The organism is Streptomyces sp. NPDC000983, from assembly GCF_040299205.1.
In the GTDB taxonomy this organism is placed as follows: Bacteria; Actinomycetota; Actinomycetes; order Streptomycetales; family Streptomycetaceae; genus Streptomyces.
Genome location: NZ_JBEPBM010000025.1, coordinates 1 through 57,347 on the forward strand (window position 1 = coordinate 1; position 57,347 = coordinate 57,347).

General features: G+C 73.6%; 46 protein-coding genes (1 of these 46 running past the window's edge). 20 read left to right on the forward strand and 26 right to left on the reverse strand.

The window, feature by feature from the left end; translation table 11 throughout:
- Positions 1 to 102: 102 nt before the first annotated feature.
- The gene (locus tag ABT296_RS25800) at positions 103 to 1,959 is read right to left on the reverse strand and encodes a cellulase family glycosylhydrolase (protein WP_351931009.1); all 1,857 of its coding nucleotides are present in this window, start codon (positions 1,957 to 1,959) and stop codon (positions 103 to 105) included.
- 562 nt (positions 1,960 to 2,521) lie between these two features.
- Between ABT296_RS25800 and ABT296_RS25805 the strand changes: the two genes are divergently transcribed.
- Positions 2,522 to 3,622, forward strand: coding sequence for an XdhC family protein (locus tag ABT296_RS25805; protein WP_351931010.1), 1,101 nt, complete (start codon positions 2,522 to 2,524; stop codon positions 3,620 to 3,622).
- A gap of 81 nt (positions 3,623 to 3,703) precedes the next feature.
- On the opposite strand, the gene ABT296_RS25810 is transcribed toward ABT296_RS25805, so the two are convergent.
- A complete protein-coding gene (locus ABT296_RS25810; RefSeq protein ID WP_351931011.1) occupies positions 3,704 to 4,204 on the reverse strand; it encodes a metallophosphoesterase family protein in 501 nt (166 codons plus the stop codon).
- 125 nt (positions 4,205 to 4,329) lie between these two features.
- On the opposite strand from ABT296_RS25810, the gene ABT296_RS25815 reads away from it, so the two are divergent.
- Positions 4,330 to 6,255 carry a glycosyltransferase family 2 protein gene (locus tag ABT296_RS25815; protein ID WP_351931012.1) on the forward strand — a complete coding sequence of 642 codons (1,926 nt, stop codon included), beginning with the start codon at positions 4,330 to 4,332 and terminating at the stop codon, positions 6,253 to 6,255.
- Between the two features lie 4 nt (positions 6,256 to 6,259).
- Positions 6,260 to 6,856 carry a dTDP-4-dehydrorhamnose 3,5-epimerase gene (rfbC, locus tag ABT296_RS25820; protein ID WP_351931013.1) on the forward strand — a complete coding sequence of 199 codons (597 nt, stop codon included), beginning with the start codon at positions 6,260 to 6,262 and terminating at the stop codon, positions 6,854 to 6,856.
- 30 nt (positions 6,857 to 6,886) lie between these two features.
- Here rfbC and ABT296_RS25825 read toward each other — a convergent pair whose 3' ends face one another.
- The 5 genes from ABT296_RS25825 to ABT296_RS25845 form a co-directional block, all read right to left on the reverse strand.
- On the reverse strand, positions 6,887 to 7,687 hold the full coding sequence (locus tag ABT296_RS25825; RefSeq protein WP_351931014.1) for a class I SAM-dependent methyltransferase: 801 nt from the start codon (positions 7,685 to 7,687) through the stop codon (positions 6,887 to 6,889).
- Complete coding sequence (rfbD, locus tag ABT296_RS25830) at positions 7,684 to 8,553, reverse strand: dTDP-4-dehydrorhamnose reductase (RefSeq protein ID WP_351931015.1); 870 nt, start codon at positions 8,551 to 8,553, stop codon at positions 7,684 to 7,686. The genes ABT296_RS25825 and rfbD overlap by 4 nt, the downstream gene beginning before the upstream one ends.
- Entirely contained in the window at positions 8,550 to 9,530 is a 981-nt protein-coding gene (gene rfbB, locus ABT296_RS25835) for a dTDP-glucose 4,6-dehydratase (RefSeq protein ID WP_351931016.1), read from the reverse strand. The genes rfbD and rfbB overlap by 4 nt, the downstream gene beginning before the upstream one ends.
- On the reverse strand, positions 9,527 to 10,594 hold the full coding sequence (locus ABT296_RS25840) for a glucose-1-phosphate thymidylyltransferase (protein WP_351931017.1): 1,068 nt from the start codon (positions 10,592 to 10,594) through the stop codon (positions 9,527 to 9,529). The genes rfbB and ABT296_RS25840 overlap by 4 nt, the downstream gene beginning before the upstream one ends.
- Positions 10,595 to 10,688: 94 nt before the next feature.
- Positions 10,689 to 13,142, reverse strand: a complete 2,454-nt coding sequence (locus tag ABT296_RS25845) for a SpoIIE family protein phosphatase (protein ID WP_351931018.1) — start codon at positions 13,140 to 13,142, stop codon at positions 10,689 to 10,691.
- A 247-nt stretch (positions 13,143 to 13,389) separates the two neighbouring features.
- Between ABT296_RS25845 and ABT296_RS25850 the strand changes: the two genes are divergently transcribed.
- Positions 13,390 to 15,540 carry a SpoIIE family protein phosphatase gene (locus tag ABT296_RS25850; protein ID WP_502977321.1) on the forward strand — a complete coding sequence of 717 codons (2,151 nt, stop codon included), beginning with the start codon at positions 13,390 to 13,392 and terminating at the stop codon, positions 15,538 to 15,540.
- A gap of 163 nt (positions 15,541 to 15,703) precedes the next feature.
- On the opposite strand, the gene ABT296_RS25855 is transcribed toward ABT296_RS25850, so the two are convergent.
- Complete coding sequence (locus tag ABT296_RS25855; protein WP_351931020.1) at positions 15,704 to 17,059, reverse strand: S1 family peptidase; 1,356 nt, start codon at positions 17,057 to 17,059, stop codon at positions 15,704 to 15,706.
- Between the two features lie 186 nt (positions 17,060 to 17,245).
- Between ABT296_RS25855 and ABT296_RS25860 the strand changes: the two genes are divergently transcribed.
- The 8 genes from ABT296_RS25860 to ABT296_RS25895 all read left to right on the forward strand — a co-directional run bounded on the left by ABT296_RS25860 (position 17,246) and on the right by ABT296_RS25895 (position 28,206).
- Entirely contained in the window at positions 17,246 to 17,659 is a 414-nt protein-coding gene (locus ABT296_RS25860) for a PaaI family thioesterase (protein WP_351931021.1), read from the forward strand.
- 469 nt (positions 17,660 to 18,128) lie between these two features.
- Complete coding sequence (locus ABT296_RS25865; protein WP_351931022.1) at positions 18,129 to 18,344, forward strand: type A2 lantipeptide; 216 nt, start codon at positions 18,129 to 18,131, stop codon at positions 18,342 to 18,344.
- 97 nt (positions 18,345 to 18,441) lie between these two features.
- Positions 18,442 to 19,248: an HlyD family efflux transporter periplasmic adaptor subunit gene (locus ABT296_RS25870; RefSeq protein WP_351931023.1), complete on the forward strand. Its 807-nt coding sequence runs from the start codon at positions 18,442 to 18,444 to the stop codon at positions 19,246 to 19,248.
- Positions 19,245 to 21,467, forward strand: coding sequence for an NHLP family bacteriocin export ABC transporter peptidase/permease/ATPase subunit (locus ABT296_RS25875; protein ID WP_351931024.1), 2,223 nt, complete (start codon positions 19,245 to 19,247; stop codon positions 21,465 to 21,467). Before ABT296_RS25870 ends, ABT296_RS25875 begins: the two co-directional genes overlap by 4 nt.
- 1 nt (position 21,468) lies before the next feature.
- Entirely contained in the window at positions 21,469 to 24,288 is a 2,820-nt protein-coding gene (locus ABT296_RS25880) for an NHLP bacteriocin export ABC transporter permease/ATPase subunit (RefSeq protein ID WP_351931025.1), read from the forward strand.
- Positions 24,289 to 24,445: 157 nt separating this feature from the next.
- The gene (locus tag ABT296_RS25885) at positions 24,446 to 25,948 is read left to right on the forward strand and encodes an MFS transporter (RefSeq protein ID WP_351931026.1); all 1,503 of its coding nucleotides are present in this window, start codon (positions 24,446 to 24,448) and stop codon (positions 25,946 to 25,948) included.
- A gap of 166 nt (positions 25,949 to 26,114) precedes the next feature.
- Positions 26,115 to 27,125: a Ppx/GppA family phosphatase gene (locus ABT296_RS25890; protein WP_351931027.1), complete on the forward strand. Its 1,011-nt coding sequence runs from the start codon at positions 26,115 to 26,117 to the stop codon at positions 27,123 to 27,125.
- Between the two features lie 262 nt (positions 27,126 to 27,387).
- The gene (locus ABT296_RS25895; protein WP_351931028.1) at positions 27,388 to 28,206 is read left to right on the forward strand and encodes a VOC family protein; all 819 of its coding nucleotides are present in this window, start codon (positions 27,388 to 27,390) and stop codon (positions 28,204 to 28,206) included.
- Positions 28,207 to 28,358: 152 nt separating this feature from the next.
- Here the strand turns inward: ABT296_RS25895 and ABT296_RS25900 are convergent, their stop codons facing one another.
- Positions 28,359 to 28,793 carry a protease inhibitor gene (locus ABT296_RS25900; RefSeq protein WP_351931029.1) on the reverse strand — a complete coding sequence of 145 codons (435 nt, stop codon included), beginning with the start codon at positions 28,791 to 28,793 and terminating at the stop codon, positions 28,359 to 28,361.
- A 419-nt stretch (positions 28,794 to 29,212) separates the two neighbouring features.
- Between ABT296_RS25900 and ABT296_RS25905 the strand changes: the two genes are divergently transcribed.
- Positions 29,213 to 30,382: a lactate 2-monooxygenase gene (locus tag ABT296_RS25905; RefSeq protein ID WP_351931030.1), complete on the forward strand. Its 1,170-nt coding sequence runs from the start codon at positions 29,213 to 29,215 to the stop codon at positions 30,380 to 30,382.
- Positions 30,379 to 31,356, forward strand: coding sequence for a 2-hydroxyacid dehydrogenase (locus tag ABT296_RS25910; RefSeq protein ID WP_351931031.1), 978 nt, complete (start codon positions 30,379 to 30,381; stop codon positions 31,354 to 31,356). The genes ABT296_RS25905 and ABT296_RS25910 overlap by 4 nt, the downstream gene beginning before the upstream one ends.
- Here ABT296_RS25910 and ABT296_RS25915 read toward each other — a convergent pair.
- The 4 genes from ABT296_RS25915 to ABT296_RS25930 form a co-directional block, all read right to left on the reverse strand.
- Entirely contained in the window at positions 31,349 to 32,938 is a 1,590-nt protein-coding gene (locus ABT296_RS25915; RefSeq protein ID WP_351931032.1) for an RICIN domain-containing protein, read from the reverse strand. The genes ABT296_RS25910 and ABT296_RS25915 overlap by 8 nt on opposite strands.
- Positions 32,939 to 33,377: 439 nt before the next feature.
- Positions 33,378 to 33,755: a toxin Doc gene (locus ABT296_RS25920; protein WP_351931033.1), complete on the reverse strand. Its 378-nt coding sequence runs from the start codon at positions 33,753 to 33,755 to the stop codon at positions 33,378 to 33,380.
- A 3-nt stretch (positions 33,756 to 33,758) separates the two neighbouring features.
- A complete protein-coding gene (locus ABT296_RS25925) occupies positions 33,759 to 34,004 on the reverse strand; it encodes a hypothetical protein (RefSeq protein ID WP_004979459.1) in 246 nt (81 codons plus the stop codon).
- Between the two features lie 260 nt (positions 34,005 to 34,264).
- Entirely contained in the window at positions 34,265 to 34,459 is a 195-nt protein-coding gene (locus ABT296_RS25930; protein WP_351931034.1) for a hypothetical protein, read from the reverse strand.
- Positions 34,460 to 34,665: 206 nt separating this feature from the next.
- Between ABT296_RS25930 and ABT296_RS25935 the strand changes: the two genes are divergently transcribed.
- From ABT296_RS25935 to fxsT, 3 genes are read left to right on the forward strand one after another with little or no spacing between them, the layout of a single operon-like run.
- A complete protein-coding gene (locus ABT296_RS25935) occupies positions 34,666 to 36,132 on the forward strand; it encodes a VMAP-C domain-containing protein (protein WP_351931035.1) in 1,467 nt (488 codons plus the stop codon).
- A 26-nt stretch (positions 36,133 to 36,158) separates the two neighbouring features.
- Positions 36,159 to 37,094 (forward strand): AAA family ATPase, encoded by a 936-nt coding sequence (locus tag ABT296_RS25940; protein ID WP_351931036.1) that lies wholly within the window; start codon positions 36,159 to 36,161, stop codon positions 37,092 to 37,094.
- Positions 37,091 to 40,921 (forward strand): FxSxx-COOH system tetratricopeptide repeat protein, encoded by a 3,831-nt coding sequence (gene fxsT / locus ABT296_RS25945; protein WP_351931037.1) that lies wholly within the window; start codon positions 37,091 to 37,093, stop codon positions 40,919 to 40,921. The genes ABT296_RS25940 and fxsT overlap by 4 nt, the downstream gene beginning before the upstream one ends.
- On the opposite strand, the gene ABT296_RS25950 is transcribed toward fxsT, so the two are convergent.
- The 4 genes from ABT296_RS25950 to ABT296_RS25965 all read right to left on the reverse strand — a co-directional run bounded on the left by ABT296_RS25950 (position 40,864) and on the right by ABT296_RS25965 (position 46,493).
- On the reverse strand, positions 40,864 to 42,777 hold the full coding sequence (locus ABT296_RS25950; protein WP_351931038.1) for an HEXXH motif domain-containing protein: 1,914 nt from the start codon (positions 42,775 to 42,777) through the stop codon (positions 40,864 to 40,866). The two genes, fxsT and ABT296_RS25950, sit on opposite strands and share 58 nt — an antisense overlap.
- Positions 42,778 to 42,871: 94 nt before the next feature.
- Positions 42,872 to 43,054 carry a hypothetical protein gene (locus tag ABT296_RS25955; RefSeq protein ID WP_351931039.1) on the reverse strand — a complete coding sequence of 61 codons (183 nt, stop codon included), beginning with the start codon at positions 43,052 to 43,054 and terminating at the stop codon, positions 42,872 to 42,874.
- A gap of 30 nt (positions 43,055 to 43,084) precedes the next feature.
- The gene (locus tag ABT296_RS25960) at positions 43,085 to 44,215 is read right to left on the reverse strand and encodes an effector-associated domain 2-containing protein (RefSeq protein ID WP_351931040.1); all 1,131 of its coding nucleotides are present in this window, start codon (positions 44,213 to 44,215) and stop codon (positions 43,085 to 43,087) included.
- 34 nt (positions 44,216 to 44,249) lie between these two features.
- Positions 44,250 to 46,493, reverse strand: a complete 2,244-nt coding sequence (locus tag ABT296_RS25965) for a glycoside hydrolase family 9 protein (RefSeq protein WP_351931041.1) — start codon at positions 46,491 to 46,493, stop codon at positions 44,250 to 44,252.
- A gap of 307 nt (positions 46,494 to 46,800) precedes the next feature.
- Between ABT296_RS25965 and ABT296_RS25970 the strand changes: the two genes are divergently transcribed.
- Positions 46,801 to 49,176, forward strand: coding sequence for a SpoIIE family protein phosphatase (locus ABT296_RS25970; protein WP_351931042.1), 2,376 nt, complete (start codon positions 46,801 to 46,803; stop codon positions 49,174 to 49,176).
- A 108-nt stretch (positions 49,177 to 49,284) separates the two neighbouring features.
- Here the strand turns inward: ABT296_RS25970 and ABT296_RS25975 are convergent, their stop codons facing one another.
- From ABT296_RS25975 to ABT296_RS26000, 6 genes are all read right to left on the reverse strand, one after another.
- Positions 49,285 to 51,030, reverse strand: coding sequence for a ricin-type beta-trefoil lectin domain protein (locus ABT296_RS25975; protein WP_502977322.1), 1,746 nt, complete (start codon positions 51,028 to 51,030; stop codon positions 49,285 to 49,287).
- A 298-nt stretch (positions 51,031 to 51,328) separates the two neighbouring features.
- Positions 51,329 to 52,297: an aldo/keto reductase gene (locus ABT296_RS25980; protein WP_351931044.1), complete on the reverse strand. Its 969-nt coding sequence runs from the start codon at positions 52,295 to 52,297 to the stop codon at positions 51,329 to 51,331.
- Positions 52,298 to 52,358: 61 nt separating this feature from the next.
- Positions 52,359 to 53,279 carry an adenosine kinase gene (locus tag ABT296_RS25985; protein ID WP_351931045.1) on the reverse strand — a complete coding sequence of 307 codons (921 nt, stop codon included), beginning with the start codon at positions 53,277 to 53,279 and terminating at the stop codon, positions 52,359 to 52,361.
- A 90-nt stretch (positions 53,280 to 53,369) separates the two neighbouring features.
- Positions 53,370 to 53,939 (reverse strand): hypothetical protein, encoded by a 570-nt coding sequence (locus tag ABT296_RS25990; protein WP_351931046.1) that lies wholly within the window; start codon positions 53,937 to 53,939, stop codon positions 53,370 to 53,372.
- Positions 53,940 to 53,950: 11 nt separating this feature from the next.
- Entirely contained in the window at positions 53,951 to 54,208 is a 258-nt protein-coding gene (locus ABT296_RS25995) for a hypothetical protein (RefSeq protein WP_351931047.1), read from the reverse strand.
- A gap of 121 nt (positions 54,209 to 54,329) precedes the next feature.
- Positions 54,330 to 54,863 (reverse strand): flavoprotein, encoded by a 534-nt coding sequence (locus ABT296_RS26000; protein WP_351931048.1) that lies wholly within the window; start codon positions 54,861 to 54,863, stop codon positions 54,330 to 54,332.
- Positions 54,864 to 55,011: 148 nt separating this feature from the next.
- Between ABT296_RS26000 and ABT296_RS26005 the strand changes: the two genes are divergently transcribed.
- Both ABT296_RS26005 and ABT296_RS26010 read left to right on the forward strand, forming a co-directional pair.
- Complete coding sequence (locus tag ABT296_RS26005) at positions 55,012 to 55,461, forward strand: nitroreductase family deazaflavin-dependent oxidoreductase (protein ID WP_351931049.1); 450 nt, start codon at positions 55,012 to 55,014, stop codon at positions 55,459 to 55,461.
- Positions 55,462 to 55,745: 284 nt separating this feature from the next.
- On the forward strand, positions 55,746 to 56,018 hold the full coding sequence (locus ABT296_RS26010; RefSeq protein WP_351931106.1) for a DUF4235 domain-containing protein: 273 nt from the start codon (positions 55,746 to 55,748) through the stop codon (positions 56,016 to 56,018).
- 98 nt (positions 56,019 to 56,116) lie between these two features.
- Here ABT296_RS26010 and ABT296_RS26015 read toward each other — a convergent pair whose 3' ends face one another.
- The 3 genes from ABT296_RS26015 to ABT296_RS26025 form a co-directional block, all read right to left on the reverse strand.
- A complete protein-coding gene (locus ABT296_RS26015) occupies positions 56,117 to 56,509 on the reverse strand; it encodes a VOC family protein (protein WP_351931050.1) in 393 nt (130 codons plus the stop codon).
- A gap of 77 nt (positions 56,510 to 56,586) precedes the next feature.
- The gene (locus ABT296_RS26020) at positions 56,587 to 57,051 is read right to left on the reverse strand and encodes a pyridoxamine 5'-phosphate oxidase family protein (protein ID WP_351931051.1); all 465 of its coding nucleotides are present in this window, start codon (positions 57,049 to 57,051) and stop codon (positions 56,587 to 56,589) included.
- 109 nt (positions 57,052 to 57,160) lie between these two features.
- On the reverse strand, positions 57,161 to 57,347 hold the 3' end of the coding sequence (locus ABT296_RS26025; protein ID WP_351931052.1) for a TetR/AcrR family transcriptional regulator. 527 nt of this gene lie beyond the right edge of the window; the window shows 187 of its 714 coding nt (coding positions 528–714); its start codon lies off the right edge, out of view; it ends in the stop codon at positions 57,161 to 57,163.

Consider the following 57,347-nt stretch of genomic DNA (forward strand, 5'->3'; position numbering starts at 1 on the left):
TCCCCGCCCCGCGGGGGTGCCCACACGCCCCCGCCCGCGGGGCGCCGCCCGCCCCCCCCCCGGGCCCCCCCCCCCCCGGGCGGGGCGCCCCACCGGCCTGCGTCACCGCCCCGCGGCCCAGGCCGCGAGTTCGGCCCGGGCCGCGGCCAGCAGTTCCGCCGAGGGCGCCGAGGCGCCGTTGGTCACCAGCGCGAAGTGCGGCACACCGGAGTCGGTGTCGGTGAGCAGCAGCCGGCGGCTGCCGGTGCCGCCGGGTTCGGGGGCGACGGCGACGGGGGTCGCCGAGGTGTACGCCGGCGGGGCGTGCACCGTGCCGAGGTCGGAGACGACGGTGGTGGAGCCGGTCGGGAAGGACGCCGGGAGGTGGAGTTCGGTCGGCGCCGAGCCGCTGCCGGAACGCCACATCAGCAGCCCGTACTGGCCCGTGCCGACCAGCCGGGCCACCTGGGGCAGCGAGCCGGGCACCGGGTTCCAGGTCAGGGTGGTGGAGCCGTCCCGGGAGCGGTCCTCGTAGGTGAAGGCGACGGTCGTGCCGGAGGTGGCGCTCGGGTAGAGGCGGTCCAGCAGGCGGGCGTCCTGGCGCAGCACCGGTGTGCCCGAGTCGTCGAGCCGTACGGCCGAGAGGTCCTCGTCGTTCCAGGCGTCCCCGGCGGTGAGCACCTTGTCGGGGTTGCCGTTCATCAGCTCGTGATGGCGGCCGTGGTAGATGTCCCACTGCCACTGGCTGCCGGACAGGACGGGGCCGGACGCCGCCGGGTCCGACCACCAACTCGCGCCCTTCACACGGGAGTCGAGGGCCTGGTACATCGCCTTCAGTACGGTCGGCGCCTTGTCCGCGACCGTTCCGGCCAGCGGGTGCCCGAACTCGCTGACGATCCCCGCGGTGTTGGCTGCCGCCGCCCGGTCCCGGACCGTGCCGAAGTCACCCGCGTACTGCCCGTCCTGCGCCTTGCCCCACATGAAGATCCCGGAGATGGCCTTCTGGTCGTAGAAGTGGGTGTTGAACACATAGCGCGGGCCGATCCGGCCGGCGTCCAGCAGGCCGCCCTCCTGGCGCTGGAAGTCGAGGTTGGCGTTCCAGAAGAGGTTCGGCTCGACGAAGGCGGGCTTGTCCTGCCAGCCGGCCGCGTCCATCCGCGCCCGGAACCGCTCGTAGAACGGCCACAGCACGTCCCGCTCCCAACTGCGGCTGGTCTGCCCGGAGTCGAGGACGCCCGGGTGCGGTTCGTTGTAGGGGTCGAAGCCGACGACGCCGGCGAAGCGGGCGGCGCCGAGGTTCTGTCTGAGGTGCGCCATCACCTTCTGGGCCGTGTCGAGGAAGGAGTCCTGGAGCCCGTGGGTGTTGTGCCAGAAGTCGTACGTCGCCTCGGTCACGGCCGCGTTCGAGGTGATGTTCTGACCCCAGAACGGGCAGATCCCGCAGTATTCGTCCGGGTAGTCGCCGAGGTCGACCGCCCACTTCGGGGCGCCGTCGCCGGTGTACCAGCTGTCGGCGTCGAAGAGGTGGCGGGAGTAGAGGTCCTGGTGGAAGTCGGGGTAGACACGGATGCCCGCGTCCAGGAAGGCGCCGATCTGGGCGGTGGCGGCGGACAGGTAGGCGGTGTCCACCTGGCCGCGTACCGGTTCGGCGTAGGCCCAGGAGAGCAGGAAGCGGATCGTGTTGCCGCCGCCGAGGGTGCGTAGGGCGGCGGCGGACTTGCGGGCGTCCGCGACGGAGGCGAAGGGGAGGCCGCGGTTCTCGGCGAGTTTGGTCTCGCCGGAGACGTTGTAGCCGCGGAGGACGATCTCGCGGCCGTGTTCGTCGGTGAAGCGGCCGTTCTGCACGGTCAGGGGGGTTTCGTCGAACCACAGGGAGTCGGGGAGGGTGGGGGTGGCGGCGGCCGGGTGAGGGGTGGCGGCCGTCAGGCATCCGAGGAGGAGGACCAGCACAACGAGCACACGCGGGCGTGTAGTCGACATGTCCACTACATTCCGGCGAGCTTGGCCTGCCGTCAACATGCCTGACTCGCAAGTAAGTTGACCGTCCGTCAGTTGGACTGCTCGTCCGGCGTGTCAGGTTCAGCGGGTTGCGGTCGGTGCGGGGTGTCGGTGCGGGGTGGGGGCGCAGCCCGGCGCCGTCGGGGTGCCGCCGCGCCCACCCGTGCCGCCCCAGCGGCACGACTGCCCGCAGCTGGGGAAGTGGGCGGGCGAAGGCACGACTGCCCGCGGCTGGGTGAGTGGGCGGGCGGAGGCACCACTGCGCTCAGCAAGGCAAGGGGTGGGTGGGGCGGCCCGAGGGCCTGTGGCCGGCGGGGTGGGGGGCGCAGCCCGGCGCCGCGGGGGTGCCGCCGCGCCCACCCGTGCCGCCCCAGCGGCACGACTGCCCGCGGCTGGGTGAGTGGGCGGGCGGACGAGTGCTCGCGGCTGGGCAAGGCGGGTGCGGAGGGACGAGTGGCTGCGGCTGGGGAAGGGGGGTTTGTGGGCGGCGGGGTGGGGTGGGGGGTGGGATTGTGGGGGTGGGGGGTCTGGGAGAGGAGCGGGGATGCGTGAGGTGTTGCCGGTGTTGGGGGGCTGGTACCGGGCCGGGGTGGGGTTCGGGCTTGCCACGGTTGTGGGGACGAGTCGGAGTGCGCCGCGTGGGGCGGGGGCCGCGATGGCCGTGGGGCCGGACGGCGAGGTCGTGGGGAGTGTGTCGGGCGGGTGTGTCGAGGGGGCCGTCTACGAGCTGGCGCGGGAGGTGGTGGCGAGCGGCGAGGCGCGCCTGGAGACCTTCGGCTACAGCGACGAGGACGCCTTCGCGGTGGGCCTCACCTGCGGCGGCGAGATCACCCTGCTGGTGCGTGCGGTGACGCCCGCCACCGACCCCTGCTTCGGCGCCGTCGCGGAGTCCGTCGCGGCCCGTGAACCCGTCACCGTCGCCACGGTGACCGACGGGCCCGCGCCGCGCGGGGCGGCCCTCGCGGTCTGGCCCGACCGGGTCCTCGGCACGCTCGGCTCGCCGGGCCTGGACGCGGCGGTCACCGCCGACGCCCGCGGTGAGCTGGCCCTCGGCGCCACCGCCCTGCGCCACTACGGGCCGCACGGCGAACGCCGCGAGGACGCCGTCGCCGTCTTCCTGCACTCCTTCGCGCCGCCGCCGCGGATGCTGGTCTTCGGCGCCATCGACTACGCGGCCGCCGTCGCCCGGATCGGGGACTTCCTCGGCTACCGGGTCACCGTGTGCGACGCCCGCCCGGTGTTCGCCACGCCCCGCCGCTTCCCCGAGGGCGTGGAGGTGGTCGTGGACTGGCCGCACCGCTATCTGAGCGGCACCGGGACCGACGGATCCACGGTGATCTGCGTGCTCACCCACGACCCGAAGTTCGACGTGCCGCTGCTCACGGAGGCGCTGCGCAGGCCCGCCGCGTACATCGGGGCGATGGGCAGCCGCCGTACGCACGAGGACCGGATGCGGCGGCTGGCCGCGGCCGGGCTCACCGGTGCCGAGCTGGCCCGGCTGCGTTCCCCGGTCGGCCTCGACCTGGGCGCCCGTACGCCCGAGGAGGTCGCCGTGTCGGTGGCCGCCGAGATCGTGGCCCTGCGCTGGGGCGGCAGCGGCGCCCCGCTCACCGGGACCCGGGGCGCGATCCACCCCGCGCACTGAACACCGCACCGGACCCCCGGCGACCCGCCCGGGGTGCCCGCTCGCGCGATCTCACCCGAACGGCCGCACCCCGACGGACCGTCAGCGGGGCGGCAGCCGGTGCAGTTCCACGTCGTCGAGGCGGCCGTCGGCGACCGAGGCGGTGAGGTAGGTGCAGTACGGCTGACGGCGGCGGTCCGTCGGGGACCCGGGGTTGAGCAGCCGCAGTCCGGTGGCCGCCGTGGTGTCCCAGGGGATGTGGCTGTGGCCGAAGACCAGGACGTCCAGCCCGGGGAAGCGGGCGGCGCAGCGCGCCTCGCGGCCCTGGGCCGGGCCGGTCTCGTGGACCACGCCGAACCGCACACCGCCGAGGTCCGCGAGGGCCACCTCGGGGAGCCGGGCCCGCAGCTCGGGGCCGTCGTTGTTGCCGTACACGGCGACCAGGCGGCGGCTCTCGCGTTGCAGCAGGTCCAGGGTGGCGGTGTCGACCCAGTCACCGGCGTGGAACACCACGTCGGCGCGCGGGAGTTCGGCGAGCAGCGGGCCGGGGAGTGCGCGGGCGCGCTTGGGCAGATGGGTGTCGGACATCAGCAGCAGTCGCACCCCGACAGGCTACGGGCGCCGGGCGGGCCGAGGTGGCACGGGCCCGGGAGCGGGTTAGCATCGGGCCAGGCGTACCGTGCCGCACCCAGCAAGGCAGTCGACGACCCGAGGGGACTTCGAGCGCGATGCCGGTCAAGGTCAGCGTCATCGTTCCCGTCTACAACCCGGGGGCCTACATCGAGGAGTGCGTCTCCTCCCTGCTGCGGCAGTCCCTGCCCCCGGACAGCTACGAAGTGATCTTCGTCGACGACGGTTCCACCGACGACACCCCCGGCCGGCTCGACGAGCTGGCCGCGGAGCACCCGCGGATCACGGTGCTGCACCAGGAGAACTCCGGCTGGTCCGGCAAGCCCCGCAACGTCGGCGTCGAGGCCTCCCGCGGCGAGTACGTGATGTTCGTGGACAACGACGACCATCTCGGCGACGAGGCCCTGGAGCGGATGTACGACTACGCCGTCGCCAACGACGCCGACGTGGTCGTGGGCAAGATGGCCGGCCAGGGCCGCGGGGTGCCGGTGGAGCTGTTCCGCGACAACCATCCGCGGGCCACCGTGGAGAACGCGCCGCTGATCGACAGCCTCACCCCGCACAAGATGTTCCGCCGCGCCTTCCTCGACCGCATCGGGCTGCGCTTCCCCGAGGGGCGCCGGCGCCTGGAGGACCACGTCTTCGTCACCGAGGCGTACCTGCGCGCGGGGAACGTCTCGGTGCTCAGCGACTACGTCTGCTACTACCACGTACGCCGGGAGGACGCGTCCAACGCGGGCTTCCAGCGCTTCGACCCGGTCGGCTACTTCAAGAACCTGCGCGAGGCGCTCGACGTCGTCGAGCGGTACACCGAGCCGGGGCCGCTGCGCGACCGGCTGTTCCGGCGGTGGCTGCGGGTCGAGATGGTCGAACGGATGCGCGGCAAGCGGCTGTTGGGCCTGCCGGCCGACTACCGCAAGGAGCTGTTCCGCGAGATCCACTCGGTCGTCGTCGAACGGTTCGGGCCCGGTGTGGCGGAGGGCCTCCCGCCGACCCAGCAGGTCGTGGCCGAGCTGATCGCCGCCGACCGGCTGGACGCGGTCGAGGCGTTCGCCGAATGGGAGGCCGGCATCGTCCTCAAGGCGGTGCCCGAGGGACTGCACTGGGTGGACGGCGCACTGCGGGTCTCCTTCGCGGCCGAGTACCACTCGGGCGGCGCGCCGCTGACGTTCGCCGCGGCGGGCGGCGGAGAGCCACTGCGGACCGCACCTGAGAACGTCACCGAGGCCATTGCCCGGGTGAGCGCCGACACCCTCTCCCGGTTCGGCACGGCGGCCGCCGACCTGCTGCTGCGCCGGCGTTCCAGCGCCGCCCAGTACTTCCAGCCGGTGCAGTTCACCCGGGAGACCGTGCCGACCGAGGACCCCAGCCGCTTCCGGCTGGTGCTGCGGGCGACGGCCGCCGTCGACCCGGCGGAGGCCGCCGGGGGCGCGGCCCTGACCGGCGGGCTGTGGGACGCCGTGGTCCGGGTCCGGCTGGGCGGCTGGACCAAGGAGTGCAGACTGGCCCCGGCCCGGGGCGCGGAACGGCCGACGGCGCCCGCCGCCGTCACCGCCGGGCATGTGGTGCTGCCGTACTGGACCGCCCGGCACACCTCCCTCGCCCTCGACGTCGACCGCGCCAGCCGCAGTCTCGGGCTCGGCCGGCTCACCCCGGAGGGTGTCACCGTGACGGGCGGTCTGCTGTCCGTCCCGGTGCCGCTGCACGTGCCCGGCGAGACGGGCGTCTCGCTGCGGCTGACCGCGAAGGGCAGGGTGCTGGAGGTCCGCGGCACGCTCGCCCCCGCGCCGGACGGCCCCGGTTCACTGCTCTCGGCGGCGCTGCCGGTCGCCTCGATGGGCGGCACGATCTGGCGGGTGGCCCTTGCTCCGGTTCCGGACAGCCCTCGGCCGCGGGTGCTGGCGCTGCCGTTCGCGCTGCACTCCGGGGCGCAGGGGGTCCGGGCCCGGCGCACGCCCCGGCCGGGGCCGCTGCGCAGGCTGGTACGCAAGGCGAGGGCCCTGTTCGGGGCCGCACGGAGGTGATGGAGTGCGCTCACTGGGGATCGAGGGTGCCTGGATTCTGGAGCCCAAGGTGTTCCCGGACGACCGGGGCAGTTTCCACGAGTGGTACCGGGGCGAGGAGTTCCGCGAGGCCACCGGCCACGACCTGACGCTCGCGCAGGCCAACTGCTCCGTCTCCCGGCGGGGCGTGGTGCGCGGGGTGCACTTCTCCGACGTACCGCCCGGCCAGGCCAAGTACGTCACCTGTGTGCGCGGCGCGGTCCTGGACGTCGTGGTGGACCTGCGGACCGGCTCCCCCGCGTTCGGGCAGTGGGAGGCGGTCCGCCTGGACGAGGACACCCGGCACGCGGTGTTCCTCTCCGAGGGCCTCGGCCACGCCTTCATGGCGCTCAGCGACGACGCCACCGTGGTCTACCTGTGCTCCACGGGCTACGCGCCGGATCGGGAGCACGGGGTGAACCCGCTCGACCCGGACCTGGACCTGCCCTGGCCCGCCGGGCTGGAGCCGGTGCTGTCCCCGAAGGACGCCGAGGCGCCGTCCCTGTCCGAGGCGCTGCGCACCGGGCTCCTGCCGTCCTACGAGGACTGTGCCGCCCGCCTCCGGGAACTGCGCGCCCGCTGAACGGGCCCCGGAACGGGCGGCCAGGGGGACTCAGTTGACGGTGAGTTCCTCAAGGGCCCGGTGCAGCGCGTCCCAACCGCGGGAGCGGCGCAGACCGAGGTTGCGGGCCCGGGCCAGCGGGCGCCAGAACCGGGCCTGGAGCAGTTCGTCGGGGCGCACCGCGCCGGTCCGCTCCAGGATCGACTCGGGCACCTTCTGCGGGTCGGGCACCTCGTACTCGGCGATGATCTCGTCGTAGCGGTCGCTGAGGACGGTGTTGTCGGGGTCGGCGCCGAACACGACGAGCTGTCCGGTGGGCTGGGTGTCGACGAGGAGGGTGACCAGGTCGGGGCGGAACCGGGTGAGGATCTCGACGAGCTTGTAGACGTCGCCGGTCCAGGCGCCGGTGTGACGGTCCCGGGCGGCCTCGTCGACGTTGCGCGGGAGCATGTCGTCGAAGACGATCACACTGGCCCAGTCGGAGTGCCGCTCGACGTTGATGAAGTCCCGCAGGGCGTACTCGAACAGGTGCATGCCGTCGATGAAGGACAGGTCCAGGGTGGTGCGCCGCCAGTGCCCGACCGGGCTGCGGCCGCGGCGCAGGTTGCGGACCGGATGGCGGCCGCCCTTGAGGTGGGCGAGGGGGTTGTCGCGGGCGAAGAAGTCGTCGCTGGTGGCCTTCACCAGGTGGACGTCGCAGCGGATCTCCGAGACCACCTTGAAGGCGGGGTCGACGGCGATGCTGGGCACCCGGGACAGCTTCAGGCTGCGGCCGTCGTTGACACCGATCTCCAGGTAGTTGCGGTTGGCGCTGACCTTGTGCAGTTCCCGGAGGAACTCATGGCGTTTCACGAAGGGGACTCCTTGCGGATGCGGGGAAGTGCCTCGTGCAGGGCGGTGCGCCAGTCGCGCGGCGGCGGCCGGCCGATCGACTGCCAGCGTCCGTGCGCGAGGGCGCTGTACTCGGGGCGGGGCGCGGGCCGGGGGTGGGCCGCGCTGTCGGTGGGGCGCACCCGGTCGGGGTCCGCGCCGAGCAGCCCGAACACCTCCCGGGCCAGTCCGTACCAGGTGGTCTCGCCCGAACTGGTGGCGTGGAAGACGCCGTTGACGCCGTCTCGGGGGCCGAGGTCGGCGACGAGGGCGGCGACGTCGGCGCTCCAGGTCGGCTGTCCGCGCTGGTCGGCGACGACGTCGACGGTGGGGCGGTCCGCCTCCAGGCCGATCATGGTGCGGACGAAGTTGCGGCCGTGGACGCCGTAGAGCCAGGCGGTGCGCAACACGACCGAGGCGTCGGGGAGTTCCTCGCGCACGGCGAGTTCCCCGGCGAGCTTGGTACGGCCGTAGGCGGTGCGCGGGGCGGGCGGATGGTCCTCGGGGTACGGCGTGGTGCGGGATTGGCCGGAGAAGACGTAGTCGGTGGAGATCTGGATCAGCCGGGCGCCGTGGGCGGCGCAGGCGCGGGCCAGCAGGCGCGGGCCGTCGCCGTTGACGCGCAGGGCGGCGGCCTCGTCCTGTTCGGCGTCGTCGACGGCCGTCCAGGCGGCGCAGTTGACGACGACGTCCGGCCGGTGTTCGGTGAACGCCCGCTCCACGGAGCCCTGTTCGGTGATGTCCAGGGTGTCGTGGCCGGCCCCGGTCACCGGCTCGCCGCGCGCGCGGAGTTCGGTGAGGACGTCGTGGCCGAGCATGCCGCCCGCGCCGGTGACCAGCCACCTCATCCCCGCTCCTCCCGTACGCGCCGCTTCAGCGGCTCCCACCAGGCGCGGTGCTCGCGGTACCAGTCGACGGTGGCGGCCAGTCCGGTGCGGAAGTCGTGCCGGGGGGCGTAGCCGAGTTCGGTGCGGGCCTTGCTCCAGTCGACGGAGTAGCGCAGGTCGTGGCCCTTGCGGTCGGCGACCGGTGTCACCCGGTCCCAGCCGGCCCCGCAGGCCTCCAGCAGCAGGCCGGTGAGTTCCCTGTTGCTCAGTTCGGTGCCGCCGCCGATGTTGTAGACCTCGCCGGGCCGGCCCTGGGTGCGGACGAGTTCGACGCCCTGGACGTGGTCGTCGACGTGCAGCCAGTCGCGGACGTTGAGGCCCTCGCCGTACAGCGGGACCTGTTCGCCGTCGAGGAGGTTGGTGACGAAGAGCGGGATGACCTTCTCGGGGAACTGGCGCGGGCCGTAGTTGTTGGAGCAGCGGGTGACCCGGACGTCCAGGCCGTGGGTGCGGTGGTAGGCCAGGGCGAGCAGGTCGGAGGAGGCCTTGGAGGCGGAGTACGGGGAGCTGGGCAGCAGCAGGTCCCCCTCCGTGGAGGAGCCGGTGGCCACCGAGCCGTACACCTCGTCGGTGGAGATGTGCACGAACGTCGACACCCCGCCCCGCAGGGCGCCCTCCAGCAGGGTCTGGGTGCCGACGACGTTGGTCAGGACGAAGTCGGCGGCACCGGAGATCGACCGGTCCACATGGGACTCGGCGGCGAAGTGCACCACCTGGTCGGCCTGGCCGGTGAGTTTGCCGACGAGCTCGGCGTCCCTGATGTCGCCCTGTACGAACTCCAGCCGGGGGTGGTCCAGGGGGAGGTTGTCCAGGCTGCCCGCGTAGGTCAGCTTGTCGAGCACGGTGATCAGCGGCGCGTCGGGCGCGTCGGAGGCCAGCAGGGTGCGGACGTAGCGGGAACCGATGAATCCGGCGGCGCCGGTGACGAGGAGGTTCATGGATGGATCTGCACCTTGCTGTGGTCGCCGAGGACGAGTCGATGGGCGCTGGGGACGTGCTGCGCCGGAGTCACCTCGGCGTGCCGGCCGATCAGGGAGGACTCGATGCGGCCCACGCCGGCGATGGAGGAGTCCCGCAGCACGATGGAGAACTCCACCTCGCTGTCGGTGATGCGGCAGTTCTCGGCGACCGAGGTGAACGGGCCGACGTAGGAGTTGTCGACGACGGTCCCGGCGCCGATCACGGCGGGGCCGACGATGCGGGAGTTGACGATCCGGGCGCCCTCCTCGACGACCACCCGGCCGACGGTCTCGGAGAGGTCGTCGACCTCGCCGTCGATCCGCCGGTCGAGGCCCTCCAGGACCGTCCGGTTGACCTCCAGCATGTCGTCGACGTTCCCGGTGTCCTTCCAGTAGCCCTCGATGACGGTGCACCGGACGTCGGCGCGGGCGTCGATGAGGTGCTGGATGGCGTGGGTGATCTCCAGTTCGCCGCGCCAGGACGGCTCGATGGCGCGCACCGCGTCGTGGATGGCGGGGGTGAAGAGGTAGACGCCGACCAGGGCGAGGTCGCTCCTGGGGTGCTCGGGCTTCTCCTCCAGGCCCACCACCTGTCCCTCGCCGTCGAGTTCGGCGACGCCGAAGGCGCGCGGGTCGGGCACGTGGGTGAGCAGGATCTGGGCGTCGGGACGGTGACGGCGGAACTCCTCGACGAGATCGCGGATGCCGCCGACGATGAAGTTGTCGCCGAGGTACATCACGAAGTCGTCGTCGCCCAGGTAGTCCCGGGCGATCTGCACGGCGTGGGCGAGGCCCAGCGGGCGTTCCTGGGGGATGTAGGTGATCTGGAGTCCGAACTTCGAGCCGTCGCCCACCGCTTCCTGGATTTCGGCGGCGGTGTCGCCGACGACCAGGCCGACGTCGGTGATACCCGCCTGGGCGATGGATTCGAGCCCGTAGAACAACACAGCCTTGTTGGCAACCGGGACCAGCTGTTTGGCCGATGTGTGAGTGATCGGCCGCAGCCGTGTGCCGGCGCCGCCGGACAGCACGAGAGCCTTCATCTGGTTCACCATAGCGTCGATTTCGCGTCACCGAATGGTCAGATGTCGGGCGCGTTCGGGCGATGCGGCCGAACGGGGGCCGGGGCGCGGCGGCTCAGTGGTCGAGCTGGATCTCGCTCCAGACCTGTTTGCCGCCGCTGACCGGGAGTGTCCCCCAGGCCGCCGACATGGACTCGACCAGCAGGATGCCGCGGCCGCCGGTGGCCTCCCAGCTGATGCTGGTCGGCTTGGCGGGGCTGCGCGGGGAGGTGTCGGCGACGGCGACCCGCAGCCGGCCGTTGACGAGGGTGAGGTAGAGGCGGACCGGGCCCTCGGTGTGGGTCAGGGCGTTGGTGACGAGTTCGGAGACGACCAGCAGCACGGCGTCGGTGTCGCCGGTCAGGCCCCAGGAGCGCAGGGTGCGCCGGGTGAAGCGGCGGGCGTGGCCGACGGCCTCCGGGACCCGCCACACCGTCCAGCTCTCCCGGCGGGGGCGCATCTCCATGCCGTCGTAGCGCAGCAGGAGCAGGGCGACGTCGTCGCTGCGGCGGGCGCTGCCCAGGAGGGCGTCGGCGACCAGGCCGAGGTGGGCGGGGTCGGCGTCGGCGAGGTCGCGGGCCAGCCGGTTCATGCCGACGTCGATGTCCTCCTCCACCGACTCCACCAGTCCGTCGGTGGTCAGGGCGAGCACGGTGCCCGGGCGGAGCCGCAGCGGGCTCATCGGGAACTCGGACTGGGTCAGGATGCCGAGCGGGGGGCCGCCCTCCACCTCGGCGATGTCCGTTGAGCCGTCCGGGTGACGCAGCACCGGCGGCAGGTGTCCGGCGCGGACGCACCAGCCGGTGCCCTCCTCCAGGTCGACGTCGACGTAGACGCAGGTGGCGAAGAGGTCCGTCTCCAGCTCCATCAGCAGCCGGTTGGCGTGGCTGACCACCACGTCGGGCGGGTGGCCCTCGGCGGCGTAGGCGCGCAGCGCGGTGCGCATCTGGCCCATGACGGTCGCGGCGGCCGCGCTGTGGCCCTGGACGTCGCCGATGACGAGGGCGACGTGGTTGTCGGGCAGCGGGATGACGTCGTACCAGTCGCCGCCCAGTTCCAGGCCGGCGGTGCTCGGCAGATAGCGGGCGACGGCGACCGCGCCGGGCAGCCGGGGCAGCCTTCGGGGCAGCAGCTGGCGCTGGAGCATGCCGACCAGCTCGTGCTCGGCGTCGAAGGCGTGGGCGCGCATCAGGGCCTGGCCGGCCAGGCCGGCGGAGGCGGTGAGCAGGGCGCGCTCGTCGGGCCCGAAGTGGTGCGGGGCGTCCCAGCCGATCAGGCAGGCGCCCGCCATCCGGCCGCCCGCGGGCAGTGGCAGGACCGCGAGGCCGCCGGGGCCGACCTCGGCGAGGGCCGGCTCCAGGGGGGCGTCGGCGGGCCAGATCTGGGCGCGGCCCTCGCGCAGGGCGGCGGCCAGGGTGGGCATGGCCCGTACGGGCGCGTCGGGCCACTCGGTGCGCCACTCCGAGCGCCACAGCTCGGGCCACGACTCCGGGTTGGGCGGGTCGAGGACGGTGACGACGAGCCGTTCGTTCTCCAGCTCGGCGAGGGCGATGCGGTCGGCGCGCAGCGGCTTGCGCAGGGCGGCCACGACGGCCTGGCTGACGTCCCGGACGGTGCCGGCGGTGGCCAGGTCGGCGGCGAGCCGCTGGACGCGGGAGACGTCGGTGAGGTCGGAGCGGACCGTGGAGGCGTCGGCGACGGTGCCGGCGAGCCGGGCCTGGCGCCCCTCGCCACCGGGCAGCAGCCGTCCGCGCAGCCTGAGCCACTTGGGCGGCCCGGTCGGCTGGAGCACCCGGAACTCCAGCTCGCGTTCGCCGATGGACATGTGGTCGGCCTCGACGACCGACATCAGTGAGGGCAGGTCCTCGGGCACGGTCAGCCCCAGCAGGGTCTCCACCTTGCCGTCGAACTCCAGCGGGGTGAGGCCGAACAGGTTCAGGATGTCGTCGCCGACCTCGACCCGGCCGGTGTCCATGGCGAGGCTGAACGCGTCGGCGGGCAGTTCGCCGCTGTCGGCGCGCTGGGCGGGGGCGGGGTAGGCGAGGGTGCGGGCGATCAGTTCCAGACAGGCGCGGTCGTCGGCGCCGAAGCCGTCGGGGTCCTCGCTGACGGCGACCAGGCAGCCGGAGCCGTCCTCGGCCCGGGCGGGCAGTACCGCCAGATGGAAGTCGCCGGCCGTGGCCCGCCGGGACTGCGCCAGGTCGGCGAGTTCCTTGGGGCCGAGCCAGCCGGGGCGCCCGGTGCGGTGGATGTCGGCGACGACGGAGCCGCCGCCGGCTGCGTAGCTGTCCAGCAGGCCGTACTGGGTGCGCGGGGCTCCCGCCCACTCCACCAGGCACAGCAGCTCGCCGTCCTCGGTGAGCGTGTACACGGCCGCCAGGGCCGCACGGGCGAAGACGAGCGCCTGTTCGAGAATGCGCCGGATCCGGTCAGGCGCGGACCGGTCCGCGGCGACCGTGTTCAGGGCGTCCTCGGCACGCCTCCTGCCCGGTCTGCGCCCCGCAGCGCCCTCTCCAACCACGTTCGCCATTACAGCGCTAATGAGACATCCGCGCAGCCCTTGCGACGGTCCTTCGGTCGAGTTCGGGTGGAGCGGGCCCCTCGCCCGCCACCGTCCGGGGGCTTCGAGCGGGTTCGTCCGCACGAGGGGCCCGGTTTCGGGCGGGCCCGCACGCGCACCGGGCGCCCGGCGGGGTGCGGGGCGCGCTCGCCGTGCGCGAGCCGCGGCAGCCGGGGAGACTTGGCCTCTGGGAGCCGTCACCCGGCCGTACGAGGAGGTGGTCGGCGTGTCAGACGGGCAACCGTCCGCCCAGGCGCCCTCGACGGGCAGGACCCGCGTCGGCCGCCCGCTGCTGTCGCTCGCGCTGGCGTCGATGATGGACGAGGTGCACGCGCACTCCGGCGCCGTCTATCTGCGCGCGGCGAACGAGCCGGTCCTGGAGATGGCGGTCATGGCGGGACTGCCCCGGGCCTTCGCCGCCCCCTGGGAGCGGGTGGGGCTGAGCGCGCCGATCCCGGTGGCCGACGCGGCCCGCGAACGGCGGCTGGTGTGGATCGGCGGCGAGGAGGAGATGGCCCGCCGGTATCCGCGGATCGCCGTCGTCCTGCCGTACCCGTTCGCGCTGGCGGCGCTGCCGGTGGCCACCGACTCCACCACCTACGGCGCCGTCTACGTGACCTGGCCCGGCTCGCATCCGCCGGAGCTGTCGGCGCGGGAGCGCACCCATCTGACGGCGGCCTGCGAACGGCTCGCGGCGCGGTTGGCGCGGGCCCTTCAGGACAGCGTCCCGCTGCTGCCCGAGCACGACCTGATCGCCGCGCCCGCCCTGTCGGGGGCCGCCGGCACGCTCGGCACGGTGGAGTCGGCGCGGATGGTGGCGCGGCTGCCGTACGGGATGTGCTCGCTCGATCTGCACGGCCGGATCGCCTTCGCGAACCCGGCGGCGGCCGAGCTGATCGGCGTACCGGTCAGCGAGCTGCTCGGCACCCAGCTGTGGGCGTCGGTGCCGTGGCTCAACGACCCCGTCTACGAGGACCGCTACCGGGCGGCGCTGCTGAGCCAGCAGAGCACGTCGTTCGTGGCGCTGCGCCCGCCGGGCGACTGGCTGTCGTTCCGGCTGTACCCGAGCACCAACGGGCTGAGCGTCCGGATCAGCCGGGCGCGGGCCGTGGCCGAGATGAACCGCGCGCGCCGGCCCGTACCGGGGGACACGCCGTCCCGGCTGGTGACCATCTCCCATGTGCTGAACCTGACGGGCGCCCTCACCGAGGCGGTGAGCGTGCAGGACGTGGTGCAGCTGGTCGCGGACGAGATCGCCCCGGCGGTCGGCAGCCAGGCGCTGGTGGTGCTGGTCCCGCGCGGGGACCGGCTGCGGGTGCTGGGCCATCGCGGTTATCCGGACCCGCACCTGGTGGAGCGGTTCGACGGGCTGGCGCTGGGCGAGCGGACGCCGGGCACCCATGTGCTGACCACCGGGGTGCCCGCCTTCTTCGAGGACCGGCAGCAGCTGGAGCGCCTCTATCCGGCCCGCGAGGCCACCCCGGACGGCTTCGCCGCCTGGGCGTATCTGCCGCTGGTCGCCTCCGGGCGCCCGGTGGGCACCCTGGTGCTGGCCTTCGACCAGCCGCACGGCTTCCCCGCGGACGAACGGGCGGTGCTGACGAGCCTGGGCGGGCTGGTCGCCCAGGCGCTGGAGCGGGCCCTGCTCTACGACGCCAAGCACCACCTCGCGCACGGTCTGCAGGCCGCGCTGCTGCCGAACACGCTGCCGCGGCTGCCCGGCATCGAGGCGGCGGCCCGCTATCTGCCGGCCACGCAGGGCATGGAGATCGGCGGCGACTTCTACGACCTGGTCCCGGCGCGGGGTCAGGCGGCCGCGGTCATCGGGGACGTGCAGGGCCACAACGTGACCGCCGCGGGTCTGATGGGCCAGATCCGTACGGCGGTGCGCGCGTACACGACGGTCGGGCAGCCTCCCGGGGAGGTGATGGGCAGCACCAACCAGCTGCTGATAGACCTGGGCTCCGACCTCTTCGCGAGCTGTCTGTACCTGCGGCTGGACCCCGAGCACGGGCGGGCCGTGATGGCCCGGGCGGGTCACCCGCCGCCACTGCTGAAACGGCCGGACGGCAGGGTGCGGGTGCTCGACCTGGCCGGGGGGCCGCTGCTGGGCATCGACGCGTCCGCGGTCTACCAGACGACGGAGGTCGATCTGGCGCCCGGCTCGGTGCTCGCCCTGTACACCGACGGGCTGATCGAGTCACCGGGCACCGACATCGAGGACGCGGTCGCCGACCTCGGCGAGGTGCTGGGGCGGTGGGGGCATCTGCCCCTGGACGAACTGGCGGACCGTCTCGTGGAGTCCGGCACGATGCCGCGGGGGCGGATCGACGACGTGGCGGTGCTGCTGCTGCGCGCGGAGGGGTGAGCGGAGGACTCGCCGAGGGGTGAGCGGGCGTACGGCCCGGGGGTGAGCGGGCGTACGCGGGGGAACAGCAGGCGCACCCACCGGAGCATGGGCGGCCACACGCAGGAGTGACCGGCCCTCCCGCCGAAGGGCCGGTCACCCGGTCTGCCGGGACGAGCCGGGGTCAGTGCGACTCGTTCGCCGCGGCCTCGTCCTCCACGCCCGCCTCGTCCTCGACGCCCGCACCGGCGTCATGACCGGCGCCGGCGTCCTCGCCGCCGAGGTCGTCGCCGCCGGCCTCCTCACCCGCGCCGGCCTCTTCGCCCGCACCGGCGCCCGCGTCCTCGCCCGCGCCGGCCTCTTCACCGGCGCCGGCCTCCTCGCCCGCGCCCGCGCCCGCGTCCTCGCCGCCCGCGGCGTCGCCCGCGCCCAGGGTCGCGCCGACCGCCTCCAGCGCGGTCGTGACCGGCTGGAAGAAGGTCTCGCCGCCCACGGTGCAGTCGCCGCTGCCGCCGGAGGTCAGGCCGATGGCCTGGCCGTCCTGGGTGAACAGCGAGCCGCCGCTGTCGCCGGGCTCGGCGCAGACGTTGGTCTGGATGAGTCCGGTGACCGTGCCCTCGGGGTAGTTGACGGTGGCGTCGAGGCCGAGGACCTGACCGTCGCTCAGGCCCGTGGTGCTGCCCATCCGGAAGACCTGGAGGCCGACCGTGGCCTCGGCGGCCTGGTTGATCGGGACGATCTGGCCGCCGCCCACGTTGACGTCACTCGGTGCCTCGGTGGCCGGGTCGTCGTACTTCACCAGTGCGAAGTCGCCCTCGCCCGGGAAGGTGGCCTGGTCGACGGTGGCGATGGGGGCGCCGTCCTGGGCGTCCGCCCACTGTTCCGCGGCGACACCGCAGTGACCCGCCGTCAGGAAGGCCGGGCTGCCGTCGCCGGCCGTGACGTTGAAGCCGGCGGAGCAGCGGGCGCCCCCGGCGAAGATGGCGTCGCCGCCGGAGAGGAACGTCTTGAAGGTGCCCTGGGACTTCTTGATGGTCGCCATGCCGGAACCGAGGCTGTCGACGGTGGACTCCAGCTGGTCCCACCGGTCGCCCGTGACCGTGCTGTCGGCGGTGACCAGGATCTTGTTGGTCCGGGGGTCGACGGCCCAGGCGGTGCCGGGGATCGTCGCCTCGGACTTGAGGGTCTGGGCTCCCGCGGCGAGCGCGGGCAGGCTGTTCTCCACCTCGCGGACCTGCGCGCCCGCCTTCTTGGCCTGCACGATGACGTTGTTGTTGTCGCCGGGGATGACATTGACGACGAGCTGCCGGCTGCCGGCGTCGTAGTACGAGCCGGCGAAGGCGTCGCCGAGCAGTCCGGCGAGCTGCGAGGCGAGGTCCGAGGCGTCCGCCGCCTTCAGGGTCCTGGGCGCCGCGGCGTCGTCCGAGGCGCCGTCCTGGGACGCGTTGGCGTGGGGCAGCAGGATCGCGGCGGCTCCGAGCGCCGCCACACCGCCCGCCGCTATCGCGGCCTTGCGCTTCGGCATTCGCTTGTGACTCAACCTTCTCGACCTCCTGGGGACGGGGACCGTGCCGCCGTGCGTGCGGCGGCTGTTCGGGGCGCCTGGATGGTCACTGGTACGCACGGGGTGCGCGGGGCGTTCAATTCCGTTTGCTCGCAAGCGGATCGAAACGCCGATCCGGCCGAGAACCGCGTTCCGGCGAGGGGCGGCGGGAACAATCCCCCCATGACGATGACGACCGCTGAAGCCGACAAGATCCTCGCCGACAACTTCGCCCCCTGGGTCCTCGAACTGGGTCTCACGGTGGAGGGGTTGGACAACCGTCGCGCGATCCTGCGGCTGCCCTGGTCGGAGCGGCTGGCGCGGGAGGGCGGCGCGCTGTCGGGGCAGGCGCTGATGGCGGCGGCGGACACCGCGACGGTGATCGCGGTGTCGGCGGCGCGGGGGGCGTACGGGCCGATGACGACGGTTCAGCAGTCGACCAGTTTCCAGCGGGCGGTGTCCGGTGCGGATGTCCTGATCGAGGCGGTGGTCACCAAGCTGGGCCGCCGGATGGCGTTCACCGACATCACGGTCACGGACGGCGGTACGGGCGAGATCGCGGCGCACGCGAGCACGGTGTACGCCCTCCTCGGCTGACACCCACCCCCTTTGCGCACGCTCCGCATCGGTCCGTGCGCGCTCCGTCGTGATCCGTAGCGGAATCCCGGCTTCAGGGAATCTGCACACCGCATGCCCGAGCGGGTCACCGCGGACCGCACTCCCCCACAACCCGCTACCGCCGGTCACACCATTGGGGCGGAGTGTCGGATTCGGCCCGTGCGCCGCAAGAGCGGGCGCGGGCCGATGCGGTGAGGCATGTGAAGAAGTCACCGGCGCGGCGTGTGCGCATGTGCACCGACGACCGCTTCAGCGGCACAACTTCCCTGGTGAGGGCTGCGTTTGATTGGAAGGCCGCGCCCGCGGCGTGCTTTGATCCATCGCACCGCGGGAGCCGCACGGCCCCCGGAGACGGGCGCCGGGCGCCCGCGGTTCGCGGCCGTCCATCTGTCACGGAGGGGGCCGCTCTCCCCCTTGTGAAAATATCCATACGAAGGGATGTTCCATCATGAACTCCACCCCCCAGGTTGAGACCGTCGAGATCTCCGACGCCGAGCTGGACAACGTCTCCGGCGGCCTCGCCGTGAACGCCGTCGGCACCGTCACCGGCCTGGTGGACGGCATCGTCCCGGTCTCCGGCCTGGTCAACACGGCCGTCGGCACCGTCGAGGGTGTCACCGGCCTGAACACCGCCCCCGTCGCCGGCCTGGTCGCCGGTCTCTGACCGCGCCTTTCCGTGACGTCGAGTCCCGGAGCCGGATCCCGGCTCCGGGACTTCTCGGATGCCGTGCCCGTTCCCCCGCACAGGTGAGGGTCGTTCCTTGCAGTTCCGCCAACAGGCCCTCAACAGGCTCCAGTCGCCGGAGGAGCTCGATCTTCCGGTGCGGTTCGCCCGGCCCCAGGGCTGGCTCACGCTGTCCGTGACGGTCGTCGTCATGGCGGCGGCCTCGGTGTGGGCGCTCACCGGATCGGTGGCCTCCACGGTCGGCGCGCCCGCCGTCCTCACCCACGGACAGGGCAGTTACGTCCTGCAGAGCCCGGTCGCCGGGCAGGTCACGGCGGTCCTCGCCGAGCAGGGGCAGCGGCTGCCCGCCGACTCCCCCGTCCTGAAGGTCCGTACGGCCGAGGGCGAGACGGTGGTGCGTACCGTCGCCGCGGGCCGGGTCACCGCGCTCGCCGCCACCATCGGCCAGATCATCTCCACCGGCGCGGACGTCGCCGCCGTGGAGAAGGTGGCGCACGCCTCCGACCCGCTGTACGCGACGGTGTACGTGCCGGCCCAGAACGCGGCGGCCGTCCCCGAGGGCGCGGCCGTCGACCTGACCGTCCAGTCGGTGCCCACCGCGCAGTACGGCGTGCTGCGCGGCCGGGTGAAGTCGGTGGACCGCGGCGCCCAGTCGGCACGGTCCATCGGCGCGTTCCTCGGTGACGGGCAGCTCGGCGAGCAGTTCACGAAGGACGGCAGGCCGGTGGCGGTGCTGGTGAGGCTGGACAAGTCCGTTGCCACGAAGAGCGGTTACCGGTGGTCCTCCGCCGACGGTCCGCCCTTCGCCCTCACCTCCATGACCCTCGCCGACGCCTCGGTCCGGCTGGCCGACCGGCGTCCCGTCGACTGGCTGCTGCCGTGAGCGCCGCCCGCCGGACCCGGGGCCGACGCCGCGCCGCCCCGCCGAAGCGCCCGGTGCCGACGGGCACGGCGAAGACGGTCCGTACGCCCACCGTCCTGCAGATGGAGGCCGTGGAGTGCGGCGCCGCCTCCCTCGCGATGGTCCTCGGCCACTACGGCCGGCACGTCCCGCTGGAGGAGCTGCGCATCGCGTGCGGTGTCTCGCGGGACGGCTCGCGCGCCAGCAACCTCCTGAAAGCGGCCCGCAGTTACGGTCTGACGGCCAAGGGCATGCAGATGGACACGGCCGCCCTCGCCGGGGTACGGACCCCGGCCGTGCTCTTCTGGGAGTTCAACCACTACGTCGTCCACGACGGCATGGGCCGCCGCTTCGGCCGCCGCGGGGTCCACATCAACGACCCCGGCAAGGGCCGCCGTTTCGTGCCGATGGAGGAGTTCGACGGCAGCTTCACCGGTGTGGTGCTGGTGATGGAGCCCGGCGAGGACTTCCGCAAGGGCGGTCGCAGGCCGGGCGTGCTCGGCGCCGTGCCCGCCCGGCTGCGCGGTACCTCGGGCACCCTGCCCGCCGCGGTCCTGGCGAGCCTGCTGCTGGTGCTGGTCGGCGCCGCCGTGCCCGCGCTGAGCCGTACCTACATCGACATGTTCCTGATCGGGGGCCAGACCTCGCTGCTCGGGGTGCTGTTCGCCTCGATGGGCGCGTCGGTGCTGCTCACGATCGTGCTGACCTGGCTGCAACAGGCCAACCTGCTGCACGGCCGGCTCATCTCCTCCACGCTCTCCAGCGCCCGCTTCCTGCGGCATCTGCTGCGGCTGCCGGTCACCTTCTTCTCCCAGCGCAGCCCCGCCGACCTGGTCCAGCGCCTGCAGTCCAACGACGCCGTGGCCGAGACCCTGGCCCGCGACCTCGCGGCGGCGGGCGTCGACGCGGTGGTCGTCGTGCTGTACGCGCTGCTGCTGTACACCTACGACCCGCAGCTCACCTTCGTCGGGATCGGGGTGGCCCTGCTGAACATCGTGGCGATGCGGGTGGTGATCCGGCTGCGCGCCACCCGCACCGCGAAGCTGCGCGCGGACAGCGCCCGGCTGACCAACACCGCCTACACCGGCCTGCAGTTGATCGAGACGATGAAGGCCACCGGCGGCGAGGACGGCTACTTCCGCAAGTGGGCCGGTGAGCACGCCACCACGCTGGAGGAGCAGCAGCGCCTGGGGGTGCCGACCGCGTGGCTGGGCGTGGTCGCGCCGACGCTGGCCACGCTGAACAGCGCGCTGATCCTGTGGATCGGCGGGATGCGGGCCGTCGAGGGCCATCTGTCCGTCGGTCTGCTGGTCGCCTTCCAGGCGCTGGTCACCCGCTTCAGCGCCCCGCTGACCCGCCTCAACGGGGTCGCGGGCCGGATCCAGGACTTCGCCGCGGACGTGGCACGGCTGAAGGACGTGGAGAACTTCCGGGCGGACCCGCTCTACGACCGTCCCGGCGGCGGCGACTCCACCCGCCGGCTGCGCGGGCACGTGGAGCTGCAGAACATCGCCTTCGGCTACAACCCCCTGGACAAGCCCCTGTTGACCGGTTTCGACCTGACCGTCGGGCCGGGGCAGCAGGTCGCCCTGGTCGGCGGCTCGGGCAGCGGCAAGTCCACCGTGTCCCGGATGATCTCCGGTCTGTACACACCGTGGGAGGGCCTGATCCGCATCGACGGGCAGCGGCTGGAGGACATCCCGCGCGGCGCGCTCGCGGCGTCCGTCTCCTTCGTCGACCAGGAGGTGTTCCTGTTCGAGGGCACCGTCCGCGACAACGTGGCGCTGTGGGACCCCTCCGTGCCCGACGACGCGGTGGTCGAGGCGCTGCGGGACGCGGCCCTGTACGACATGGTCGCGCGCCGGCCGGGCGGCATCCACAGCCGGGTCGAGCAGGACGGCCGCAACTTCTCCGGGGGCCAGCGGCAACGCCTGGAGATCGCGCGGGCGTTGGTGCGCAGGCCGTCGATCCTCGTCCTCGACGAGGTGACCAGCGCGCTGGACGCCGAGACCGAACTCGTCGTCATGGACAACCTGCGCCGGCGCGGCTGCGCCTGTGTGGTCATCGCGCACCGGCTGAGCACCGTGCGCGACAGCGACGAGATCGTCGTACTGGAGCACGGCTCGATCGTGGAGCGGGGCCGGCACGAGGAACTCGTCGCGCGCGGCGGCGCGTACGCGGCGTTGGTCAGGGAGCGGTGAGATGACGTCCGTGCACGAGGGCGACCTGGTCCTGAACGCGCTCGGCGGGCTCGGTTCCCGGATCGACCGCGCAGGCTCCAACCGCCTCGACCTCGAAGGGCCGCAGGTGCTGTGGCTGGTGGTGTCCGGGGCGCTGGACCTGTTCGCGGTGGACGCGGAACAGCAGGGGCACTGGCACCATCTGGGCCGGCTGGAGGCGGGCTCGCTGCTGCTCGGCCCGGTCGCGGGACCGCGGCACACCCTGGTCGCGCGCCCGCTGCGGGACTGCGTGGTGCACCGCGTCGCCCTGCGTGAGCTGTACCAGCCGGTCCCCACCCGGACCTGGTCCTACGACGCGTACGGCAACCCGAGTCACGTCCCGCCGGCGAGCAGCCCTTTGGAGCACGCCCTCGCGCTCGGCGTCGGCCGCAGCCTGTCGATCCTCTTCCAGGCGCCGACGGCGCACGAGCAGACCGCCGCCGAGCTGACGGACGACGACGTGCTGTGGATGCGGGTGCCGCCCGGCAGCGTCCAGTACGGCGCCCTGTACGGGCAGGAGGCCGCCGCCGATCTGCTGATGGACCCGGCGCTGTGGCAGTCCATGGTGGATCAGCAGTACCGCCTGCTCAGCACCCTCGACCGCTGGATCGAGCAGCTGGAGCGCACCCACGAGACCCGGACCGCGGCGGGCATCAAGGCCGGTGAGGCGGTCCGCGCCCAGGCGGACCGGACCCTGCTGGCCTCGATCGGCAGGCGGCCGGGGCCACGCACCACGGCCGCCGACGCGGACGCCACCCACGCCGCCTGCCGGCTGGTCGCCGAGGCGGCCGGGATCACCCTCGCGGCGCCCGCGCCGAGCGGGACCGGGAGCGACCGGATGGACCCGGTGGAGCGGGTGGCCCTCGCCTCCCGGGTCCGTACCCGCGCCGTCCGGCTGGAGGGGCGCTGGTGGCGGGAGAACGTCGGTCCGCTGGTGGGCCACCGGGCGCTGTCCGGGGCTCCGGTGGCGCTGCTGTGGCGGCGCGGCGGTTACGTCGCCGTCCATCCGGCGACCGGCCGGGAGACGCCGGTGGAGCGGGCCAACGCCGAGGAGTTCGAGCCGCGTGCCGTGATGTTCTACCGGCCGCTGCCCGACCGTGCGCCCGGCCCGCTGCGGCTGGCCCGGTTCACCCTGGGCGGCACCGCGGGGGATCTGACGAACCTGCTGGTCAGCGGTTTGGTGACGGTCGCGATCGGGGCGCTGGTGCCGATCGCGACGGGCAAGGTGCTCGGGGAGTTCGTGCCGAGGGCGCAGACCGGCCCGATCGCGCAGATGTGTCTGGCGGTGATGATCGGCGGTGTGGTGGCCGCGGCGTTCCTGCTGTTGCAGAACCTCACCGTGCTGCGGCTGGAGGGCCGGATCGAGGCGACCCTCCAGCCGGCGGTCTGGGACCGGCTGCTGCGGCTGCCGACGAAGTTCTTCACCGAGCGCTCCACCGGTGAGCTGGCGAGTGCGGCCATGGGCATCAGCGCGATCCGCCGGCTGCTGGCCGGGGTGGGCCCCGCGGTCGCCCAGTCGGTGACCGTCGGCGCGGTGAACCTGGGCCTGCTGCTGTGGTTCAGCGTGCCGATGGCGCTCGCGGCGATCGGGATGCTGGTGCTCGTGGCGCTGGTGTTCCTGGGGCTCGGGCTGTGGCAGGTGCGCTGGCAGCGGCGGCTGGTGGTGCTCGGCAACAAGCTGAACAACCAGGCGTTCCAGACCCTGCGCGGTCTGCCCAAGCTGCGGGTGGCGGCGGCCGAGAACTACGCGTACGCGGCCTGGGCGGCGCAGTTCGCGCGCAGCCGGGAGCTCCAGCGCAGGGTCGGCCGGATCAAGAACCTCGGCGCGGTGCTGGGCGCGGTGTACCTGCCGTTGTGCACGCTGCTGATGTTCATGCTGCTGGCGGGCCCGGCGCGCGGTTCGATGTCGGCGGCGGCGTTCCTGACCTTCAGCACCTCGGTGACGATGCTGCTGACCTCGGTCACCCAGCTCACCGGCGCGTTCGTGTCGGTGGTGGCGGCGCTGCCGCTGTTCGAGGAGATCAAGCCGGTGTTGGAGGCGACCCCGGAGGTCCGCGCGGGGAGCACCCGGCCCGGCCCGCTGACCGGCGCGGTGGAGGCCCGCCGGCTGTCCTTCCGCTACTCCGACGACGGGCCCCTGGTCCTGGACGACGTGTCCTTCGCCGTCCGCGAGGGCGAGTTCGTGGCGGTCGTCGGCCCGAGCGGCTGCGGCAAGTCGACCCTGCTGCGGCTGCTGATCGGCTTCGACCGGCCGGTCTCGGGCAGCGTCCTGTACGACGGTCAGGACCTGGCCGCCCTCGACCCGTCGGCCGTGCGCCGTCAGTGCGGGGTGGTGCTCCAGCACGCGCAGCCGTTCACCGGGTCCGTGCTCGACGTCATCTGCGGCACCGAGCCGTACACCCCGGAGGAGGCGATGGCCGCCGCCGAGATGGCGGGGCTGGCCGAGGACATCCGGCGCATGCCGATGGGCCTGCACACCATCGTCTCGGGCAGCGGCGCGGTCTCCGGCGGCCAGCGCCAGCGGCTGATGATCGCGCAGGCGCTGATCCGCAGGCCGCGGATCCTGTTCTTCGACGAGGCGACGAGCGCGCTGGACAACGAGACCCAGCGGACGGTGATCGAGAGCACGAAGGCGCTGGAGGCGACCCGGATCGTCATCGCGCACCGGCTGTCGACGGTGCTGGACGCGGACCGGGTGATCGTGATGGAGGAGGGGAGGATCGCCGAGGTCGGACCGCCCGCCCGGCTGCTGGCGGACACCGGGGGCCGGCTGCACGAACTGGTGCGGCGCCAGCTGGCCTGAGCGGTCCGGCCGCGGTCCGGTGTGAACCGGCGCACAGCCCTAACGAAACTTTGCCGTTTCGGTGGCACTGCTCTAGTCTCGATGTGTACGAAACCGTTTCGTTCAGGCGCCTGCTCTGCGGCGAGGCCCGAACGACGTTCCCTGGAGTGGTCTGCCCATGTCCCACAAGACACTGACCGACAGCGCGCCCGCGCGCGTCACCGAGGAGCCGTCGGGCTCCTCGGCCAAGCGGTGGTGGATCCTCGCGGTCGTCGCGCTGGCCCAGCTGATGGTGGTGCTGGACGCCACCATCGTGAACATCGCCCTCCCCTCGGCCCAGGCCGACCTCGGCTTCTCCGACGGCAGCCGGCAGTGGATCGTCACCGCCTACGCGCTGGCGTTCGCCTCGCTCCTGCTGCTCGGCGGGCGGATCGCGGACCTGTTCGGCCGCAAGCCGGCCTTCCTGGTCGGCGTCGTCGGCTTCGCCGCGGCCTCCGCGCTCGGCGGCGCCGCCACCAGCTTCGAGATGCTGGTCGTCGCGCGCGCCCTCCAGGGTGTCTTCGGCGCGCTGCTGGCGCCGGCCGCGCTCTCCCTGCTGAACACCACGTTCACCGACGCCCGCGAACGCGCCAAGGCGTTCAGCGTGTACGGCGCCATCGCCGGCGCGGGCGGCGCGGTGGGCCTGCTGCTCGGCGGCCTGCTGACCGACGCCCTGGACTGGCGCTGGACCCTGTACGTCAACGTGCCGATCGCCCTGGTCGCCCTGGCCGGCGGCTGGATCCTGCTGTCCAACCACCGGGACGCCGCCAACTCCAAGCTGGACGTGCCGGGCACGATCCTGGTCGCCGCCGGTCTGTTCTCCCTGGTCTACGGCTTCTCCAACGCCGAGAGCCACGACTGGAACTCCCCGCTGACCTGGGGCTTCCTGTTCGCCGGCGGTGTGCTGCTGGCCGCGTTCGGCTGGTGGCAGACCCGTGCAGCGCACCCCCTGCTGCCGCTGCGCATCCTGCTCGACCGCGACCGCGCGGCCTCCTTCCTCACCGTGCTGCTCACCGGCGCGGGCATGTTCGGTGTCTTCCTCTTCCTGACCTACTACCTCCAGCTCAACCTCGGCTTCAGCCCGACGAAGACCGGTGTCGCCTTCCTGCCGATGGTCGGCGCGCTGATGGTCGCGGCCCAGCTGGGCACCACCGTGCTGGTGCCGCGGATCGGCCCGCGGATCGTGCTGCCGCTCGGGTTCGCCGTCGCCACCGGCGGTATGGCCTGGCTGGCCGGAATCGGCGTCGGCTCGGACTACCTCACCGCGGTGCTGCCCCCGCTGATCGTCATCGGTGCCGGCCTCGGCATGGTGATGCCGCCCGCGATGCAGCTGGCCACCGGCGGGGTCGCGGCCGAGGACGCCGGAGTCGCCTCCGCGACCGTCAACGCCATGCAGCAGGTGGGCGGTTCGATCGGCACGGCGCTGCTGAGCACGCTCGCCGCGAGCGCCGCGACGGACTACCTCGCCGGACACGACGCGACCAGCCCGGCCGTACAGGCGCAGGCGACGATCGAGAGCTACACCACCGCCTTCTGGTGGTCGGCCGGCCTGTTCGCGGCCGGCGCGGTGATCTCCTTCTTCCTCTTCCGCCCCGGCGTGCCGGAGCAGGACGCCGACGCCGCACCGGTCGTCCACATGTGACCGTCCCGGACCCGTCACGAGGGGCCGCCGTCTCCAGGGAGACGGCGGCCCCTCGGCGTTCCCGGACGGTCGTCCCCGTACACGGGACCGGCCGGTTTTCGGCCGGATCCGGCCGTCGGTGAAGCGCTGTCCGTTCGAGCGGACGGGAAACGGGTACCGCCGGGCCATGCGAATCAGCGTGGTGGATGTCGGATCGAACACGGTCAGACTGGTGGTCGCGGACGCCAAGGACGGGGTCCCGCTGCCGGTGCACACCGCCAAGTGGCGGCTGCGGCTGTCCGCGGACGTCCGGCCGGGGGACGCGATCCCGGAGGAGGCCGTCGAACGGCTGGTGAACGCGGTCGGGGAGGCGAGCCGGACGGCCGCGCGGTGGCGCGCCGCCGACCCGGTGGCCTTCGCCACGGCCGTGGTGCGGGCGGCGCCGAACCGGCGCGAGGTGCTCGGCGCGGTCCGCGCGCGCACCGGGGTCGGCCTGTGCACCCTGCCGGGCGAGCTGGAGGCCGAGCTGACCTTCCTCGGGGCGCGGCGGTGGATGGGCTGGCGGTCGGGGCCGCTCGCCCTGCTGGACATCGGCGGCGGCTCGCTGGAGGTGGCCTTCGGCCGGGGCCGGCTGCCGGACTTCGCGGCGTCGCTGCCGCTCGGCGCCGGCCGGCTGACCCATGAGTTCCTCGAAGGGGGCGAGGACCCGCCGTCGCCCGAGCGGGTGCGGGCGCTGCGCCGCAGCGTGCGGCACCAGCTGCGGGACGCGGCGGCCCGGATCCGCTGGGAGGGGCCGCGCACCGCGGTGGCCACCTCGCGCACCTTCCAGCAGCTCGGCCGGCTGTGCGGGGCGGCGCCCGGGCGCCACGGCCCGTTCATGGAGCGGCTGCTGCACCGGGACGACCTGAGAGTGGCCGTCGACCGGCTGGCCGAGCTGCCCGCGGCGGAACGCGCCCGGCTGCCCGGGATCTCTGCGCCGCGCGCCGCGCAGAGCCTGGCCGGCGCGGTGATCGCGCACACGGCGATGAAGCTGACCGGAATCACCGAGGTCACCGTCTGCCCGTGGGCGATCCGCGAGGGCATCCTGCTGCGGCACATCGAGGACGGCCCGTCCTGGTGGGCGTCGGCCGCCCACGCCGACGAGTCCGTTCCCCCGCACGAACCGGCGCCGCTGCGCCTGGCGGGCATGAGCGGCTGACCGCTCCGGCCGTGTCCGGCCGTTCCCCTCGTCGCCGGCTCACCCGGCAGCCGCCGGGCCCGGTGCGCCCGGTGCGCCCCGAGCGCGTGCACGGCGTCGGCCGCGGAACGGAATGCCGGCCCCGGCCTCCGTCGGCCGATGAGTTTCGGCGGCGGGCACGGTCCAAGGTCCTGCAAGCCGTCCCCACGCGCCGGCCGCCGCCCTGCGGGGCGGGCGGGCCGGTGCGAGGGTGGCCGAGACGGACCTCCGAAAGGGAAAGCTCATGATCACCACCGACCCGGTCCCCGGCGTCCCGTGCTGGATCGACCTCGGCACGCCCGACGTGCCGGCCGCGGCGGCCTTCTACAGCGCCGTACTGGGCTGGACGTACGAGCCCATGCCGGGTGACGTCGGCGAGAGCACGGACGGCGAGGAGATGGAAGGCGGGATGTTCAAGCGCGACGGCAGGACCGTCGCGGGGCTCGGCAAGCTCACCGAGGAGGGTGCGCGGTCGGCCTGGATGATCTACTACAACGTCGCCGACGCCGACGCCGCCACCCGGGCGGTCGAAGCGGCCGGCGGCACCGTGCGGGTCCCCCCGCGCGACCTCGGCGAGTGGGGCCGGATGGCCCAGTTCAACGACTCGCTCGGCGGTCAGTTCGCCGTCTGGCAGCCCGGCACGGACGCCGGGATCGAGCTGGTGGACAAGCCGGGCTCGCTGTCCTGGACCGAGCTGTACACGACCGACGCCGACGTCGCGCGGAAGTTCTACAGCGAGGTCTTCGGCTGGTGGTACAGCGAGGTGCCGCTGCCCGGCGACGCCGGCGCCTACGCGCTGGTCACCCCGGCAGGGCTGCCCGCCGAGCGGATGCAGGGCGGCATCATGGCGATGCCCAAGGAGTACCTCAGCCTCAACGGCGGTACGCCGTACTGGCATCCGGTCTTCGACGTGGAGGACTGCGACGCGGCGGTCGCCCGGGTCACCGCGAACGGCGGCACCGTGCAGATGCCGCCCGAGGACGCCGAGGACGTGGGCCGGCTCTCGGTCTGCGTCGACCCCTCGGGCGCGGACTTCGTGGTGCTCAAGCCCGTGGCCCGCTGAGGCGGTCGGGGCACGAATGCGAGGAACCGGCCGGGTGGCCCCACTCCGCCCGGCCGGTCCTCGATACGAGATCACCGGCTCCGCGACAGGACTCGCACTCCCCAGTTACGCGTCACTGCGCTTGTGCACGGATGCCGTGCGATCCCGGTCCCTCAGAACGCGAAGACACTCGCTCCGAGGGAGCTCTTCACGCACTCGTTGGAGAAGGTCCGCTCGTAGGAGACCCGCTGGCCCCGCCAGACGCCCTCGACCGTGACCACCACGGGGTCGTACTCCCGGGTGCACAGCGTCCCGCTGTCGGCCTCCAGCGCGTCGAAGTCGCCCTGGGCGGCGCGCAGTTCGGCGCAGGCCGGGACGGCCGCCGGGTGCGTGCCGGAGGCCGAGGGCGCGCAGACCAGGGTGACGGCACGCTCCGGGGCGGCGAGCGCCACGCTCTCTCCGTGGCCCGTGGTCAGGACCAGCGCCGAGGGGGCGTAGAGCGAGGCGGGCGCGTTGCCGGGGGCCGCGGGCGCGGTCGAGGCGAGGGGGCCGCAGACGGCCGCTGCCGTCAGGCCGAGGGTCGCTGCCCAGCGCGCGGTGTTCCGCATTGTGTGCATCCTTCCGCTCGAATCGGGGGTCTGCCGGAAGCCGCCCGATCGGGGGCCGGCAACCGGCGACCGCGAGTCTGCCGAGTCCGCCGCCGGAACACACATCGGACCCACAGGTTTCGGTAACCTTGCGTATTGAATCAGTGGCGTGAAGTAACGGAATTCGAACGTTCCAACCCCGTGACTGGGCGGTTCTTGATCGCCCGAAGCAGCCAACTGGCCTGTTTACACATGCTCCGCAATCGGCCTGAAACATTCCGATTCCGCTCCCGTTCGATCCCTCAGACACCCTTTCCGTTCATGTCCAGGCCGGGTGACGGTCATGGAACGCGCCCCTCCCACCCCTCTGGACTCCTGCCTACCGGTCGGTATGGTCTGCGTACTGCGCGATCTCAGCGACGAGGGGCGGGACCGACTCGATGGCCAGGCACTGGGCGGACTTCCAGTACGAGATCTATCTCAACGGGATGACGGGCGCCGTACCCCGGCTGCCCACCGATCTGACCCGGCTGGAGGAGCTGACCGAGCGGCGCCTCGGCCCCGGTCCGGTCGGCTACGTGGCCGGCAGCGCGGGCGACGGCAGCACCGCCCGCGCCAACCGGGCCGCTCTGGAACGGCTGCGGATCGTGCCGCGCGTGCTGCGGGACGTGCACGAGCGGGATCTCTCCGTCGAGGTGCTCGGCCGCGCCCTGCCCGCGCCGCTCGCGCTGGCCCCGGTCGGCGTGCTGTCGATCATGCATCCGGACGCCGAGCCCGCCGCCGCCCGCGCCGCCGCCGCGCAGGGCGTGCCGTTCGTCCTGTCCTCGGCCTCCAGCACCCCGCTGGAGGAGGTCGCCGAGGCCATGGGCGACGCCGAGCGCTGGTTCCAGCTGTACTGGCCGAAGGACCCCAAGGTGGCGCTGAGCTTCCTGAACCGGGCGAAGGCGGCCGGGTACTCCGCGCTGGTGGTCACCCTGGACACGCCGTTGCTGGCCTGGCGCCCCCGCGACCTGGACCAGGCGTACCTGCCGTTCCTGCACGGCGTGGGCACCGCCAACTACTTCACCGACCCGGCCTTCCGGGCCGGTCTCGCCAAGCCGGTGCACGAGGACCCGAACGCCGCGGTGATGCACTTCGTCGGCATGTTCGCCGACCCCGGCAAGACCTGGCCGGACCTGGCGTTCCTGCGGGAGAACTGGGACGGCCCGATCGTCCTGAAGGGCATCCTGCACCCCGACGACGCGCGGGCCGCGGCCGACGCCGGCATGGACGGGATCGTGGTCTCCAACCACGGCGGCCGCCAGGTGGCGGGTTCCGTCGCGGCGGCCGACGCGCTGCCCCGGGTGGTGGACGCGGTCGGCGACCGGCTCACCGTCCTCTTCGACAGCGGCATCCGCACCGGCGACGACATCGCCAAGGCCCTCGCCCTCGGCGCCCGCGCGGTGCTCGTCGGGCGGCCCTACGTGTACGGGCTCGGGCTCGACGGACAGGCGGGTGTCGAGCACGTCATCCGCTGTCTGCTCGCCGAACTCGACCTCACCCTCGCCCTGTCGGGGCACGCGGGACCCGGCACCCTGAGCGCCGCCGACCTCGTCGAGGGGCCGGCGTGAGCGCCCCCTGCGACGTCCTCGCCGTCATCGCCCCGCACGTGGGCGGCCGTACCGTGGGAGCCGGCCTCGCCACGCTCCTCCCCCAGGGGACCTCGGTCACCGTCGTCGAAACCGCGGACGAGGACCCCGAGGCGCTGCGCTCGGCCCGCGCGATCATCACCGGCCTCGCCCCGGTGACGGCCGAACACCTGGCCGCGGCACCGCAATTGGAGCTGGTGCAGTGCGCCAGCCACGGCTTCGACTACGTCGACCTGCCCGCCGCGCGCGAGCGGGGTGTCCGGGTGTGCAACATCGGCTCCAGCGGCGCGGAGGCGCAGAACGTCGCCGAGCAGACCTTCGCCCTGATGCTGGCCCTGGCCAAACGGCTGGTCCCCGCCCACCTCGCGCTCGTCGAGGCGGACTGGGCCCTCCCCCGGCTCCAGGGCTCCCTGACCGAACTGTCCGGCAAGACGCTCGGCGTGGTGGGTCTGGGCCGGATCGGCCGGGAGGTGGCCCGCCGCGCCGCGGCCTTCGACATGGACGTCGTCTACGCCGGCCGGAGCCGGGCCGACGAGGAGACGGAGGCGAGGCTGGGCGGCGCCCGTCACCTCCCCCTCGACGACCTGCTGCGCCGCGCCGACTACGTCACCCTGCACACACCGCTCACCGACACCACCCGGCACCTGCTGGACGCCGGGCGGCTCGCGCTGCTGAAGCCGACGGCGTTCGTGGTGAACACCGCGCGGGGCGCCCTGATCGACCAGGACGCCCTCGCGGAGGCGCTGGAGAAGGGCGCGCTGGCCGGGGCGGGCATCGACGTCTTCGACCCCGAACCGCCCACCCCGGCCCTGCGGTTGCTGCGCGCCCCGAACGTGGTGCTGTCCCCGCACGCCGGCGGTGTCACCCGCGAGACCCTGGTACGGATCGCGCTGGCCGCCGTGGAGAACGTCAACGCTTTCCTGTCCGGGCGGGAGCCGCGGGACGTGGTCAGCTAGCGCGTGGCGGCGGCGCGGCGACCGACAGCGAGCCGGCTTGTGCGGACTCCGCGTCGGCGGCGAGCCAGCGCTGGGCGCCGGAGCCGTCCCGGACCTTGACGACGATGTCGGCGCCCACCGCACCGGTGGTGGAGGCGAGGGCGAGCTGGTCGCCCCAGCGGGGCAGCAACTCGCCCTGCACGGTGAGGTCGTAGCGCACGTCGTCGGCGCGGCCGCCGTCGTCGTCGTCGTCGTCGGCGCACCGGCCGAGGACGACGACACCGGCGTCCACATGGGAGTCCAGGCACAGTTCGGGCTCGGCGGCGCTGCGCAGCAGCCCGTCCTCCTCGAACGACCAGCGCTGGGTGGCCGCCGTCGAGCAGTCGGCGAGCTCGGCGCCGGCTCCGGGCGCGGGCCGGCCCCGGACGTCCAGGCAGAGATCGGCGCCGTCGTTGCGCAGCCGGGTCGTGCGGGGCGGCACGGGGAGCTGGGCGGTGCCCGGGGGCGCGGAGGACACCGTGGGCGGCGCCTCGTCGCCGGACTCCCGGCTGGTGGCGGAGGCGGCCGGGGCGGTGCCGTCCCCGTCGGACCAGCCCCCTCCGACGACGACCGAGGCGAGCAGCCCGGCCGAGGCGATACCGACGCCGGTGAGCAGCGCCCGGGACGGGTGGGGGCCGTCCACCACCCGCCGTACCTGCGCGGGTATCCGGAGCAGCTGGCGCCTGCGGCGGCCGTGCCGGGCGCCGCCCCGGGCGCGGGTGCCCTGCTGGGCGCGGCCCGGGCGGGAGTCGAGATAGCGCCGGGCGCCCCAGCCGAGCACCGCCTCGGCCAGCAGCGGTCCCAGCGCGCCCTCGAAATGGCTCAGCTGTTCGGCGGCGGAACGGCAGTAGCGGCACTGGGCCAGATGGTCCTGCACCTCCGGCAGCAGGGCTCCGCCGCGCCGAATGGGGACGTCGAGGAGGCGGTTGTAGAAGCGGCAATCCTTGGTCGGCGCGAGTTCCCGGTGCGCGACCACACAGCCCTCGCGGAATTTTTCACGCGCCTGTTCGAGCGCGATGATCGCGGTGTCGGTATCCAGGCCCAGCAGTCCGGCCGGGACGGATATCGGTTCCGCCTCCACCTCGGTGTGCCAGAGCAGACAACGGGCCTGTTGCGGAAGGGCGTTGAATGAACGTCCGGCCAGCTTGCGATTTTCCGCGGTCATGGACTTCGCGGCGCGCATACCGCGGCCGCCGGCCGGTTTCCCCAGTTCGGGAAGGACCGCCGATATCCGTTCCTCGGCGGCCCACACCCGGACGGTGTCCCGGACCGCGATGAGCAGCCGGGGGCGCAGCGCGGCCGCCGGTTCGCCGAGGGCCAGGCGGTCCAGGACGTGGTGGAAGGCGGCGGAGGTGACCATCGCGGCGAGGTCCGCCCGGGAGGCCAGACAGATCGCCGCGTAGGTGTGGGCGGGTTTCCAGTGGCGCGCCATCAGCAGGGCCACGACGGGGGCGGTCTCGCCGTCCGGTCTGCCTCTCAGCCGGGCGGCGAGACCTTCGTCCGACTCCCCGGGGACGCCGGCCGGCGGCGGGTACGGGGGGCGAGGGGGGTGGGGGGTGGGCACAGAGCGGATTCCTTCCCACGCGCGGAGAACAGCGCGGGGAGCGTGAATTCACCGGCCATCGTCCGGCCCGATCCCCCGTCGGCGCGAATGCGACCCGGCTTTCACCCCCCGCACGGGCGGTGATAACCCTTGCACACACCACTCACGCCCAACAAGGCACTCGGGCAACATCCGCACCTTTGAAGGTAAGTCAGATTCACGGTCAACTTCCTTCACCTGCACGGGTTTTCGCCATTGCCCAGCGCCCCGTGTGAATCCCACACCCGTATCCGGGGGTCACGCACTCTCCCGGCACCGGGGCGGGCGTAGTGGACTGGGAACCGGCCCCTCGGGAGGCCGGCGCAGAGCAGGGGAGGCTTCTCTGCGCTCAGGGCCGCCGACCCTTTCCATCCGCCCTCGGTCGGCGGCCCCGAGGGCGGCGGCGCCCGGCGCGAACGGTTCAGATCTGCCAGGAGCGCAGCCGGTCGGCGGCGCCGTACACGTCGGTCTTGCCGTCGATGAGGTCCCGGGCCAGGTCGACCAGGGCGCCGTAGGGCGGATCGATGCCGGCGCCGCTGACGAACATGTAGGCGACGGCGGTGGCGCAGGCGAACCGGGCGTTGGCCGCGGGCAGCGGCTTGAGCAGGGCGAGGGTGTGCAGCAGCGCGGCCGCCCGCCAGGCCGGGTCGGAGTTCACCCCCAGGCGCGGCGGGTCGACCCGGTGCCGGGCGACGGCGGCGACCAGCGCCGAGAAGTCGTTGACGGTCGGCTGGTCCGGCAGGACCTCTTCGTGGCGCTGGAGCAGCCAGGGCACGTCTATGTGAACGACGGGTGCCATCGGTCAGGCGGCCCGCCCCTCGCCCTTGGCGGGTGGTTCGTCGTCCGGGAAGGCGGCCGCGAACTCGTCGGCGTGCGAGGCGAAGAAGCGACGGAACGCCTCCGCGCCCTCCTGGAGCGCCCGGTGCCGGGCGATGTCGGCGGCCGCCGCCTCCCGGACGAGCGCCTTCATCGACGTACCGCGTTCCTTGGCGATCTGTCTCAGGTCCTCAAGCTCGCGGTCGCTGAACTCCACGTTGAGAGCTGGCATGCCCTCAAGGTACCGCTCGGGTACTCACGCGTAAATACACCCAGGTCACAGAGGGTGCGCAACGGTACCCGGAGTTCGGCGGGCCGAGCCGGCGCGGTGAGAGGCGCGCCCTGGCGGGCCCCGCCGGAGTGGGCGGGTGGTCGGGTCGGATGGTTCGTGCGGCGCCGTCGTGGCTTGTCGCGCAGTTCCCCGCGCCCCCAGGGGGCTCATCCGCGAGTACGTCGGGAGGCCGGGCCGGCTGAACTGCCCTGGTGGCAGCCCTAGTAGTGCGACGACACGACGGCGGTCACCATGCCGACGACCACTGCCACCGCGACGAGCGCCGCCGCGATCACCGCGCAGCCCACGCCTCCCACGACGGTCCCGATCGCCGCCCAGCCGAACCGGGCGGCACGTTCGGCCTGCCGGACCGCCGCCCGGTAGCCGCTGTCGTCGTCCCAGTCCCGCTCGGCCATCGCGCTGCCTCCCCCTGCCGCCGCGCCGGACGGACACCGGGTCCGCCCGAGGCTCCCATGATCACCCGTACGGCCGAGCGTACTCGTCCGCCCTGTCCGCCGATTCCCTTCCGCCGGCGACCCCGGCCCCTAATCTTGTGTCACCGGCGGGCCGCCGGACGAGCGAGGGTGCGCGTCCCGGAAGGGACGTCGGAGGGGGGCCTCCTTTGCGCGAGGAGATCGAGGACCGGATACGGCGAACCGCCGTCGACGTCCTGGTGGACTGCGACGGTCTGCGTTCCTCGGAGGACCGGGAGCAGTTCCTGGATCTGGTGCTCGACCGGCTCGGACGCAACGGCCGGCTCACCCGGCACTCCGTCCCGCGCAGACAGTTCGTCGCCCTGATGGCGTTCTGCATGCGGGGCGCCCCGGCCGGCCGGGCACCGGACGGACTGTCGTGTCTGGCGGCCGTGCTGGATCTGCTGGACCCCGGATCGGCGGAGTCGCTGACGATGTTCCGGCTCGGCGACGAGTGGCGGGCCACCCGCACCCTCCCGGCCGAACTCCTCGACTTCTGGCCCCTGCTGGAGACCTGCCTGCTGCCGCTCGCGGTGCCCCACGAGGAGCGGGGCCGCATGGTGACCCGGGCGACGCTCTCCCGATTACGGACTCCTCCCCAGCACTCCGTCACCCCCTGGTCGGACTTCCTCTACCTCGTCGGGCAGAACACGGCGCCCGAACAGGTCCCGCCCTGGATGGCGTACCTGGAGGAGGCGGCGGGCTGGCTGGACGACGCGCACCGCCGGGAGGTCCGCGCGATCAACCGGCAGCAGGCCGTGCGCTGGGACTTCGGGGAGGCACTGGACCGCAGACGCTACGGCCGGCAGCCGGAGCGGCAGCCCGCCACCCACGACGAGCACCTGGCGATCCGGATCATGCCGGCGCCCTTCGACGAGGGCCACTACACCGTCTCGTACTGGTTCCACTCCGACGCCCGCGGCCCCCACTTCGAGGGGCGCCGGGACAGTGCGGTGATCCCCTTCGCGGACCTCCAGCGCACGGTCAGCGAGGTCATCTCCGAGGTGGAGCGCGCCGAGGGCGACCGGCCCGGGCAGCTGCGGCTGGAGTTCGTGCTCCCCCTGGAACTGATCAACCTGCCGGTGGAGTCCTGGCCCCTGGACGCCGCCGAGGACCCGCATCTGCCGCTCGGCATGACCTATCCGGCGGTGGTCATCCGGAGCCTGGACCGGCTGCTGGACCAGCGCTGGCACGGCTGGTGGCGGCTGCGCTGGCAGAAGCTCCGCCAGGAGCCGACGGGCGGCTCCGTGTACATGAGCATCCCCAACACCTCCCCGCAGCACCAGCGGCAGGTGGTCGCCGGACTGCTGGACGAGGAACATGTCGCCGCGGTGCTGAGCGAACCGCCCGAGGACGGCCGGGTGCACGGCTGCCTGGAGTTCAGGACCGCGCTGCGCACCGGCTATCCGGTGGTCGTGTGGCACCGCACCAGCGAGTCGACCACCGAGTTCCGGCAGGTGCTCGGCGAACTCTTCGCGGGCGGCTTCGCCGACCTGCTGCCCCGCATCACCCGCTTCCGGCGGCAGGCCGCCGCGCTCGGCTCGGCCGCGCCCGAGCACCAGATCGGCCGGCACCTCGCGGTGCTGTGGGACGACCCCGACCGCAAACCGCTGTGACCCCGCCGCACAGGGAGGAAACGTCCATGGACTCTTGGTGGCTCTACCGGGGCACCGGGATACCGCTCGACCCGGCCGAACGCGACCGCCGGTGGCCCGCCCCACCTCCCTGGCGCGCCGGCCGCGGCGGCCCCGACGAACCGCCGGTGCCGCCGCGGGACGAGCGGACGGTGTCCGTCCTCGGGGAGCTGGGCACCCCGCGGACCCCCGACCCCGAGGAGACGGCCCGGGTCGGCACCGCGCTCCGGCTGCGCCGTCCGCTGCTGGTCGGCGGCGCGCCGGGCACCGGGAAGTCGGCGCTCGCCCACCGGGTCGCCCGGGAACTGGGCCTGGGCGCGGTGCTGCGCTGGCCGGTCACCGGCGCCACCACGCTCGGCGAGGGCCTGTACCGCGTGTCGGGCCGCGGCACGGTCCGGCTGGGACCGCTGGGCACCGCCCTGCTGCCCCGCCGATTACCCCGGGTCGTGCTCCTCGACGACCTCGACCGGGGCGGCTTCGACCTGCCCGACGAGGTGCTGGCCGTGCTGGACGACGGGGAGTTCACCATCCCCGAACTCCTCGGCCCCGACAGCTCCCCCGTGCACACCTGGGATCCGGGGACGAGGGCGACGGTCCGTTCCGGCCTCGTACGGTGCCACGAACCGCCGTTCGTGGTGATCACGACCGGCGGCGAGCGCGACCTGTCGCCCTCCTTCGTACGGCGGTGCGTCCGCCTGGAACTGCCCGCGCTCACCCGGGAGCGGCTCGCCGAACTGGGCCGGACCCGGTTCCCCGCGGTCCCGGCGGAGGTGCTGGAGGCGTTCCTCGACCGGGCCGAGCGGGAGCCGGGACCGGCCGACCGGCTCCTCGACGCGCTGCATCTGGCCAACACGGGTGCCCTGGACGCGATCCGGGAAGGTGAACAGGAGGCAAGCGCGGCCCTCGACACCGTCTGGCGGTGGGCCGCCCTGGAGGGGCCATGACGTCCGTCGACGGTCGGGGCGCCCCGTCCGCGCGCTGGACGGACATCGCCGACCCGCAAGGCATCCTGCGCGCGCTGCGCGGGCTGCGCGCCGCGCCCGGCCGGGCGCCCTGGGACGTGGTCGTGGCGGTGGACCCCGATCCCGGGATGGCGGTGTGGCAGGACACGGCGGCGGAGTTCACCGAACTGCTGCGCCGCTCGGGCGCCTTCGGCCGGGTCGACCGGTGCGCCCTGCGCCCCATGCCGCCCGGCGGGGCGCGCGCGACCCGGCTGACGCTGGTGGTCACCGACGGCAACGCGCCCGGCTGGCGCAGCGGCGCCCTCGGGCACGTCCTGCACCGGTGGGCCGCGGCCGGCGCGCTGGCCGTCGTCCATCTGCTGCCGCATCCGGCCTGGCCCGAGTCCGGTGTGCCGACCTGGCCGTTGTCGCTGCGCCCGGCGGGACCGGGCGCGCCGAACCGCCGGCACAGCATCCGGCCGCACCGCCTGGCGCTGGGCGCGCCCGACGAGAACGGGGCCTATCTGCCGGTGCCCGTACTGGAGTTGGCGCCGCGCAGTCTGCGCTCGTGGGTGCGCCTGGTCGGCGGGGAGCGGTCGGCGTCGGTCCGGCTGCCGACGACCTTCGCCGCAGGAGCCGCCCGTACGGACGGCGCGCCCGAGGTGCGCGCCGAACCGGGCGCCGGCGCGCGGGTCGCGTCCTTCCGCCGCTCCGTCTCGGCCGAGGTCCAAGGGCTCGCCCCGCTGCTCGCGGCGGCCCCGCTCGCCGTACCGCTGGTCCGGCGGCTCCTCACCCGGCTGCGCCCCGAGGCCCGGATCGCCGACTTCACCCAGCTGCTCGCCCACGGGCTGATCCACGCCCGCCCCGACCCGGAGCCGTCGGCCGGCCCGCGCATCGCCTACGACTTCACACCGGACGTCCGCGGCGAACTCCTGGCCGCCGGGCGGACGGAGGAGCTGCGGCAGGTCGTCGCCCTGGTCGGCGAGGCCCTGGGCCCGGCGGCCCGCTCCCTGTGGCAGCTCCCCGAGCTGCTAGCCGGGCGGGCGGAACCGCGCCCGGTCGCCGACGACCCCGAGGCCCGCGCCTGGGCCGAGCCGCAGATCGCCGTACTGCACGCCCTGTCGGGGCCGCACGCCGCCCAGGCACGGGCGCTGCAAGCACTGACCGCCGCGTCCGGGGCGCACCGGCCGCGGCCGGCTCCCCGAGTCGCGCGTGCCCTCGTCCAACCGTCCCCTTCGCACCTGCGGAAGCAGGAGGATCTGGTGAACCAGTCGAGCAACCCCCCGCAGCCGCGCACGGACGTCCCGCCCGGCACTCCCCCGGGTGCGGACGGCCACCGCGGCACCCCGGCCGTCTGGGGCAGCGTCCCCCCGCGCAATCCCAACTTCACCGGCCGCGACGACCTGCTGGACGCGCTGCACCGCAGGCTGCGCAAGGAGAAGGCGACCGCGGTGCTGCCCAACGCGCTGCACGGGATGGGCGGCGTCGGCAAGACGCTGCTCGCCGTGGAGTACCTCTACCGGCACCTCGGCGACTACGACCTCGTCTGGTGGATCTCCGCCGAGCGCACCGCGCAGATCGCGCTGTCCCTGGCGGAGCTGGCGCCGCGCCTGGGGCTGGAGGCCGCGAGCGACGCCACCTGGTCGGTGACGGCCGTCCTGGAGGCGCTGCGGCGCGGCGAGCCGTACGACAACTGGCTGCTGGTCTTCGACAACGCCGACAGCCCCGAGGCCGTACGCCCCTACTTCCCCTCCGGCGGACCGGGCAACATCCTCGTCACCTCCCGCAATCCGCAGTGGGCGAGCGTGGCCAAGTCGCTGGAGGTGAACGTCTTCCGGCGCGAGGAGAGCGTGGGCCTGCTGCGCCGGCGCGGCCCCGACATCACCGCCGAGGAGGCCGACCGGCTCTCGGAGGCCCTCGGCGATCTGCCGCTGGCCATCGAACAGGCCGCGGCCTGGCGGGCCGAGACGGGGATGCCGGCGGACGAATACCTGCGGCTGCTGGACGAGAAGCTCGTCGACCTGCTGGGTCTGTCCGCCCCGGTCGACTACCAGCTTCCGGTCATCGCTGCCTGGAACGTCTCCCTGGACCAGCTGGAGGCGAAGAACCCGGCGGCGATGCAACTGCTCCAACTGTGCGCCTTCTGCGCGCCCGAGTCGATCGCCCGCAACCTCTTCGCCTGGCGCCGCGAGACGGCCATCACCCCCGAACTGGACACGGTCCTGCGCGACCCGATCCGGCTGAGTCAGGCCATCCGGGAGATCGGCCGCTACTCCCTGGCCCGCTTCGACTTCCGCACCAACGCCCTGCAGATGCACCGGCTCGTCCAGGCGGCGCTGATCTCCCGGATGACGGAGGCCGAACAGCGGCGGATGCGGCACGGCACCCATCTGCTGCTCGCGGCCAACGACCCCGCCGATCCGCACAACGCCTCCCACTGGCCGCGGTACGGCGAGCTGTATCCGCACCTGGTCGTCTCCGAGGCGGCCTGTACGTCCGACCACTGGGTGCGCGCGCTGCTCGTGAACGAGGTCCGCTATCTGTGCCGTTCGGGCAACTTCGACGCCGCGCTCCAACTGGCCCGCTGCGCCTACGAGTACTGGCGGCAGGACGGCGGGGAGGAGGACACGCAGACCATGGAGGTGTCCCGCTGGCTCGGGGTCGTGCTCTTCCACATGGGCCGGTGGGCGGAGGCCGCCGAGGTCAACGACCGGGTGCTGGAGACCTGTCGGCGGGCGATGGGCGAGGACCACAAGGACACCCTCGACGCGCTCGGGAACGTGGCCGTCGACCGCCGCAACAAGGGGGACTTCCAGTCGGCCCTTGAGCTGTCGGAGTCCGTGCACGAGCGCTATGTGCGGATGCTGGGCGACGAGGACCCCGAGACCCTGCGCGCGGCGCACAACCTGGGCGTGAGCCTGCGGCTGGTCGGCGACTTCGCCCGCGCCCGGGAGATCGACACCCACACCTGGCACACCAAGCAGCAGCACTTCGGCCAGGACCACGTGGTGTCCCTGCTGACCTGGTTGAGCCTGATCCTCGACATAAGGGAGCTGGGCGACTACCACACCGCCCTCACCTACCAGCGGGAGCTGACCGAACGGGCCGTCAGGCTTCTCGGCCGCGACAACCCCTTCACCCTCTCCAACCACCGGCACCTGGCGGTGGCGCTGCGCAAGGCCGGCCACCACGAGGAGGCGCTCGCCGCGGCCGAGCACGCCCAGTCCAACCTGGTCCGCCGCTACGGCGACAGCAACCCCGGCTCCATGGCGTCCACGCTGGAACTCACCATCGACCTCCGGCACGCCGGCGACCTCACCTCGGCGCGGGACCTCGGCTCACGGATCCACCGCCAGTACGCGGAGGTGTACGGGCCCGCCCATCCGCACACCCTGTCCGCCGAGGTCGACCTGGGTGTCACGCACCGGCTGCTCGGCGACGCGGACGCCGCGCGGGCCGTCGACGAGCGGACGCTGACGGAGCTGACCCGGGTCGTCGGCGAACGCCACCCCACCACGCTGGTGTGCGCGACCAACCTGGCCAGCGACCTTTACGCGCTGGGCGAGTTCGCCGCGGCCCGCGAGCGCGACGAGCGGACGCTGAGGATCTCCGAGGAGGTGCTCGGCGAGGACCACCCCTCCACCCTGGCCTGCGCGGCCAACCTCCCGCTCGACCTCAAGGCCCTCGGCGAGGACGAGGAGGCCGAGCGGCTGCACAGCAGAACGGCGCAGCGGCTCAACCGGGTGCTCGGGGCGGACCATCCGGCCGTGCGTCAGGCGGTGTCCTGGGACGACCGCGTCAACTGTGACGTGGATCCGCTGCCGTTGTGAGCACGGCCCGCGGCCCGCGCCCCGCCCAGCCATCCGGCCAGTTCGGCGGGGGGCGGGGTGTGGCCCGAACGCCGGGTGACGGCGCGGGAGACGGCCCGCAGCACCTCCGGCCGTCCGGCCGCGCCGTCCTGGCCGCCGCCGGCGATCAGTGCGAGTGCGCCCCATGAGGCGGGCCGGTGCGTCTGCGTGGCGTACAGGGCGGTGGCCTCGGCGAGGTCGCCCGCCACATAGGCCAGGTCCGCGGGGGTGACGTCCTTCGGCCGGGGGCCGCCGTTCCGAGCCTCGGCGAAGCCGTCCGGGTCGGTGATGCTCAGCCGTACGAGGTGCGCGAAGGCGTCCAGGCGGCAGCCGGCCGGGTCGGTGACCACGCTTCCGCCGTCCGGGGCCGCCGTCGGGTCCGCGCCGTCGAGCCAGGAGTCCGCGAGGGCCCGCACCATCGCCTCGTCCGGCAGGACGTGGTGGGCCCGCCAGCCGGCGCGCTGGTGGGCCGCGGCCCGCTCGGCGAGCAGCAGTACGTGCTCGGGCACCGGTTCGGTGTCCCAGGACCGGATGCCCGCGAGGAGGCCGGCCACCAGTCGGCGGCCCGTGCCGGTCAGCGCGGGATGCGTGCGCAGGGCCTCCAGCGTGGCCCGGGACTCCCGCCGCCACAGGGCGAACTCGAAGCGGGCCCGTTCCGCGGCGCTCTTCTCGGTGCGGGCGGCGCGGTCCCGCCAGAAGCGGGCGACGCCGGAGAAGGCGAAGGCGCCGTGCAGCACGCCGCTGAGCGGCCGGGGGTCGTCCCGCCAGGGCGCGTGGAAGAGGTCGGGGCAGTCCTCGGCGAGGGTGGTCAGGTGCATCAGGCCGTTGAGCAGGGTGTGCCGGAACTCGTGGACGAGGGTGACGGCGAGTTCGACGGCCGCCTCCTCCTCGTCGGCCCCGGGGCCGGGCGCGGAGACCATCACACAGCCGAACGCCTCGGACGCCGAGGCACTGCGCGGCCGGAAGCGTTCCGCGGCGGGCAGCGGCACCAGGGAGAACAGTCCTGCGGCGAGTGCCTCGGCGCTGTCGCGGTGGTCCTCGACGAGCAGCGCCCAGGCCCGGTCGATCGCGCGCCGCCAGTTCCGCAGCTCCGCCTCGTCCAGCCGCCCGGGTACGGCGGCTCCGGCGATCACGGGGTAGCGGGCCAGGTCGTCGACGCCGAGGTGGAGGGCGAGCCCGTCGTGCCGGGCCGAGATCCGACGCATCCCCGACCAGCCGGGCGCGTCACGGGTGGCGTCGGCCGGGACCGGCACACCGGGTCCCTCGCCCTCGGCGCGGACGCACGCCGTACCGTCGTGGGCGCTCACCTCGGCGGTGCTCCACGGCCCGGCCGCGGGTACCTGTGCGCGTCCCAGACAGGGCAGCAGGACCGCCCCGTGGTGGGCCGGGACGAGGATCCGGAAGTCCAGACCCGCGAGTACGGCACCGGCGGCGGCCAGCGCGTGCAGGTTCCCGAGGTCCGCCCAGAGCGGGGCGGCCGACTTCTCCGTGCCGCGCAGCCCGCGCAGCGCGTGGGCCGCCCAGAGCCCGGTCTGCGGGTTCATCAGCAGCCGGTGCACGGCCTCGGGCCGCCGCCGCTGGGCCCGCGCGAGGAGGTCCCACGCCTCGCCGGCCGGAGCGAGTGGGCCGACCGACGCCGGACGCGCGGACACCTCGTCCACCAGCAGCCGCAACAGCAGCAGACGCCGGCTGTACTCCGCGTCGAGGAGGGCGCGCGTCGCCTCCAGGTGCTCGCCCGCCGAGCAGAGCATGGCGAGGGCGGCGTCGTCCAGACGGTGAGGCGGCAGGAGCTGCGCGGAGCTCTCGGATCGATCGGCGGCCTCGCTTGACGTGCGCACGAAAGCTTCCCTATTCACGTGGTCCGGAGCCCCGGACCGGTCCGGGGCTCCGGCGCACATTACCGGCCAAGGCCGAGCAGGAGTCGCTTCTCGGTCAACTCGGCTCGCTGCCGCCCCTGGTGCTGAACGGCCGGTCGACGCTGCTGAGCAGCTGATCCATGGCGGGCCGCAGCGCGGCGTGGCCGACCCGGGGAAGCTCGTCCAGGGAGAGATGGGACAGCCGGGGCAGCCAGGACTCGACGGATGCGGCGCCGGCCGCGTCACAGGACTCGTTCATGAGGCCCGATCGTATGCGAGAGAGCCCGCCTCACCCGGACGCCTCGTCGATCAGCCGCCGCACCGTCTCCGCCTCCGGGCTTCCGCCCGCGCACAGCAGCACCGCCTCGCCCAACTCGCTGAGGGCTCCGGGGCGTCGGGCGCAGGTGCGGAGGATGCTGATGGTGTCCAGGCGGGGGCGGCTGTGGCGGGGGATCGCCGCGCGTACGCCGACTCTGAGCAGGGCGAGGATCTCTTCGCGGCCCTGGGGTTCGACGAACTCCTGGACGGCCAGGAGGGCGTTGGTCAGGGCGCCGAGGCGGTCGGGGGTGAGGCCGGCGGTGTCGGCGGTGTCGGGTTCGGGGGCGCCGCGGGCGAGGAGCTGGCCCTCGTCGCCGTCCCAGGTGCGGGTCCACAGGTAGGTGGGGGTCTGGGCCGCGAGGCCCTCGGCGCGCAGCCGGGTGAAGCGGGTGCGCAGCCGGTCCATCAGCAGGCCGGGGTCGGGCGGCCAGCCGGTGCCGGACGCCTCGTCCTGGAGCGCGGCCAGGGCCTCCCGGCTGAACAGGCCCGTCGAGGCCCCGGCCAGGTTGGCGGCGGCCTCGCCGGGGCGGGCGGCGAACAGGACCGCCTGGTCGCGGGCGGGGCGCGGCATCGGGGTGCCGTAGTCCTCGCGGGGCAGGGGGCGCTTGGCGCGCCAGGGGTTGTGCGGGAGCTGGCAGGCGTCGACCAGCCAGATCTGGCGGGGGTGGCGGGGCGCGGCCCGGTAGTGGGTCAGGAGGGTGTCGAAGTCGAGGTTGAGGGGGTCCTGCGCGGTGGCGTCGGCGTAGAACAGCCGGCGCCGGCCCTCGGTGTCGACCACGCCGTGGCCGCCCCACACCACCCACAGCAGTTCGCTGGAGTCCGCGGCCACGGTCCGCAGCAGTGTGTGGTGCACGGTGGCCCGGTCCGCGCCGAGGACCGGGTACGGCACCCCGTCCGCGGCGCCGGACCGGCCGGGCGGCACGGACAGCAGTGCGGTGATCCGCTCGGGCGGCACACCCCGGGCGAGGAACCAGTCCGCGAACCGCATCGCGTCGGCGACAGGGCCGTCGAGCGCCCAGGGCGCCCCCGCCTCGTAGGCGTCGACGCCCACCACGACGACGGTGGTGCGGCTTGGATCGGCTTGCGCGGCGGGCGAGTTCATCTGCCCAGTGTGCCGCCCGAACGGTCTCGGGGGGTCAGCCTTGGTCGGCCACGAAGGACGCCATCCGGGTCAGTGCGGAGTTCCAGTTGATGGTGTGTTCGTTGGTGGACCAGGACTGGATGTCGTCGATGTAGCAGAACTGGCCTACGCAGCCCTGGAGTTTGCTCTGCGCGAAGGGGTCCTGGATGCTGGAGTTGGGTCCGCCCGCGAGGGTTCCGGCGGGCGGGTTCGGCTGGCTGGGGTCGAGTTGGTGGGCGTACCAGCGGGCGTGCTGGTTCCTGGCGTCGACCTCGCCGTAGCCGGTGACGTAGGAGATGTTCAGCGCGTTGCGGCCGAAGAGGTAGTCCATGCTCTGCAGGGCTCCGTCGCGGTACTTCGAGGCGCCGGTGATGTCGTAGGCGGTGGCGACGACGACGGCGTTGTGCAGGATCTGGTGGTTCGAGCCCCAGTCGTACACGTTGTCCTCGGGTGCGTACGGCATGCCGTACGCCTGGGACTTGAGGGTGGCCAGGTAGCGGTCGGCGCCCTTGGTGACGGACTGGCGGACCTTGTCCCGGCCGGGCAGCCGGTTCGGCACCGTCGCCAGGTCGAGGCGGGCGGCCGCCGCGGTGCGGGCCCAGTCGTAGCCGAGCGGGCCGAAGATGTCGGCCGTGTGGACCGGGGAGTTGAGGACGCGGTCGGCGAACTCCTTCTCGCCGGTGGTGAGATACAGCTCGGCCGCGGCCCAGTAGAACTCGTCGGTGACGTTGTCGTCGGCGTAGGTGCCGCCGCCGATGCCGTCGCTCGCGGAGGCGAGGCGGTCGGGGTGCGCGAGCGCCGCCGCCCACGCGGTGCGTGCCGCGGTGAGCGCCTTCGCGGCGAACTGCCGGTCGTAGGGGCGGTAGAGGCGGGCCGCCTGGGCGGCGGTGGCCGCGAGGTTGAGGGTCGCCGCGGTGGACGGGGGGTGCAGTTCGCGCTTCTGCGGGTCGTCGCTGGGCAGCAGGGGCAGGCCGGTCCACTGTTCGTCGTGGATCTTGTGGTGGGCCATTCCGGCCAGCGGCTGTCCGGCGGGGACCTGCATCTTCAGCAGGAAGTCCAGCTCCCAGCGGACCTCGTCGAGGAGGTCGGGCACCTTGTTGCCGCTCTCGGGGATGGCCAGGGTGCCGTCGCCGAGGCTGCCCGGGTCGCCGGTGCGGGCGTGCAGGGCGCGTTCGTAGGTGCTGAGCAGTTCCCAGACCGAGATGCCGCCGTTGACGACGTACTTTCCGTGGTCGCCGGCGTCGTACCAGCCGCCGGTGACGTCGAGGGTGTAGTCGCACACGCCGGGCTGGCAGGGGACGGCGCCGTCGCCCTGGTTGGGCGCGACGTCGACGTGGCCGGCGGGGCGGGCGTAGCCGGGGCGCAGGTCGTCGCGGATGGGGATGCCGCTGCGCTGGGTGTAGTAGTACTTCGCCGCGTCCAGGCGCAGCCTGTCGTAGGCGCGGGCGTCGATGTCGAAGGGGCGGCTGGTCTCGCCGTCGGCGACCAGGGTGAGGCCGGTGCCGCGGGTCCGGTGGGAGCCGAAGTCGATGGAGTGGACGTTCTGCCCGGAGGAGACGTCGGTGCCGCGCGGGGTGGTCCAGCCGCGGGCGGCCACGGTGCCGTCGGCGCGCCGCAGTTGCCAGGGCAGCCGGTCGGTGGCGTCGGTGACGAGGGTGGCGTTCTTGGGGCCGGCAGGCAGGTAGGCGACCTGGTTGACGCGGACCCGCGGCCCGGTGTCGGGCTCGTACGGCTCGGGCTGCACGCCGCCGACCAGCGAGACGTCGTCCATGCAGAACCGCCAGGCGTCCGCGCTGCCGCCGACCTGGAGGCCGACCTGGGCCTGGGTGGTGTCGACGGGTGCGGTGAAGGTGTACGAGTAGCTGTTCCCGGAGACGCTGAGCTGCGGCGACACCTCGAAGTAGGTGTCGTACGGCGCCACTTGGAGGCCCACGATCGCGCGGGCGACATGTGCGTCGGGGGTGCCCGAGGCGGTGAAGGAGAAGCGGTAGGACTCCCCCTTGACCAGGGTGATGTCGTTCTGGCCGACGGCGGCGTCCCAGCGGTTGGTGGTACCGCCCGGCACGTCGGCGCAGAGCTGTCCCTCGGAGAGGGCGGCGGTGACGTTGCTCGTCGTCCACCACGGTTCGGTGCTGGTGTCGAAGGTGCCGTTCCTGACCTGTTCGACCTCGTCGGCGCCTGCGACCGGGGCCGGAAGGGCCACCAGGGCCGCTCCGAGCAGGCCGGTCAGGGACAGCACGGCGGTTCTGCGTCGTTTCACGTCTGGGCTCCTCGGGGGAGGTGCGGGGTGACGCTCCCGTGGGAGCGCTCCCAGATGCGGACGCAGGCCATGCTTGTGGCAGGTGTGACGCGTCGTCAACGGTCCGGACAGGACGGGTTCGCGCGGGACCACCCGAGCGGCCCACATCCGCCCGGCGCGGCGGGCGGGGGGCGTCTCGGCCGGTTTTCGACCTTGACGGTCGAAGGGCTCGCACAGGTGGTTCCCCATCCGCCGGAGGCCGGGACGCACTAGGCTGGAACGCATGTGACCACCGGTCACTGTGAGTGTCCGCGTTGGAGTGGCGACGATGACCCCGCACGACCCGATCGACGACGCCGCGACGGCTCGGGCTGTCATCGACGAGCAGGGCACCCTGCTGGAGTGGAACGCCGGCGCCCGGCTGCTGCTGGGCTGGCCGGCGGCCGACGTCGTGGGCCGCCCCGCCGCCGAACTGCTGGCCGACGGCTCGATGCCGGTCCCGGACGGGCCGCGCTGGGACGGCACCGTCCCGCTGCGGCACCAGGACGGCCACCGGGTGCGGGTGTGGCTGCTCGCCCACCGCCGCCCGGAGCGGGCGGAGCGCTCCGCGCACTGGCTGGTGGTCACCCCGTTGGAGTCCGGCGGCCCGCGCCCCTCCGAGGATCCGCTGGCCTCGGCCGCCCTCGTCCAGTCCCCGTGCGCCGTCGCGGTCTACGACGAGCGGCTGCGGCTGCGCCGGATCAACCACGCCATGAGCGACATCCTCGGGCTGTCCGAGGACCGCATCCGGGGGCTGCGGGTCTCCGAGATCGGCGGCAAGGCGCAGAGCGAGGAGCTGGAGGAGCACATGGCCGGGGTGCTGGCCACCGGCCGGGCCCGGGACGTGCAGACCTATCTGCACGTCGGCGGGGAGCGCCGCCCGCATGCCTGGCTGGCCCGGATGGCCCCGGTGACCGACCCGGACGGACGGGTGCGGGGCGTGTGCCTGGCCGCCCACGACTTCACCGAGAACTACCTCTCCCGGCAGCGGCTGCAACTGGTCAACGAGGCCAGCGTGCGGATCGGCACCACCCTCGACGTGATCCGGACGGCGCAGGAGCTGGCCGACGTGTGCGTCCCGGCCCTCGCCGACTTCGTCAGCGTCGACCTCCTCGATCCCGACGGGGAGAGTGCGGGTGTGCCGACGCCGGTGACCGTGCCGGTCGCGCTGCGCCGCGCCGCGCACCGGTCGGTGACCCCGGGCAGCCCGGAGGCGGTGGTCGAGACGGGGCGTCTGGCGCTCTATCCGGACGGGTCGCCGCAGGCCGTCTCGCTGACGGCGGGCCGCGCCGTGGTCGCCTCGGTGCCCTCGGGCGACCTCGACGCGTGGCTCGACCGGGACCGGGTGCGCGGCGAGTGGGTCAGGGAGTACGGCATCCACTCCACGATGTCGGTGCCGATCCGGGCCCGGGGTGTGACCCTCGGGGTCGCGGTGCTGACCCGGTTCCGGCGCCCGGACCCCTTCACCTCGGACGACGTGCTGCTGGCCGAGGAGATCACCGCCCGTGCCGCGGTCTGCGTCGACAACGCCCGCCGCTACTCCCGGGAGCGGGAGACGGCGCTCGCCCTCCAGCGCAGCCTCCTGCCGCGCGAGCTGCCCCGCACGGCCGCCGTGGACGCCGCCTCGCGCTATCTGCCGGCCGCCCGGTCCGGGGTGGGCGGCGACTGGTTCGACGTGATCCCGCTGTCCGGGATGCGGGTCGCGCTCTGCGTCGGGGACGTCGTCGGCCACGGCATCCAGGCCTCGGCCACGATGGGCCGGCTGCGCACCGCCGTACGCACCCTCGCCGACATCGACCTGGCCCCGGACGAGCTGCTCACCCACCTCGACGACCTGGTGGTACGGCTCTCCGAGGAGGCCGGCGGGGACGGCAGCCCCGGCGAGGTCGGCGCCACCTGCCTGTACGCGGTGTACGACCCGGTGTCCCGGCGCTGCACGCTGGCCCGCGCCGGGCATCCGCCGCCCGTGCTGGTGCCGCCGGACGGCCCGCCCCGCCATGTGGAACTGCCGGCCGGGCCGCCGCTGGGTCTCGGCGGGCTGCCGTTCGAGTCGGCGGAGCTGGACCTGTCCGAGGGCAGTGTGCTCGCGTTCTTCACCGACGGACTGCTGGAGCACCGCGACCGTGACGTGGACGCCGGCCACTCGCTGCTCCTGGAGGCCCTGGCGGGCCCCTCGGGACCGCTGGAGGAGACCTGCGACCGGGTCCTGCACGCGCTGCTCCCGAGCGGCGGAGTCTTTGACGACGTGGCCCTGCTGCTGGCCCGTACCCGGGGGCTGGCCGCCTCCCAGGTCGCGACCTGGGACATCCCGGCCGATCCGGCGCTGGTCGCACCGATCCGCAAGCAGGTCGTGGAGCAGCTCGCGGCCTGGGACCTGAGCGACACCTCGTTCACGGCGGAGCTGGTGGTGAGCGAACTGGTCACCAACGCGATCCGGTACGGCTCGCAGCCCATCCGGCTGCGGTTGATCCATGACGCGTCCACGCTGATCTGCGAGGTGTCCGACTCCAGCCACACCGCTCCGCATCTGCGCCGGGCGAAGACCTGGGACGAGGGCGGCCGGGGCCTGCTCCTGGTCGCCCAGCTCACCCAGCGCTGGGGCAGCAGGCACACCCCGCAGGGCAAGACCATCTGGGCCGAGCTGGGACTCCTCGACGAACTCTGACTTCCCGATCGTCCTGCCCCGTACGTCCCCACGGACCCCGTCCGGTCCGGCCCGAGGGGTGGTGGACGGGCGGCCGTGCCGCCGGGGCCCTGCGCGTCGGGCCGGGGGTCAGCGGCCTCGGCCGTGGCCGCCGCCCCAGCCGCCGCCGTCGTGGTCGTCGTCGCCCCAGGAGCAGTCGTAGGGGTCGGTGGCGCAGGAGTCCGTGGCGGAGGGGGTCGGCGTCGGGGTCGGTGGGGCCGTCGTCCTCGGGGTCTTCGACGGGGTCGGGGCGGGTTCGGCCTTCGGTGTCGCGGCCCTGGTCCCGGATTCGGTCCAGTTGACCGACGCCATCTGCAGTTCGGGCTCGGAGGTGTCGATGACCCAGCGCTGGGCGCCGTCGTCCTTGCGGGTCTTCAGCACGAGCGCGCCGGAGCCGTCGGTGGCGGCCGGCGTGAGGGCCAGTTCCTGGTTCCAGCGCGGGACCATGGTGCCCCGGAGGGTGAAGTCGTAGCGGACCTTCCTGGTCCCCGTGCAGGCGCCGAGCCGCACCGAGTAGCCGAGCCGGGAGTCCAGGCACAGGTCCGGCTCGGCGGCGCTGCGCAGGCGGCCGTCGGTCTCGTACACCCACTGCTGGCCGGGCTGGGCGGAGCAGTCCGCCAGCGCGGTCTCGGCGCCCTCGACGACCTTGCCGCCGACGACGCCGACGCACAGTCCGGAGGCGAGGTTGTGCAGCCGTCCGGTCAGGGTGCCCTGGGCGGCCTCCTCGGCGCCCGCCCAGGAGGGGCCGGCGGTCGGGGTAGCGCCGACCGCCTGGGTGCCACCGCCCGCCTCGGGGGTCGCGTCGCCCTCCGAGCCCAGCGCGGACCACAGCACCAGCGGCACCAGGACCAGGGCGCTCACCGCGACGACGGCGACGGCGACGTTGCGGCGCCGCAGGGCGCGGCGGGCGGCCTTGCGGCCCATCCGGCTGCACGGGGCCAGCGGGGCGTCCGGGGGTCCGGGGGCCGGACGGTCGGCCGCGAAGTCCTCGCCGGCGACCGGCATCGCCCCGGCCACCGCGGGCGCCGCCTCGGCCGGGGCGCTCTCGTCGTCGGCGCTCAGCGCCCGGGACTCCAGGTACTCCGCCGCTCCCCAGCCGAGCACGGCCTCGGCGAGGGCCCGGCCGAGGCCGTGGTTGAAGCTGTCGAGCTGGGCGGCGGTGTCCGTGCAGTGCGGGCAGCCGTCGAGGTGGGCGCTCAGGTCGGGGTCCACCCCGACTCCGGCGCGGCGGTAGGTGACGTCGAGGAGGCGCAGATAGCGGCGGCACTCCTGGTCGGGGGCGAGTTCGCGGTGGACCTGGAGGCACTCCTCGCGCAACCGGTCGCGGGCCCGCCCGAGTTCGGCGCGGGCGCCCGCTTCGTCCAGGCCCAGCAGGCCGGCCGGTATCTCCAGCGGTTCGGCCTCGACCTCGGTGTGCCACAGCAGGCAGCGGGCCGCCTGCGGGAGCCGCTGGTAGGCGCCGGACAGCAGCCGGCGGTGGGCCGGCGGCAGCAGCCGGGCGGCGACCCGGTCGCCGCCCAGCTCGTCGGACCGGAGCTCGGGGTGGAGCAGTTCGCGCCGCTGGTCGGTGTCCCACTCGGCGGCCACCCGCCGTACGGTGACGAGGAGCTGGGGGCGCCATGCGGAGGTGGGGCCGCTCTGCCGCAGGGTCTGGCCGAAGAGGCGGGTGAAGGCGGCGGTGGTGAGCATGCCGGCGGCGCGGGCGCTGCTGGTGCACAGCCGTGCGTAGGCGAAGCCCGCCGCCCAGTGCCGGTCGAGGAGTTCGCCCACGGGCTGGAGCGCGGGGGAGGCCCCCGTCCAGTTCTTGAGTTCGGCGCTCAGTTGAGCGTCGGTCAATTCGATGGGCCGAGCGCTTCCCGCGGAATTCGGCGAGCCTGCGTCATGCACGGCGGCATTCCTCCGGAGGGCATGCGGCATTAATGGTCCATACCAAGGGGTATGCTCCGGACGCGGCCCTTTCGAAGCGTGCGACGCAAGGGAGCGACACACCTTTGCACAGGTCAGCAGCGGGGAACAAGTACTCCCTCCGTATTGTGCATCGAGTTCGGACCGCGCCCAATTGAACTCGTGTCAATAAAGGTTCGGCCAAGTCCGGCCAAGATCCGGGGTTATCGACGGCGAATGGCGGGACCGGTCAGTGACCGACGATCCCCCGGGCCGTGTAGGGCCTCTCCAGTTCCTCGATCTCCTTGTCGCTGAGGGTGAGTTCGGTGGCCGCGACCGCGTCCTCGATGTGCCCGGGCCGGGAGGCGCCGACGACGGGGGCGGCGACCGTCTCCCGTTGCAGCAGCCAGGCGAGGGCGACCTGGGCGCGTGGGACGCCCCTGTCACCGGCGACGCGGGTGAGCGCCTCGACGATGCTGCGGTCGCTCTCCCGGTACAGGCGGCTGCCGAAGCCGTCGCCCGCGCTGCGTTCGGTGACGGTGTCCCAGTCGCGGGTGAGCCGGCCGCGGGCCAGCGGGCTCCAGGGCAGGACGCCCACGCCCTGGTCCGCACAGAGCGGCAGCATCTCCCGCTCCTCCTCCCGGTAGAGGAGGTTGTAGTGGTTCTGCATGGAGACGAATGTGGTCCAGCCGTGCCGCTCGGCGGTGTACTGCATCTTGGAGAACTGCCAGGCGTACATCGAACTCGCCCCGATGTAGCGGACCTTGCCGGCCTTCACCAGGTCGTGCAGGGCCTCCATCGTCTCCTCGACCGGGGTGTGCGGGTCGAAGCGGTGGATCTGGTAGAGGTCGACGTGGTCGGTGCCGAGGCGGGCGAGGCTGTGGTCGATCTCCGTCATGATCACCTTGCGGGACAGGCCGCCGCCGTTGGGGCCGGGCCGCATCCGGCCGTGCACCTTGGTGGCGAGCACGATCTCGTCGCGCCGGGCGAAGTCGGCGAGGGCCCGTCCGACGATCTCCTCGCTGGTGCCGTCGGAGTAGACGTTGGCGGTGTCGAAGAAGTTGATGCCCGCTTCGAGCGCCTGCCGGATCAGCGGGCGGGACGCCTCCTCGTCGAGCGTCCACTCGTGCACGCCCCGGTCGGGCAGTCCGTAGGTCATGCAGCCCAGACTGATCGGTGAGACGTCCAGGCCCGTCGAACCGAGCTTCACGTACTGCATCGTCACTGCTCCTGTCTCGGGGGGCGGTACCAGCAGGAGCGTACGGCCCGACGGCCTCGGTTCAGGCCGGTTCCCCCGCCGACTCCGCCACCCTGCCGAGGAGTTCGTCTCGGTCGATGCCCTCGGCGCGGGTGGACGGCACGGTGCAGGCGTGGGCGCCGGCGACGGATCCGTACAGGGCGCAGCGGGCCGGGTCCTCGCCGTTGAGCCAGCCGAGCAGGAAGGCGGAGGCGAAGGCGTCGCCGGCGCCGTTGGAGTCGACGACGGGGGCGGGCGGGGTGACCGCGGGGACGTGGGTGAGGGTGCCGTCGTCGGTGAGCAGGAAGGCGCCGTCGGCCCCGGCGGTGGCGACGACGGCGCGGGCCCGGCCGCGCGCGGCGATGTCGCGCATGGTGCGCTCGTGGTCGGTGAGGGCGGTGGTCGACAGGAAGACCAGGTCGGCGGCGAGCGCGAAGGGCTCGTGGTAGGCGTTGACGCCGTCCCAGTTGTGCAGGTCGGTGGAGAGGGTGAGGCCGGCCTCCCGGAGCACGGGCAGCGCCTGGGCGCAGGGGTGGGTGATGACCACGTGCGCGTGCCGGGCGGCGGCGGCCAGGGGACGCAGGGTCTCCTCCGGGAAGCGGTCCTCCGCCCGGGAGCGCGTGTCGTCGTAGAGGGAGAGCCGGCGGCCGTCGGGGCCGACCAGGTTGACGGCGCGCTTGGTGCCCGCGGGCTGCGGCACGGCGGTCAGCGGGATGCCGTGGTCGCGGTGGAGGGCGCGGACCAGGTCGCCTTCGGGGTCGTCGCCGAGCATGTCGAGGTGGTGGGTGCGCAGCCCCAGGGCGGTGAGGCCGAGCGCCACGAAGTCCCCGCTCTGTCCCGCGCGGGCCGTGATGCCGGGCCGGATCATGTAGCTGTCGGCGTACGGCAGGGGCAGTTCGGGGACGTGGACGATCGTGTCCACGCCCGCGCCGCCCAGGACGAGGACGTCGGTCTCGGTGCTCATGCGGGGTCGTTCCTCTCGGCTCGGAACCGTGAGTCAAACAGCCCGGGGACGAGCAGTGCAAGAACTTGCCGCAGTTTGCCGCAAGTACCGTCATCGACGGGTGGCCGAATCCTCGGACTCCGCGACCGCGGAAGGTTCGCCGTGCCGCGGCCCGGTGCCCAACTCCGCGCGCATGGCGTGCAGTCGACGGTTCTGCAGGCGGCTCTGGTAGACCATCCACCCGATGAACACCACGCTCAGCACGGCCATCCCGATGGTCTGCCGCGGTCCCGCGGTGAGGCCCGTCAGTACGGTGACCGTGGTGAAGAGCACCGCGAGAAAGGCCAGTGCCGCGCGGCGGTGCCGGGTCCGGTGCAGGCGCTGCTCGACCAGGCCGCGCATGGCGGTCCGCTCCCCCGCCTCCGAGGGTGCCTCGCCGGTGCGCAGCCTCCGGTCCAGCGACAGGACGTCGTCCGTCCCGCCGCCCGCGGCCCGCTTCTCCCGGCGGCGCACGGCCAGTACGACGCAGAACCCGCCGACCGACACCACCGCGGTGCGCAGCACCACCGACAGGAACGAGGGCCCCGGATACAGCAGCGTGATCAGCACGCCGGCGGCCAGGACGGACAGGGCGAACTGCGCCCACGGATGCCGCGCGAGGAAGGTGTCGATGCGTCGCATGCCCCGCCCCCTCATGCCCGGTTCCCGCGCCGGTGGCCGGCGTACACCGCGGCGCCGGCGATCGCCAGCAGGACCCAGGCGACCGCGCTGTACGCCCAGGCCGTGGTCCCACGCGCGGTTCCGACGGAGCTGACCGCGGCCCACAGGGCCAGGACGACGCACAGAGCGGTCCACGCGATGTCGGCGAACCTGCCACGCAGTTGCTCACGCTGACGGGTGCCGGGCGGCAGCGCACCCGGTTCGGACCCTGACTTCCCTTGCGACCGCACGGGCCTTCACTCCTCTCGACCGACCGGATCTCCCGACTACCCGCCCGATCGGGGCACACTCCCGCAAAGAGCGCCCCACATGCGGAAGTTGAGGGTCCGCGAGGGCGCCGACCCGGGCCCGCTACGGGGCTGCCAGCAGGTCCAGGGCCCGGTGCCAGCCGAACTTTGGCCGGGTGCCGTCCGGGCGCGGTTCCCCGGTGTACGGCTCGCCGACGCGGACGCCCATCTCCCGCAGGCGCGCCAGGCTCTGCCGGTACGCGGGGTGGACGGCGAGCGCGTCGGCCACGCAGGGCAGGGCGGCGACCGGGACGCCGAGGCCGGACGCCTCGCACAGGGTGGCCACGGCCAGGGTGTCGGCCAGGCCCGCCGCCCACTTGTTGAGGGTGTTGAACGTGACGGGCGCGACCACCACCGCGTCCGGCGGCGGGAAGGGCCGCGGATCGGCGGGGGTGCGCCAGGCGGAGCGGACCGGGCGGCCGGTGAGCGCCTCGACGGCCTCCGTGTCGAAGAAGCCGTTCATCGCGGCCGGGGTCGCGATCACGCCGACCTCCCAGTCCCGCTCCCGCGCGGCGGCGACGAGTTCACCGACGCCGGCGGCTGTGCCCGCGGCGCAGACGACGACGTAGAGGAAGGGCTTTCCGGCCTGTTCGATCATCCGGGAACCCTACTGAACGGGCGGCGCCGCCCGGCTGCCGCTCGGCGTGCCTTTCGGCCGGGGCGGGCGCGGGTCGGATGAAACGCGCACGCATCTGTGTTGAATGGGGGGAGATCAGTCGAAGGCACACGACGACGGGATTGACGACATGCCTCTTGACGGCGAGTACGAGCCCAGCCCGGAGCAGTGGGTGCGCGACCAGGTGGAGCTGTACGAGAGCTCCGGCGGTACCCGGGGCACGACCCTGCGGGAGACCGGGCTGCCGGTGATCGTGCTGACCACGCTGGGCGCCCGCAGCGGGAAGATCCGCAAGACCCCGCTGATGCGCGTCGAGCACAAGGGGAGCTACGCCGCCGTCGCCTCGGTGGGCGGCGCGCCCCGGCATCCGGTCTGGTACCACAACCTCAAGGCCGATCCGCGGGCCGAACTCCAGGACGGCACGGAGAAGTGGGACATGACCGCGCGCGAGATCACCGGGTCGGAGAAGGACGCCTGGTGGGAGCGGGCAGTGGCCGCGTTCCCGCAGTACGCCGAGTACCAGCGCAAGACCGACCGGGAGATCCCGGTCTTCGTGCTGGAGCCGGTCGACGGCAGCTGACCCGGCCCGGGGAAAGATCTTGCCCGGGTGACGCATGAAGCTCCGCCCGCCGGGGCACCCGAGGATCGGGCCCCGCCGCGTTCCCCCGTCGCGGCGGGGCCTCCCCCTCGCGTGCGGCGCGGCGTGGACGAGGCCCCGGCCGGTGCCCGGTCCGTATGGCGGATCCGGCGGCGCCGCGAGAGGCTGGGCCGTCGGGACTCCGGCACGGGCCCGCCCCGACCACACAGGAGGCAGACGTGGGCAAGAAGCCACAGAAGCTGAAGCTCCCCCTCGCCTACAAGCCGATGGGTTTCGCGATGGGCTGGGTGGGCGGCGCGCTCGCCGGCCTCGCGTTCCAGGCGACGTGGAAGGCGATCCGGCACGAGGACGACGCCCCCGACCCGCTGGACCGGGACCGCGGCTGGGGCGAGGTGCTACTGGCGGCGGCGCTCCAGGGCGCCATCTTCGCGGTGGTCCGCAGCGCCGTGAACCGCACGGGCGCGAAGGCCGTCGAGCGGTCCACGGGCGTGTGGCCGGCCGGGGAGAAGAAGCCCGCCAAGAAGACGGTGGACGCGTAGTGGTCCTGGTGTCCTGCTGACGGATCTCCGTGGCGGAAGGAGCGGCGGGCGGGCGCGTGTGCCGGGCGTCGCGACGCCGCGGAGATCCGTCAGCAGGGCTAACCCAGCTTCGGGGCCGTCGACGGCGCGCAGCGCAGGGTGAAGGAGTGGCCCGAGGGGTCGGAGTAGCCGCGTTCCTCGAAGGGGCTCGCGGCGTCCTTGGTCTCCAGCGGGCGGCCGCCGAGGCCCACGACCCGGCGCTCGGCGTCGTCCAGGTCCTCCACCACGAACTCCAGATGGACCTGGAGGGAGTTCTCCGGCCGGGGCCAGCTCGGCGGGGTCGCGTTCGCGTCGCGGCGGAAGGCCAGCCGGGTGCCGTCGGCGCCCCTGATCTCCACCCGGTTGGCGCCGACGCCGGTCTGCTCGCCCTCCAGCAGTTCCGTGTAGAACACCGCGAGCTTCTCGGGTTCGGCGCAGTCCAGGACCAGGACGCCCGCCTTCACCAGTGCCATGTCTCCTCCGTACGGTCGCGTGCGCGGAGCCGGACCGCCCCGCCGCCCTGACCGTCGGATATCCCGGTGTGCCGGAATCAGTCCGCGACCAGCCACACTCCGTCGCGCAGCAGGGTCCGCCCGTCGAGTTCGTTGGCCTCCCGCCATGCCTGGATCCGCCGGGGCCGCACCCGGAAGTACAGGTAGCGTCCGCCGAGTTCGCGGGGGTCGAAGCCGGTGCGCCCGGCGAACCGGTCGCCCTCTCCTTCGCGCAGTCGGTCGACGGTGAGTGTCTCGACAGTGCCCTCGATCATCACCACGTCGCGGGTGGGCCCGAGGCCGAGCCGTACCGAGCCGGTGGCCTTCAGGTTGCGGCCGGTGGGGCTGGTGGCGGGGGTCGACAGCAGCAGCGTCTCGCCGTCCCAGAGGAACGACAGCGGCACCAGGTGCGGTGCCGCCCCGTCGGGGCCCGCGGTGGCGACCCAGAGGTCCTCGTCGTGCTCCAGCCGGTGCAGGGTGTCGAGCTTGCGCTGCTTCGGGGATCGGGCGGGCGGCGGGGTCATCCGGTACAACCTCCTGGCGGGAACGCGCGAACACGGTGGCGCCGGAACGGGGTTGCGTGGCGGGGCGACGCTTGAACCGACCGGCGGGCGCCAGTGTGGCAGTACTCGATCAAGCCTGTCCGAGGATTTCCGCCAGCCGCGCCTCCGCGGCGGCCAGCAGCAGGTCCAGGGCGGCCGGATAGGAGCTGTGCGGCATGTCGGCGACGAGATGGCGGGCGGTCGCCGCGATGTTCGGGTGGGTGTCCGCGGGCAGCCGGGCGTAGGTCGCCTGCCACACGGCGCGCTCGGCGTCCTGC

Bases quoted from the DNA above. Each gene is read 5' to 3' on its own strand.
- ABT296_RS25800 (WP_351931009.1), bottom strand. From the start codon at position 1,959: ATGTCGACTACACGCCCGCGTGTGCTCGTTGTGCTGGTCCTCCTCCTC.
- ABT296_RS25805 (WP_351931010.1), top strand. From the start codon at position 2,522: ATGCGTGAGGTGTTGCCGGTGTTGGGGGGCTGGTACCGGGCCGGGGTG.
- ABT296_RS25815 (WP_351931012.1), top strand. From the start codon at position 4,330: ATGCCGGTCAAGGTCAGCGTCATCGTTCCCGTCTACAACCCGGGGGCC.
- rfbD (WP_351931015.1), bottom strand. From the start codon at position 8,553: ATGAGGTGGCTGGTCACCGGCGCGGGCGGCATGCTCGGCCACGACGTC.
- rfbB (WP_351931016.1), bottom strand. From the start codon at position 9,530: ATGAACCTCCTCGTCACCGGCGCCGCCGGATTCATCGGTTCCCGCTAC.
- ABT296_RS25840 (WP_351931017.1), bottom strand. From the start codon at position 10,594: ATGAAGGCTCTCGTGCTGTCCGGCGGCGCCGGCACACGGCTGCGGCCG.
- ABT296_RS25845 (WP_351931018.1), bottom strand. From the start codon at position 13,142: ATGGCGAACGTGGTTGGAGAGGGCGCTGCGGGGCGCAGACCGGGCAGG.
- ABT296_RS25860 (WP_351931021.1), top strand. From the start codon at position 17,246: ATGACGATGACGACCGCTGAAGCCGACAAGATCCTCGCCGACAACTTC.
- ABT296_RS25865 (WP_351931022.1), top strand. From the start codon at position 18,129: ATGAACTCCACCCCCCAGGTTGAGACCGTCGAGATCTCCGACGCCGAG.
- ABT296_RS25880 (WP_351931025.1), top strand. From the start codon at position 21,469: ATGACGTCCGTGCACGAGGGCGACCTGGTCCTGAACGCGCTCGGCGGG.
- ABT296_RS25885 (WP_351931026.1), top strand. From the start codon at position 24,446: ATGTCCCACAAGACACTGACCGACAGCGCGCCCGCGCGCGTCACCGAG.
- ABT296_RS25890 (WP_351931027.1), top strand. From the start codon at position 26,115: ATGCGAATCAGCGTGGTGGATGTCGGATCGAACACGGTCAGACTGGTG.
- ABT296_RS25895 (WP_351931028.1), top strand. From the start codon at position 27,388: ATGATCACCACCGACCCGGTCCCCGGCGTCCCGTGCTGGATCGACCTC.
- ABT296_RS25900 (WP_351931029.1), bottom strand. From the start codon at position 28,793: ATGCGGAACACCGCGCGCTGGGCAGCGACCCTCGGCCTGACGGCAGCG.
- ABT296_RS25905 (WP_351931030.1), top strand. From the start codon at position 29,213: ATGGCCAGGCACTGGGCGGACTTCCAGTACGAGATCTATCTCAACGGG.
- ABT296_RS25920 (WP_351931033.1), bottom strand. From the start codon at position 33,755: ATGGCACCCGTCGTTCACATAGACGTGCCCTGGCTGCTCCAGCGCCAC.
- ABT296_RS25925 (WP_004979459.1), bottom strand. From the start codon at position 34,004: ATGCCAGCTCTCAACGTGGAGTTCAGCGACCGCGAGCTTGAGGACCTG.
- ABT296_RS25930 (WP_351931034.1), bottom strand. From the start codon at position 34,459: ATGGCCGAGCGGGACTGGGACGACGACAGCGGCTACCGGGCGGCGGTC.
- ABT296_RS25940 (WP_351931036.1), top strand. From the start codon at position 36,159: ATGGACTCTTGGTGGCTCTACCGGGGCACCGGGATACCGCTCGACCCG.
- fxsT (WP_351931037.1), top strand. From the start codon at position 37,091: ATGACGTCCGTCGACGGTCGGGGCGCCCCGTCCGCGCGCTGGACGGAC.
- ABT296_RS25955 (WP_351931039.1), bottom strand. From the start codon at position 43,054: ATGAACGAGTCCTGTGACGCGGCCGGCGCCGCATCCGTCGAGTCCTGG.
- ABT296_RS25960 (WP_351931040.1), bottom strand. From the start codon at position 44,215: ATGAACTCGCCCGCCGCGCAAGCCGATCCAAGCCGCACCACCGTCGTC.
- ABT296_RS25970 (WP_351931042.1), top strand. From the start codon at position 46,801: ATGACCCCGCACGACCCGATCGACGACGCCGCGACGGCTCGGGCTGTC.
- ABT296_RS25980 (WP_351931044.1), bottom strand. From the start codon at position 52,297: ATGCAGTACGTGAAGCTCGGTTCGACGGGCCTGGACGTCTCACCGATC.
- ABT296_RS25985 (WP_351931045.1), bottom strand. From the start codon at position 53,279: ATGAGCACCGAGACCGACGTCCTCGTCCTGGGCGGCGCGGGCGTGGAC.
- ABT296_RS25990 (WP_351931046.1), bottom strand. From the start codon at position 53,939: ATGCGACGCATCGACACCTTCCTCGCGCGGCATCCGTGGGCGCAGTTC.
- ABT296_RS26000 (WP_351931048.1), bottom strand. From the start codon at position 54,863: ATGATCGAACAGGCCGGAAAGCCCTTCCTCTACGTCGTCGTCTGCGCC.
- ABT296_RS26005 (WP_351931049.1), top strand. From the start codon at position 55,012: ATGCCTCTTGACGGCGAGTACGAGCCCAGCCCGGAGCAGTGGGTGCGC.
- ABT296_RS26010 (WP_351931106.1), top strand. From the start codon at position 55,746: ATGGGTTTCGCGATGGGCTGGGTGGGCGGCGCGCTCGCCGGCCTCGCG.
- ABT296_RS26015 (WP_351931050.1), bottom strand. From the start codon at position 56,509: ATGGCACTGGTGAAGGCGGGCGTCCTGGTCCTGGACTGCGCCGAACCC.
- ABT296_RS26020 (WP_351931051.1), bottom strand. From the start codon at position 57,051: ATGACCCCGCCGCCCGCCCGATCCCCGAAGCAGCGCAAGCTCGACACC.